At 32.2% G+C, this 57,671-nt stretch carries 49 protein-coding genes and 2 pseudogenes (1 of these 51 running past the window's edge); 10 read left to right on the top strand and 41 right to left on the bottom strand.

The window, feature by feature from the left end; genetic code table 11:
• The 7 genes from ACFVRR_RS06540 to azlC all read right to left on the bottom strand — a co-directional run.
• Positions 1-80 (bottom strand): helix-turn-helix domain-containing protein (locus tag ACFVRR_RS06540; protein WP_387326911.1); only part of this gene is annotated, 80 nt, incomplete at its 3' end.
• 222 nt (positions 81-302) lie between these two features.
• Complete coding sequence (locus ACFVRR_RS06545; RefSeq protein WP_387326078.1) at positions 303-1,937, bottom strand: hypothetical protein; 1,635 nt, start codon at positions 1,935-1,937, stop codon at positions 303-305.
• Positions 1,938-1,939: 2 nt separating this feature from the next.
• Complete coding sequence (locus ACFVRR_RS06550) at positions 1,940-2,698, bottom strand: ABC transporter ATP-binding protein (RefSeq protein ID WP_387326081.1); 759 nt, start codon at positions 2,696-2,698, stop codon at positions 1,940-1,942.
• Positions 2,699-2,987: 289 nt separating this feature from the next.
• Entirely contained in the window at positions 2,988-5,105 is a 2,118-nt protein-coding gene (locus tag ACFVRR_RS06555; RefSeq protein WP_387326084.1) for a HelD family protein, read from the bottom strand.
• Positions 5,106-5,710: 605 nt separating this feature from the next.
• The gene (locus tag ACFVRR_RS06560) at positions 5,711-7,459 is read right to left on the bottom strand and encodes an adenine deaminase C-terminal domain-containing protein (RefSeq protein WP_387326087.1); all 1,749 of its coding nucleotides are present in this window, start codon (positions 7,457-7,459) and stop codon (positions 5,711-5,713) included.
• Positions 7,460-7,477: 18 nt separating this feature from the next.
• On the bottom strand, positions 7,478-7,810 hold the full coding sequence (locus ACFVRR_RS06565) for a branched-chain amino acid transporter permease (protein WP_387326089.1): 333 nt from the start codon (positions 7,808-7,810) through the stop codon (positions 7,478-7,480).
• Positions 7,807-8,526, bottom strand: coding sequence for an azaleucine resistance protein AzlC (gene azlC, locus ACFVRR_RS06570; protein ID WP_387326092.1), 720 nt, complete (start codon positions 8,524-8,526; stop codon positions 7,807-7,809). Before azlC ends, ACFVRR_RS06565 begins: the two co-directional genes overlap by 4 nt.
• A 220-nt stretch (positions 8,527-8,746) precedes the next feature.
• Between azlC and ACFVRR_RS06575 the strand changes: the two genes are divergently transcribed.
• Positions 8,747-10,141 carry an aminotransferase-like domain-containing protein gene (locus ACFVRR_RS06575; protein WP_387326095.1) on the top strand — a complete coding sequence of 465 codons (1,395 nt, stop codon included), beginning with the start codon at positions 8,747-8,749 and terminating at the stop codon, positions 10,139-10,141.
• Positions 10,142-10,226: 85 nt separating this feature from the next.
• Here ACFVRR_RS06575 and ACFVRR_RS06580 read toward each other — a convergent pair whose 3' ends face one another.
• The 5 genes and pseudogenes from ACFVRR_RS06580 to ACFVRR_RS06600 all read right to left on the bottom strand — a co-directional run.
• Positions 10,227-10,706 carry a GNAT family N-acetyltransferase gene (locus tag ACFVRR_RS06580; protein WP_387326098.1) on the bottom strand — a complete coding sequence of 160 codons (480 nt, stop codon included), beginning with the start codon at positions 10,704-10,706 and terminating at the stop codon, positions 10,227-10,229.
• Positions 10,707-11,200: 494 nt separating this feature from the next.
• Entirely contained in the window at positions 11,201-12,085 is an 885-nt protein-coding gene (locus ACFVRR_RS06585) for an IS3 family transposase (protein WP_387326914.1), read from the bottom strand.
• Positions 12,028-12,354: a transposase gene (locus ACFVRR_RS06590; RefSeq protein WP_387326101.1), complete on the bottom strand. Its 327-nt coding sequence runs from the start codon at positions 12,352-12,354 to the stop codon at positions 12,028-12,030. The genes ACFVRR_RS06585 and ACFVRR_RS06590 overlap by 58 nt, the downstream gene beginning before the upstream one ends.
• Positions 12,355-12,796: 442 nt before the next feature.
• The gene (locus ACFVRR_RS06595) at positions 12,797-13,783 is read right to left on the bottom strand and encodes a proline dehydrogenase family protein (protein WP_387326104.1); all 987 of its coding nucleotides are present in this window, start codon (positions 13,781-13,783) and stop codon (positions 12,797-12,799) included.
• Between the two features lie 27 nt (positions 13,784-13,810).
• A pseudogene (locus ACFVRR_RS06600) lies at positions 13,811-14,029 on the bottom strand (L-glutamate gamma-semialdehyde dehydrogenase); the annotation flags it as partial.
• 180 nt (positions 14,030-14,209) lie between these two features.
• Here ACFVRR_RS06600 and ACFVRR_RS06605 point away from each other — a divergent pair.
• The gene (locus ACFVRR_RS06605; protein ID WP_387326106.1) at positions 14,210-15,775 is read left to right on the top strand and encodes a sigma-54 interaction domain-containing protein; all 1,566 of its coding nucleotides are present in this window, start codon (positions 14,210-14,212) and stop codon (positions 15,773-15,775) included.
• Positions 15,776-16,105: 330 nt separating this feature from the next.
• On the opposite strand, the gene ACFVRR_RS06610 is transcribed toward ACFVRR_RS06605, so the two are convergent.
• Together ACFVRR_RS06610 and ACFVRR_RS06615 are read right to left on the bottom strand one after the other, a co-directional pair.
• Positions 16,106-17,326 (bottom strand): sugar efflux transporter, encoded by a 1,221-nt coding sequence (locus tag ACFVRR_RS06610; protein WP_387326109.1) that lies wholly within the window; start codon positions 17,324-17,326, stop codon positions 16,106-16,108.
• Positions 17,327-17,467: 141 nt separating this feature from the next.
• Entirely contained in the window at positions 17,468-18,337 is an 870-nt protein-coding gene (locus tag ACFVRR_RS06615; RefSeq protein ID WP_387326112.1) for a Cof-type HAD-IIB family hydrolase, read from the bottom strand.
• A 253-nt stretch (positions 18,338-18,590) separates the two neighbouring features.
• On the opposite strand from ACFVRR_RS06615, the pseudogene ACFVRR_RS06620 reads away from it, so the two are divergent.
• Positions 18,591-19,348: pseudogene (locus ACFVRR_RS06620) on the top strand (AraC family transcriptional regulator).
• 218 nt (positions 19,349-19,566) lie between these two features.
• Entirely contained in the window at positions 19,567-19,797 is a 231-nt protein-coding gene (locus ACFVRR_RS06625; RefSeq protein WP_387326114.1) for a hypothetical protein, read from the top strand.
• Between the two features lie 192 nt (positions 19,798-19,989).
• On the opposite strand, the gene ACFVRR_RS06630 is transcribed toward ACFVRR_RS06625, so the two are convergent.
• The 10 genes from ACFVRR_RS06630 to ACFVRR_RS06675 form a co-directional block, all read right to left on the bottom strand.
• A complete protein-coding gene (locus tag ACFVRR_RS06630; RefSeq protein ID WP_097977088.1) occupies positions 19,990-20,466 on the bottom strand; it encodes a (2Fe-2S)-binding protein in 477 nt (158 codons plus the stop codon).
• Positions 20,463-21,302: an FAD binding domain-containing protein gene (locus ACFVRR_RS06635; protein ID WP_387326117.1), complete on the bottom strand. Its 840-nt coding sequence runs from the start codon at positions 21,300-21,302 to the stop codon at positions 20,463-20,465. The genes ACFVRR_RS06630 and ACFVRR_RS06635 overlap by 4 nt, the downstream gene beginning before the upstream one ends.
• Complete coding sequence (locus ACFVRR_RS06640) at positions 21,302-23,668, bottom strand: xanthine dehydrogenase family protein molybdopterin-binding subunit (RefSeq protein ID WP_387326119.1); 2,367 nt, start codon at positions 23,666-23,668, stop codon at positions 21,302-21,304. Before ACFVRR_RS06640 ends, ACFVRR_RS06635 begins: the two co-directional genes overlap by 1 nt.
• Before the next feature lie 141 nt (positions 23,669-23,809).
• Positions 23,810-24,958, bottom strand: a complete 1,149-nt coding sequence (locus tag ACFVRR_RS06645; RefSeq protein WP_387326121.1) for a toxic anion resistance protein — start codon at positions 24,956-24,958, stop codon at positions 23,810-23,812.
• A 19-nt stretch (positions 24,959-24,977) separates the two neighbouring features.
• Positions 24,978-26,660 (bottom strand): vWA domain-containing protein, encoded by a 1,683-nt coding sequence (locus tag ACFVRR_RS06650; RefSeq protein WP_387326123.1) that lies wholly within the window; start codon positions 26,658-26,660, stop codon positions 24,978-24,980.
• An 8-nt stretch (positions 26,661-26,668) separates the two neighbouring features.
• A complete protein-coding gene (locus tag ACFVRR_RS06655; RefSeq protein ID WP_387326125.1) occupies positions 26,669-27,403 on the bottom strand; it encodes a hypothetical protein in 735 nt (244 codons plus the stop codon).
• 315 nt (positions 27,404-27,718) lie between these two features.
• Positions 27,719-29,140 carry a glycosyltransferase family 2 protein gene (locus tag ACFVRR_RS06660; RefSeq protein ID WP_387326127.1) on the bottom strand — a complete coding sequence of 474 codons (1,422 nt, stop codon included), beginning with the start codon at positions 29,138-29,140 and terminating at the stop codon, positions 27,719-27,721.
• Positions 29,133-30,110: a HEAT repeat domain-containing protein gene (locus tag ACFVRR_RS06665; RefSeq protein ID WP_387326129.1), complete on the bottom strand. Its 978-nt coding sequence runs from the start codon at positions 30,108-30,110 to the stop codon at positions 29,133-29,135. Before ACFVRR_RS06665 ends, ACFVRR_RS06660 begins: the two co-directional genes overlap by 8 nt.
• Before the next feature lie 80 nt (positions 30,111-30,190).
• Positions 30,191-31,471: a GGDEF domain-containing response regulator gene (locus tag ACFVRR_RS06670; RefSeq protein ID WP_387326132.1), complete on the bottom strand. Its 1,281-nt coding sequence runs from the start codon at positions 31,469-31,471 to the stop codon at positions 30,191-30,193.
• 386 nt (positions 31,472-31,857) lie between these two features.
• The gene (locus ACFVRR_RS06675) at positions 31,858-32,319 is read right to left on the bottom strand and encodes a hypothetical protein (protein WP_387326134.1); all 462 of its coding nucleotides are present in this window, start codon (positions 32,317-32,319) and stop codon (positions 31,858-31,860) included.
• 246 nt (positions 32,320-32,565) lie between these two features.
• Between ACFVRR_RS06675 and ACFVRR_RS06680 the strand changes: the two genes are divergently transcribed.
• Positions 32,566-34,863 (top strand): hypothetical protein, encoded by a 2,298-nt coding sequence (locus tag ACFVRR_RS06680; RefSeq protein ID WP_387326137.1) that lies wholly within the window; start codon positions 32,566-32,568, stop codon positions 34,861-34,863.
• Positions 34,864-34,909: 46 nt separating this feature from the next.
• On the opposite strand, the gene ACFVRR_RS06685 is transcribed toward ACFVRR_RS06680, so the two are convergent.
• The 15 genes from ACFVRR_RS06685 to ACFVRR_RS06760 form a co-directional block, all read right to left on the bottom strand.
• Positions 34,910-35,386 (bottom strand): hypothetical protein, encoded by a 477-nt coding sequence (locus ACFVRR_RS06685; RefSeq protein ID WP_387326139.1) that lies wholly within the window; start codon positions 35,384-35,386, stop codon positions 34,910-34,912.
• Between the two features lie 72 nt (positions 35,387-35,458).
• The gene (locus tag ACFVRR_RS06695; protein ID WP_483867339.1) at positions 35,459-38,002 is read right to left on the bottom strand and encodes a transglycosylase domain-containing protein; all 2,544 of its coding nucleotides are present in this window, start codon (positions 38,000-38,002) and stop codon (positions 35,459-35,461) included.
• Positions 38,003-38,187: 185 nt separating this feature from the next.
• Positions 38,188-39,102: an alpha/beta hydrolase gene (locus ACFVRR_RS06700; RefSeq protein ID WP_387326142.1), complete on the bottom strand. Its 915-nt coding sequence runs from the start codon at positions 39,100-39,102 to the stop codon at positions 38,188-38,190.
• Between the two features lie 211 nt (positions 39,103-39,313).
• Positions 39,314-39,448 carry a hypothetical protein gene (locus ACFVRR_RS06705; protein WP_387326144.1) on the bottom strand — a complete coding sequence of 45 codons (135 nt, stop codon included), beginning with the start codon at positions 39,446-39,448 and terminating at the stop codon, positions 39,314-39,316.
• Positions 39,449-39,548: 100 nt separating this feature from the next.
• Positions 39,549-39,734 carry a hypothetical protein gene (locus tag ACFVRR_RS06710; protein WP_387326145.1) on the bottom strand — a complete coding sequence of 62 codons (186 nt, stop codon included), beginning with the start codon at positions 39,732-39,734 and terminating at the stop codon, positions 39,549-39,551.
• Positions 39,735-39,877: 143 nt separating this feature from the next.
• Positions 39,878-40,930: an ATP-binding protein gene (locus tag ACFVRR_RS06715; protein WP_387326148.1), complete on the bottom strand. Its 1,053-nt coding sequence runs from the start codon at positions 40,928-40,930 to the stop codon at positions 39,878-39,880.
• Positions 40,931-41,296: 366 nt separating this feature from the next.
• A complete protein-coding gene (locus ACFVRR_RS06720) occupies positions 41,297-41,803 on the bottom strand; it encodes a (2Fe-2S)-binding protein (RefSeq protein WP_387326150.1) in 507 nt (168 codons plus the stop codon).
• Positions 41,804-41,807: 4 nt separating this feature from the next.
• Positions 41,808-44,081 carry a xanthine dehydrogenase subunit D gene (gene pucD, locus ACFVRR_RS06725; protein WP_387326152.1) on the bottom strand — a complete coding sequence of 758 codons (2,274 nt, stop codon included), beginning with the start codon at positions 44,079-44,081 and terminating at the stop codon, positions 41,808-41,810.
• 10 nt (positions 44,082-44,091) lie between these two features.
• Complete coding sequence (locus tag ACFVRR_RS06730; protein ID WP_387326155.1) at positions 44,092-44,979, bottom strand: FAD binding domain-containing protein; 888 nt, start codon at positions 44,977-44,979, stop codon at positions 44,092-44,094.
• Positions 44,969-45,616, bottom strand: coding sequence for an NTP transferase domain-containing protein (locus ACFVRR_RS06735; protein WP_387326158.1), 648 nt, complete (start codon positions 45,614-45,616; stop codon positions 44,969-44,971). The genes ACFVRR_RS06730 and ACFVRR_RS06735 overlap by 11 nt, the downstream gene beginning before the upstream one ends.
• On the bottom strand, positions 45,606-46,649 hold the full coding sequence (locus ACFVRR_RS06740) for an XdhC family protein (protein WP_387326161.1): 1,044 nt from the start codon (positions 46,647-46,649) through the stop codon (positions 45,606-45,608). The genes ACFVRR_RS06735 and ACFVRR_RS06740 overlap by 11 nt, the downstream gene beginning before the upstream one ends.
• A 200-nt stretch (positions 46,650-46,849) precedes the next feature.
• Positions 46,850-47,593 carry an SGNH/GDSL hydrolase family protein gene (locus ACFVRR_RS06745; RefSeq protein ID WP_387326163.1) on the bottom strand — a complete coding sequence of 248 codons (744 nt, stop codon included), beginning with the start codon at positions 47,591-47,593 and terminating at the stop codon, positions 46,850-46,852.
• A 445-nt stretch (positions 47,594-48,038) separates the two neighbouring features.
• A complete protein-coding gene (locus ACFVRR_RS06750; RefSeq protein ID WP_387326165.1) occupies positions 48,039-48,776 on the bottom strand; it encodes a hypothetical protein in 738 nt (245 codons plus the stop codon).
• Positions 48,777-49,081: 305 nt separating this feature from the next.
• A complete protein-coding gene (locus tag ACFVRR_RS06755) occupies positions 49,082-49,603 on the bottom strand; it encodes a DUF4362 domain-containing protein (protein WP_387326168.1) in 522 nt (173 codons plus the stop codon).
• Between the two features lie 644 nt (positions 49,604-50,247).
• Positions 50,248-50,847, bottom strand: coding sequence for a protein kinase family protein (locus tag ACFVRR_RS06760; protein WP_387326171.1), 600 nt, complete (start codon positions 50,845-50,847; stop codon positions 50,248-50,250).
• Positions 50,848-51,079: 232 nt separating this feature from the next.
• Here ACFVRR_RS06760 and ACFVRR_RS06765 point away from each other — a divergent pair, with 232 nt between their 5' ends.
• The 4 genes from ACFVRR_RS06765 (at position 51,080) to ACFVRR_RS06780 (ending at position 55,286) form a co-directional block, all read left to right on the top strand.
• Complete coding sequence (locus ACFVRR_RS06765) at positions 51,080-51,235, top strand: XapX domain-containing protein (protein ID WP_129691109.1); 156 nt, start codon at positions 51,080-51,082, stop codon at positions 51,233-51,235.
• Positions 51,236-51,335: 100 nt separating this feature from the next.
• Complete coding sequence (locus tag ACFVRR_RS06770) at positions 51,336-52,514, top strand: NupC/NupG family nucleoside CNT transporter (RefSeq protein WP_387326174.1); 1,179 nt, start codon at positions 51,336-51,338, stop codon at positions 52,512-52,514.
• Between the two features lie 554 nt (positions 52,515-53,068).
• Positions 53,069-54,439 (top strand): glycosyltransferase family 2 protein, encoded by a 1,371-nt coding sequence (locus tag ACFVRR_RS06775; protein ID WP_387326176.1) that lies wholly within the window; start codon positions 53,069-53,071, stop codon positions 54,437-54,439.
• Positions 54,432-55,286: a polysaccharide deacetylase family protein gene (locus ACFVRR_RS06780; protein ID WP_387326178.1), complete on the top strand. Its 855-nt coding sequence runs from the start codon at positions 54,432-54,434 to the stop codon at positions 55,284-55,286. The genes ACFVRR_RS06775 and ACFVRR_RS06780 overlap by 8 nt, the downstream gene beginning before the upstream one ends.
• A 197-nt stretch (positions 55,287-55,483) precedes the next feature.
• Here ACFVRR_RS06780 and ACFVRR_RS06785 read toward each other — a convergent pair whose 3' ends face one another.
• On the bottom strand, positions 55,484-55,750 hold the full coding sequence (locus ACFVRR_RS06785; RefSeq protein ID WP_387326180.1) for a hypothetical protein: 267 nt from the start codon (positions 55,748-55,750) through the stop codon (positions 55,484-55,486).
• Positions 55,751-56,291: 541 nt separating this feature from the next.
• On the opposite strand from ACFVRR_RS06785, the gene ACFVRR_RS06790 reads away from it, so the two are divergent.
• Positions 56,292-56,480: a hypothetical protein gene (locus tag ACFVRR_RS06790; RefSeq protein WP_387326183.1), complete on the top strand. Its 189-nt coding sequence runs from the start codon at positions 56,292-56,294 to the stop codon at positions 56,478-56,480.
• A gap of 567 nt (positions 56,481-57,047) precedes the next feature.
• Here the strand turns inward: ACFVRR_RS06790 and ACFVRR_RS06795 are convergent.
• Positions 57,048-57,671, bottom strand: the 3' portion of a protein-coding gene (locus ACFVRR_RS06795) for a COG4705 family protein (RefSeq protein WP_387326185.1). Its footprint extends 240 nt past the window's final position; only the last 624 of its 864 coding nucleotides appear in the window; its start codon lies off the right edge, out of view; it ends in the stop codon at positions 57,048-57,050.

Raw genomic sequence — 57,671 nt, forward strand, 5'->3', positions numbered from 1 at the left:
CATCCGATTGTTTTATTGATAAGAACCACTTGTTCCTTATTCGGATAAATACGGAATTTGTAAGCCTTGTTGACTAACACTGTTTTTCACCTCACATTACAAGAACATTTGTTCCTATTGTATCATGGAGAGGAAAGTTTTGGCTATCGCCAACCGACATTCATCTCCCCCTTATCGTTAGGCTTTGCCCTTCACACGATTGAAGAGGGAGGCTTCTGTCGGAAAATAATAAAATATAAAAAGTAGAAAGCATTGTGCTCTCTACTTTATTTGTCATAATAAATAATCTACAATTCTTCGTTTCAAAAATTCCAAATCGTTTTATAGGCGTGCTTCCATGAAAAGAAAGTCACAATAATTAGCAAGACTAAATAAATCATTACACCAAATGGAATAAAAGTTATCCCCCAGTGAATTAAAGCTAAAATCCCCCCTAACACTAAGGCAATCATTATTTTAATACCAGAATTTTGTTGAGCATCCTCAAAAGACTCTGAAAATGGAAGTGATCCTTTAAGATAATTTGAGCAAATTACTGTATATAAAATTGAGCTTACAAAAACAACTAATATATCAGGAATGATTTTAATACCAAAGATTCCGATAAAAATTATACTTAAAATACAATAGACAGGAAAATATAGATTTGCGATAAATACCTTTAAAGTTGCACTATATAATGGTGCGAGGTTTGATACTGGCGCTGTTTTATAGATCCAGGCTCCTTTATATTTCCCGGAATATTTTAGCATTGCGATTGCATTCGGAATGATTAAGCACGATGAATAAATCGTTAAATAACTTTTACCTGAAACGATATGATGATAGGAAGAAATTTGTAATTGATTGAATAGAAAAACGAATGGAAGAACGAGTGATAATCCCAATGATGGATAAACCTTTAAACGGAATTCCCTCTCGTTTCGCATCATATTATCTGCAAATCTAAAAAATACTTTTTCTTCAGTATTAGTGCAAAATACTTTAGTCAGCCAATGCTTCCACTTACTGTCTTTTTTTCTATTAATACCACTATTATTTGATAATTTTTGAAGATTTTTCTCAAAGGACGGGATCAATAAACTATATAACATGATTGCAATAATAGGGATTATTACGGCTAAAATAGAAAATCCTGTAAGATATGTACTTGTGTTACGATTTAAAATCAACTCAAATGGCGCTCCGAACCAAATAGGTGGAATAAGAAAATGATACCAAGTTGGCGAAAATGACATATCTAGATTTACAAAACTAAATGCTCTACCAACAAGTTGATAACCTACAGCAATTGAAATTGATAATCCGATTTGGACGTAATTGATAATATCTTTTAACTTCTCACCATCAAAAAATCTTAAAATGAAATAATAAATCATCGACGTTAAGACAACTATAAATAAATTGACAAGAAGTAGCTCTACAATCGCCAAAATTAAGAATAAAATTCCATGTCTAAATGTCCCAACTATTACTGGCAAAGCTGTAATTGATGTCGTTATTAATAAAAGATAGATTGATATGTGTACCATTTTTGCAGCAGTAATTGTCTTTTTTCCAATCGGTTTTGTATGAAGAATCCCCTTATCTTTTACATCAAGTAAGACATTTGAAAAATCCGAAATCATTGATGTCATAATGAGGAACATAATAATGCCAAAAAAAGCGCTCATTTCATATACATAACTTTTTCCAAACAGCACTAATGGAATAAGCATCAAACTAAGTAAAGCATATATTCCTAATGATTTTGTGATTCCATTTTCTTCATCTTTCTTTGTTTTCTTGTTGTTTTGATTAAAAATGGTCGGTGTCCGACGACTATCCATTGTTAATTTTACTGCTAAAATTTTACGCATGATAGGATATTCAACACCAAACAATTCAAATAATGGTCGGAAAAAATCTAAGATTTTTAACATAGGGAAATCCTTCATCGTTATCCCCCTTTAACAATGGATACGAATTCCTCAGCTAAAGCTTGATGTTCATTAAACCCTGTAAGCTGATTGAAAATCTGTTCCAATGATCCCTCTTCATTTTGCTCCTTTAATTCTTTAAAACTACCATCTGCTACGATTTTACCATCATTAATCAAAATAATGCGATTACTTATTTTCTCTACAACATCCATAATATGAGATGAATAAAAAATCGTTTTTCCATTGGCAGCTAGAATATCTAGAATTTCTTTAAATACCATCACACTATTTGCATCAAGCCCACTTAGTGGCTCATCCAAAAACAATAGGTCAGGATTATGTATTAAACTTGAAATGATTAGGACTTTTTGCCTCATCCCCTTTGAAAATGAAGCAATTCGGGATAAGTAAACTTCCTCCAAACCAAATACCTTCATCATCTTCTTAGCCTTCTCATCAGCTTCATCAAAATCCATTCCGTATAACTCGCCAACGAATGTTAAATACTCCCTAGCGGTAAGATTATCGTATAGTTCAGCAATTTCTGGAACATACCCGATTTTTTTCTTGTATTCAACATTCTGATCTGAAATTTCTTCCCCAAAAATCTCAACATTCCCAGAGTAATTTCCTTCTAGTCCTAGTAAAATTTTTATAGTCGTGCTTTTACCTGCACCATTTGGTCCAATATAGCCAATAATTTGACCACGATGAACAGTTAAATCAATTCCTTTTAAAACCGCTTTTGCACCATAGTCCTTTTTTAAATCCTTCAAATACAATACGACTTCTTGATTTGTCTCGATGATGATCACCTACTTTTTATTTAATACTTCAATATTAATAGTCTACTAATCTTGTTGAAAAGAGTAGGATTTACCATATTTTAGGAGATTTTTTACAATAATAGAAGAATTATATGTTTGTTTTTAGGAAATTGAAAATGTTTTAAAAGTTTTAGAAAGTTCATACGAGTCAAAATAAAAAAGCATCGATCTGTAAAATCGATGCTCTTTTGTAATTTGTATTAAATAATTGAGCAAAATAATTAGCACTGCACTGGAGTTAAACAATCTGAAGTGATGATTTTCCAATCAGTGGAGATTTGTTTCCAGAATATAATACGATCAAATTGTGAAGTGCTCGAGTACATCCAACATAAAGTAACTTTGCGTCTTGTTTGGTTTGTTCATAATGCACATCATCTACATCAACAAGTAGTACAGCATCAAATTCAAGTCCTTTAGAAAGATACACTGGTACTACTGAAATTCCACCTTCGTATTTTCTCTCTTTTGAATGAATAAAGGATACTTCTTCCCCAGCTGCAGATAATTGATTATGTAAAATTGCACACTCATCCTCAGTACGGCCAATTATTGCAATTGTATCCATTTTATCCTTTTTTAATTGATGGATGGCACTAATGATTACTTGAATTCGATTTGTATGATCTACTTCTTGTATTTTAACTTGTTCTCCACTTCGAAATACTGGATTTGCTAGGCTAACTGGTATATTTGCTTTTTTAATAATCTCATTCGCAAAATGAATAATTTCCATTGTAGAACGATAGCTTCTATTTAACTCATAATAGGTTACTTCTTTTTCATTAAATACTTCTAAAAATTCATCCCAAGTATTAATCCCTTGATACTCGTGAATGGCTTGGGATAAATCGCCGAGAATGGTAAACGAATTTCCAAGCGTCATCTTATTTAATAATGCAATTTGGAAAGGTGAAAAATCCTGGGCTTCGTCTACTATTACATGATGGAACTTTTGCTTTGATTCAATTCCAAAAAGACGATTGTGAATATGGACTAGCGGAGCCAAATCCTCCTGATCCATCTCTTTCTTTTTACAATTTAAAGATGTGGATTTAATAATATCTGCTGGAATTTCGTCTACAATAGAAGCATCCTTTGTTGTTGGGAATAGAGATTTATAGAAAGAAAGTGCAGTATGTTTTGGCCATTGTTTCATATAAGAATTCAGATATTGAGTAGCTTTTTTCTTTTTCTCTTTTCTTATATTCGTTTCTTCTATAACCTTTAGCTCATTATCAATCCATTTCTTAAGCCTTGCAACAATACGTTCTCTCCGTTTAGCAAGTGGATAATGTTTATATTCAATACTAAACCAATGTTTAAGTGTTTCTTTCTCAATCATTCTCTTTTTCCAAGGTTTGAAATCTTTTTCAGGAACTGCTGAGGCTTCATACATATCCATGCAGCGATCAATATATGACATAAAATGAGTTGAGCCTTTCCATTTACCTGGACTATTATGATTGATTTCAAGACGGTTTGCTCCAGTTGCGAACCATTTATTTAGGTTTTCTGATGAATCCTTTAGTTTTACTTCATGGTCGAGGGTATTTAATGCCCAATCAGAAAATGTTGTTTGTTGAATGCCGCCTACACCCAATTCTGGAAGAACATTTGAAATATAATCTAGAAACATGTTATTAGGTGCAAAAATAATCATTTTATCTGCCCTTAATGTTTCACGGTATTGGTAAATAAGAAATGCAAGTCGATGAAGAGCAACAGTTGTTTTTCCGCTTCCTGCTACTCCTTGAATGACTAAAGGTGTATTTTTGGATGAACGAATAATATCATTTTGTTCAGATTGAATAGTAGATACAATATCCTTTAAGCGATTATCTTTGTTTTCACTTAATCGATATAGAAGAAAATCATCAGTAGTTGATACATCTTGATCGCCTTTTACATATGTATCAACTACGCGTTGGAGATTTTTTTTGCGGATTACTATATTTCGTTTTAAATAGATTATACCTTCGATAATCCCTTCCGGAGATTCGTAATAAGCAGGATTGTCTCCTCCTGTAAACGAATAAAACATACTTGCAATTGGAGCACGCCAATCAATTATCAATGGATTTTCTGTAGTTTGTTCTGATATTCCTACTTTTCCTATGTAAACTGGTACCGAATCTTTCTGTTCCTCTTGAAAATCCATTCTCCCAAAATATGGTTCGTTTTTAGCTAAGCGAAGATTTCTTCGATTTGTATCTCGAATGCCTTCAAGTACTTGTTCGGTTACATCACTTCCAGTATAAACGGGAATTCCTTCAAGTTTCGTTAGCTGCCGTTCCATTTCAGATAAAATTGTGTTTAAATACTGAAGTTCTTCTTTAAATTGTTGTGTAGACATTTTTCTACCCCCTTTATATAAATAAATAGCCGAATTTTCAGACGGAAAGCTATTGTATCAAGAAGTTTATTAAAAAGTAAAGAGATTTAAAAAATAAAATATTTAAAGTTTAGCATAAGTTTACTTCAAATAATTAAATTTTAGCTGAACAAAAGTTCAAAAGAATTATATAGAAGCAATCTAAAATAAAAAAGATGAACCTGTAGAAACAGAAATCATCTTCTTTTTGAGCATTAACTTAATCTTAGGTTCTTCACTTAAGCGCATATTTTACAATCGAGACTTTTTTAATTGATAATAGATAAAATAAAAACAACCTGTTTTTTTGTTATTTTTTTTCGTTTCTTCCATTTAAATGATCCACTTATTTTTCATCCCTTCGCTAAAAACCAAAACTATTTTTGATAAATCATCCTACCATCTTTTACTCTAAAATTATCTTGATTAGTATGCGCTTCTTTGTTTCTTTTCATTATTGTGAGTTTAAATAAAGCAAATAAAAAAACAGCATGAATCAGATTAATTTTCGGATTCATGCCTTAGATACAGCTTTATATTTTATGTTTTTTGTTAAGATTTTAAAAATTATTCCAATTTTAATTCTATTAATATGCAGTTTCCCTATTTGTTGGAGAAACTAGAATTTCTTTATTTTTCACATCATATAATCCACTTGGAGTTAATCGAATAAATGGTAAATGGGTTGCAGAAAAGAATAATAGCGTAAAAGCAGGATCGTCGTATTTATATCCTTTTTCTTTTAACAATTCGATCATCTTTTTCTCAACTTTTATTAGACTGTCCATGTCTAATTCAGACATGCTACCTTTTAAAGCTAAAGATATTTCGTGAACAACTTTGTTCTCTTCAACCAGTACCATGCCACCACCTATTTCTTTCATTCTTTCAAAAGCTTTCAACATATCGGACTTTCTTTTCCCTAAGATTATTATGTCTCCAGTACCAGAATAAGAACTTGCAAATCCACCCATATGTTGAGCAAATCCTTTCACTACTGTGTTTAATCTCCAAGAACCATCTCTTCCAACCATTAAAAGAAAACATTCATCATGTTCGTATGATAATACATCACTTTCTACATCAATCATACTTTCATATGGTTTTGTAATAACATTATTTATCAAGTTTATACCATATGAGCTTGAAAGACTCAGATCCTTTTTTTCTAAAGTCCACTTTAAATCTAGTCTAGAAAATTGATATTTCTCCCAATCGATCGGCAAATATTGATTGATAAGATTCCCATCTTTCTTGATCCATTTACCTTTTGCTAATACACTTAAAGGTGTTGGGTTTTCTTTATTTTCTAGTAGATTAATATTTGCAATTCTTCCTGTGGCAATTGAACCATGTAAATGTTCCATATTATAATAGCAAGCTACATTATAACTTGCCATATTATATGCTTCAATTAACGGTATTTCGTGACGGATTGCTATTTTTATTAATTCATCAGTCATTCCTTTTTCATAAAAATAAGGATGTGAACCGTCGGTCGTAAAGAAAAAACGATCAAATTTTTGAATGCCAAGCTCTTTAATTTCCTTTAAAAGTACTTCTAAATCAGGTCGTATCGAAGAATGTCTTAATGAAACCATATAGCCTTGCATTAAACGCGAAAGTACTTCCTTTCCTGTCATTGCTTCATGATCACAATCTGCACCTAATAACATTAACTTAGCTAAAGTGCGTTCTGAAGCTCCAGGAAAATGCCCTTCCACTTTCTTATTTAATTTCTTTGTCTCCTGTATCCAGGTAAGCATTTGGTTGTCACCGTTTAGTAGCTTTGGCCACGCAGTTAGTTCTCCACCTTGTAAGACTAATTCATTTTCGAGCCAAGACATAACATCTTCCGAATTAAATAGCTCATCATTGTTCGGAAATTCAGTTTGTGCGTCGAAACGACACCACCAATACATGCTTGATGGGATATTATTAAAATCATTCAATAATTCAAAAGCAGCATGACTAGGCAATTCTAAGAATAATTTTAGATTATCGTTAATTAATGTTGTTGTACCGAATTGTCCAGCATACTTTGCTAGAGTAAGAGGATTATAGAGCTGATATGGATGAGCATGAGGTTCAATATAACCTGGTACTATGTACTGCCCTTCACAATCTACTACTTCAATTTCATTCAAGTTTTCTGGAAGTGCTTCTCCTACATAAACAATCCGATCCTGATAAATCCAAATATTTGCATGGAGCCATTGGTTCAAATATGAATTTAAATACGTTGCATTTTTTAAAATGATATGTGGATTAATTACTCCATCAAGAACATTTACTTGGTTTCTAATTTGTTCATTACTCCATCTATACTCTTTCATCATTTCACTCCTCTTTCATTAAAAAACTAATTGCACAAGAATCATATATACAATCGTACCTCCTGCGATCGAAAGAAGCATCATTCTTTTCCATAAATGGAGAATCGCTACTACAAATACTGAAATAAGCTCTGGAATACCGTGAGTTCCAGTAAGTAAATTTACATTTTTAAAACAATAGATGACCAATAGTCCAATTACTGCAGACGGTAGGACTTTACCTAAATACTGTACATACTTCGGTGTAACTTTCCCCGGTGGAAAAATGATAAATGGAAGAAATCTTGTAAGCATTGTACCTAAAACAACCATTGAGACTGTGATAATTTGCTGGGATATATTCATCGTCATAGTGATACCTCGACTTTCTTAGAAGGTTTAGATGGTTTTCTAAGTACACTAAGTGTAATAAGAATTGAGAGCATCGCAGGAATAATGAAGTTATTTCCACCAAAAATAATAAGACAAATGGTTGAAAGACCAACCCCTGCTATTGCACTAATGTGTTTTGTCTCTTTTTTCCACTGCTCAATGAATATAACAACAAAAAGGGCAGTCATGACGAATTCAAGTCCCTTAGTATTGAATTTTACAAGTGATCCAAAAATTCCTCCTATTGCTGCACCGATTACCCAATACAAATGATTAAGGAATGTAACAAAAAACATGTACAAACTCTTATCCACGCTATCTGGTATATCAGCGGTATAATTTATCGAAAAAGTCTCATCACATAGTCCGAAAATTAAATAGATTTTTTTCTTTCCAGTGCCTTTATATTTATCTAACATTGAGATTCCATAAAACAAATGTCGCGCGTTCACCATTAAAGTTAGTAACAGTGCGTTAATTGGATTAAAACCCATCAGTAATAAGTTTGCTGCAATAAATTCCATCGATCCAGCAAAGATTGTTAGCCCCATCAAAATCGGATAAATGGCACTGAATCCTAAAGAGTTCATAAAAATCCCATATGCTATCCCTAAAAATAAAAATCCTGCAAAAATGGGTATCGTGTGTGGAAAGGCAAATCGAAATGCCATCCAAAGTTTGTTCCCCTTTTTCATAGCTTCACATCCTGTATCGTTAAATTTATTATAATTTAACATACAGAATCCATACAAAAAACGAAATAATTGTATGGATTACAATTTTCTAAAAATTAAATCAAGTACAGTTTTAAGAATGGTTACAAAGTTTCTACTCAATTATGTATAGAATTGTATTTTTTGATTTCCATACAAAAATGATATAATTGTATGGAATTAAACAATAGAGGTGAAGTATATGCCAGTAAATTCATTTGAACATTACCCAATGTCTTGGAAACCTGATAAATCGTCTTTAAAACGTCCTTTTTATAATTCCATTGCACTACAACTAGAACAAGATATTATTAATGGCTTTCTAGCACCTGGTACAAAGTTACCACCTCAACGCGAATTAGCTGATTTTCTTGACTTAAATTTTACGACAATCACTCGAGCCTACAAAATATGTGAAATAAAAGGTCTAATCTATGCGATTACAGGAAGTGGAACTTTTGTTGCTCCAAATGCAGCCCATTCAATCACGATTTCAACAGATAAAACAGCAAATAGTATTGATCTTGGCTTTGTAGCTTCTTTTGAACAAACGAATAGTATTGTAACTGAAGCAATCCAGAAAGTAGTCAGTAAAAGCTATTTAGATCAATTATTAAATTATAATGATCCTACCGGAATACCACATCACAAGGCAGCTGCACTAAACTGGATGGAAGCTTTCGGTATTAAAGCTGCTCAAGATAATTTAGCGATTGTATCTGGTACTCAAAACGCTTTGGTCATTGCTTTAGCAAGTTTATTTGAGCCAGGTAATCGTATTGCAACCGACTTTTACACTTTTTCGAATTTTATAGAGTTAGCAAAAACGCTTCACATTCAATTAGTTCCTATTCATTCCGACCAATTTGGAATGTTGCCAGATGAACTTGAAAAGCAATGTAGCCAATTAAATATACATGGCATATTCCTAATGCCCTCTTGTAGTAACCCTACTACTATTATGATTTCTGACTTTCGAAAACTTGAACTAGCTTCTGTAATTAGGAAGCATCGATTAATTTTAATCGAAGATGATATACATGCATTTATAACTGCGGGAGTAATTTCAGATTACAAACAACCGATGTATAACCTACTTCCAGAACAAAGCGTATATATTTGTGGTACATCCAAGTCCATCTGTTCTGGTTTGAGAGTTGCTTACATAGTTTTTGGGGATGCACTACGCGAAAAAATTTTGAAGGCTATTTTTAATCTTAACGTAAAAACATCATCACTTGATGTAGAAGTAATTACTGAGCTAATCTTATCAGGTAAAGCGCATGAAATCGTTCAACAAAAGAAACAGTTAGCTGAAAATGTAAACGATATTTATTCATCCTATTTCCCTGTAAATAAGATTGGTCATCCACTTAGTTTTTACCGTTGGCTTCCTATTCATAGTCATAGTAATGGGGTAAACTTAGAAGCAGATTTGAAAAAACTAGGTGTACGTGTGTTTCATTCAGATCGTTTTCTAAGTGGACAATCTTCTTCTGAAAAGTATTTACGTATTGCACTTTCTTCTACTCAATCTTTAGAGGATTTAGATTCTGGTTTGAAGGTTCTAGCTCAATATCTCGACAAACAGATTTAACTAATTACAATTCAACAACTGTGTTTGAAAAAAGGGGCTGAATGACAATCAGCTCCTTTCAAACTATTAATTTATTCTTTTGATTTTATTTAAAACGTGAAGAACTAACCTTTAAGTTATAATCGGTTATCTCAAATCCAAGTTGTTGATATAGATTCAATGCACCTTGATTATGACCAAAAACGTGAAGCCAAACGTCATCTACCCCTAATTCATTAATTTCTTTTATACACATACCCATCGTTTCTTTACCGAATCCCTGTCCTCTATATTCTGGATAAATGAGAATTTCATATAAATAAGCATAAATTGGCTCTTGTTTTTTATTAATAGAATACCAGATATAACCAATCGTTTCTTCATTTAAAACGATGTTTTTCAAATAGTTATTTTCAGTATTTTCACCTTCTGGCAATAAAGATTGAAATGCTGCCTTAGATTGTTCTAAAGCTGTTTCTTCTTTCCAACTTCCATTTTTCACTTTATTATTCGCAAAATTCACAGTTGCTATTTCTAGGAACCTCTGAAAATCTTGATTATTCATAAATGTTAAATTTAAAGTCAAATTAGATCATCCTTCTCATTTAAATAATTTTTAAGCTTAAAGTCCCAATTAAGTATTCAATTTTATATCAGAAATATCCTTTTTTGATCGTCAGACTATGAAAATAGGACGGCACTTTTGGCTAACTGATAGTAATTTCCATGAAATTTATCCTAAAGATGGGTGGAATTGAGTAAAAGTAGACTATTCAAATGTTTATTTTCAAATCCATCTGTTGAAAGTAAAAAAGACCCTCAATCTATTAAATTCAGAGTCGAGTCTTATACAGTAATTATGAATAATTTTAGTTCAATTAAGTCCATTAAACCAAGCGGTCGCTGTACTAAATTTTTCACACTAAGTTACATTCTTTTATCAAGGTTCTGTTAAAAAGTAAAATCTAGAAATTTAATATTTGAAAAAGGACTGTCTAAATTGGACTTACCCCTGTCAAGTAGACACTAATAAAAAAGGTGTTTTAAGCAGCCTTAGCCCTGTATTCAATAGGGCTAAGGTTATTTTAATTTCTTTTGAAATCTTTTATTGTTGTAGTACCAAATATATCGCTTTACCGCATGTTCAACCTGGTTCTGATCATTAAACTGATAGCGGTAAAAACACTCGGTTTTAAAATGACTGAAGAAGCTTTCAATGCATGCATTATCCAGACAATTTCCTTTTCTAGACATACTTGCGTTTATATTGTATCTTTTAAGTGTTAGGTTATATCTTTTTGAGGTGTATTGGAATCCTTGATCACTATGTAATAGGAGTCCGCGTACATCTCTTTTTTTTCGTGCTTTTTTTACTGTATCTAAAACTAGCTTTAAATCGTTTCTTTCGCTGATTTGGTAAGAAACGATTTCGTTATTATACAGATCTTGAATAACGGAAAGATATAATCGTTTCCCGTTAAATATAAGGTAAGTTATATCAGTTACCCATTTCTTATTCGGATCTTTTGTGTTGAACTCTCGATTTAAATAATTATTAGAGATAACGTATTTTTCCTTTCGTCCAAAATGCTTCCATTTTTTCACACGGATTTTAGCTTGAATTCCATTTTCCTTCATAAGTCTGTATACTCGCTTATGGTTTACTACCAAGCCGTGAACTTTCTTCAACCATGTTTTAACTCGTACATATCCAAAGCTCTCATTTATGTCTGGATCTTGGTGGCATTCTTTGATTTTAGAAACTATAAATTGATCTTCAATTTGCTTTGTTGAAGGACACTCTTTTTTTCTAGCCCATTTATAAAATCCACTTTTAGAAACCCCTGCAATCTTACAAAGTAGGACAACAGGATAACTTGTTTTCAGCTCATAAATAACACTATATTCTAAGGCTTTCTTTTTTGTATCATCTCCTTTTTCAAGGCTAAGAGCTTTTTTAAATATGCGTTCTCAGCTTCTAATCTTTGGATCTTCTCTGTATCACTTAATGGTTCAATCCTAGGTCTGCCTTTATTAAATCCTGTTGCCTTGCCACGTTTTTCTTCAAGTCCTTGGATGCCTTCTCTTTTATAATGGTTAATCCATCGTTTAACGATTGAAATACCAATCCCTAATTCCTTACCAATACTATTAGCGCCCATTCCTTCTTCATAATACAGCTTAATCGCTTGAAGCTTAAATTCTTTATCATATGTCTTTCTAATTTTCCCCATAAAAAATTCCCCCTATAGTAGACAGTACAGCACCTTTCTTTTAACTGTCTACTATAAGGGGATTATTACAAATTTTGACAGTCCTTTTACGATCTTATTGAAATAATGTCGTATTGAAATAATGCTAGCGTTAGCTCGATAAGAAAAGCTTTGTTTGAACACTGAGAAGTACCTATTCTAATGTAAATTAATTAAGAAATGATAGTAATTAAATCACCTCATTAAACAAAAACGAATACAAATTAATTGTAAAAAACAGGGAGAACTCGATCACTAGTTTTATTATTAAATAGATTGTTACTGGTATACGATCTCTTGCTACACATTCACATTTTTTACAATATAACACACTACATAATGATCACAATGAAATTCATGCAAGTTTGTTGTTGTTGTGAATTCAGCCAACTTCGCTTTAAATTATGAACACCTTATTTTTTTATTATTTCTGTTTTTTCTTGTTTACTTTAGATAATCTTCCTAATGTAAAGGCACCGACCGCTAAGCCAATCATGGTGTTGTTTTTTTTATTAAAGACCTGTTTTGCTACTAGGTTTAAGTTTTGTGGTCTTTCCGCAAGCCGACGCATAAAGTAACCGTACCAGTCCTTTCCAAATGGCACATAAGTGCAGAAATTGCATCCTTCACTTGCTAGTTTCAATTGAAGGTCTTTTCTGAAGCCGTACAGCATTTGGATTTCAAATTTATCGTTCGGAATATTATTTCTTTTTACAAAATCTTTAACATGTTGGATGATTTTGTGGTCATGTGTTGCAATAGAAGTGAATTTTCCATTTAACAAGTGCCATTCTATCAACTTAATAAAGTTTTTATCAATATCTTTCTTGTCTTGGTACGCATATTCCTCAGGCTCTTTATATGCACCTTTTACAATACGAAGGCGAAAATCTTTATACTTTTCGAGATTTTCTTGTGATTGATAGAAGTATGCCTGGATAACGGTTCCTACATTATCATACTCCAAAGAAAGCTCATCTAAAAGATCAAACGAAGGCTTTAAGTGTCCATAATCTTCCATATCAATATTAACAAAAATCCCATATTGATGTGCCTGGTGAACAATTTCCTTTAAATTACTCAAACAAAAAGAGTACTCAATGTCCAAGCCCAATTGAGTCGGTTTTAACGAGATATGTGCATCTACTTTATTCTTATGAATAGCTTCGATGACTTTCAGAATTTGTTCTCTAGCCTGGATTGCTTCTTCCTTTTTAAAGACAAATTCCCCTAAGTTATCGACCGTACATGAGATCCCATGTTTATTTAGCTCATTAATGCTTTTAATTACTTCTTCAATATTTGTACCAGCTACAACACTTTGCGCCCCCATTTTTAAACCATACTTTTTAGCTGCACTGTTAAGAAATTGGTTTTGTGATAAGGCCATAAAAAAATCTTTCAATATCATATTGATTCCTCCCATATTTTCCTGCTACAAATCTTTGCTTGCTTTTGAAACAACCCCAACCACTTCATTTTTATTAGCAGGGTTAAATGATGTGATTTTGTGATCCGTTATGATTTTTTCCCCGCCAATGGTTATGGGATATTCTTTCCAAAGCTGTGTGTTTACAAGATCTAATGCTTGATTAAAAGCGTTTATATTCTCCTCTTTTGAAAAGTCTGTAAAAGGTTCGTGTTTATAAGATTGCATGTTTTCCCCCCCTCAAATTCTTTGTTGCTTTATTTAAATGCAATTTTTGTGCCAACTTAAAAGACTACTTTATACTTGATTTTTCGAAAAATGTGTAAACTATATATTTACAAAAGTGTAAACGGAGTGTAAAATGTAAACACTTTTGTAAACCATTAAACAGTGATAAGGTGATTGGTTATGTTAAAAGAAAAAGTTTCACTTCTGTCCATTTCCCTTCCTTTAGATGAGGAGATTCATACAGAAAAAATAAAACAATTCTCTATCGACACCTTGCTCTCAGAGGTTGAAGAAATAGTTCTAGACCAAGATATTGTTCTTGTTGATGAAGCTGGAAGGCAAGTGCGCAGGGTCCCCTTTACTACATTAATAAATGCTATTTTTCAAGAGTGGCAAAAGCTTTCAGGTGTTTATCAGACGCTTCTGCGTGCCGTAGATAATGCCATTACAATAGTAGACAGCGATGGAAAAGTTGTTGCATGGAATCCTAAGGCAGAAGATTTGTACAAAACTTCTGCTGAAGAAATGATCGGCTCTAAAATTACAAATCGCTTTAAAGAGGATTCAGTAGTTTTAATGTCCACAATGAAGGAAGGAAAAGGGGTTATTCGGCATTATAACCAGCCGCAGGAAGATGTCCATGTATTAATTAACACCTTACCAATATTCATCACGGATAAGGTGGTAGGCGGGATTTCCGTTGAAAGTGATATTACAGAAATTGTAAAACTAAATAATGAACTTACAACTACTACTGCGTATATTCAAGATTTGGAAAATCAGATTGGGAACAAAGATATTATCGATCCCTTCCACAAAATAAAGGGAAGAAGCCAAGCGATAAAAACGTCCATCTCTTTGTCCAAGAAAGTCGCCCATACAGATGCAACCGTCGTGATTACTGGTGAGAGCGGTGTTGGTAAAGAGTTGTTTGCACAGGCTATTCACAAAGCAAGTCCCCGTTCAAAAGGACCATTTATTGATCTTAACTGCGGGGCCATTCCCTCGGCGCTTTTTGAAAGTGAATTATTTGGTTATGAAAAAGGTGCATTTACAGGGGCAATAAAAGAAGGGAAGCTAGGAAAAATAGGGACAGCAAAGGGTGGAACATTATTTCTCGATGAAATTGGGGAAATGCCATTAGAGCTTCAAGTAAAATTGCTGCGTGTCTTGCAGGAGAAACAATACTATCGAGTTGGCGGAAACCAACCTATTCCAATAGATGTGCGAATTCTTTCAGCAACTAACAGGGATTTGGAGAAAATGGTGGAAGAAGGTTTATTTCGTGAAGATTTATATTATCGGTTAAATGTGGTTACGATCCCTATTCCGCCCCTCAGAGACAGAAAGGAAGACCTTCCCGAACTTGTCCAATTATTTTTAAAAGAGTTTTCCATCAAATACCGGAAGCCGGTTCCAGTCATTTCTCCGGAAGTGATGGTAACATTCATGCATTTTCCTTGGAACGGCAATATCAGGCAGCTAAGAAATATAATTGAGCGAGTAATGATATTTACAGATGATAATATAATCAAATCTGAACAATTGCCAAATGAATTTTTTAAAAGACACACAAATTCTCAATCTCCTATTCTCGGAGAAGCAGAATTACACGAAGGGGATGAAAAGTCACTAATAATACATGCCCTAAAAGTAACTTATGGAAATAAATCAGCTGCTGCAAAAATGCTTGGTGTTTCCAGGGTGACACTTTATAACAAAATGAAGAAATATGGGCAGTTATAATGAGATGTAAATTTTAATAAAAAAAGTGATCGCCCAATAGAAATTTAGCGATCACTTTTTTCAAATAACATCTATTTTGTAGGAAAGTATTAAGCTCCTTAATTGGGGGAGTACCAGTGGTTGTCATCACCCCCAGTAATGAATAGCCCGTTTTTGTCTATTGTTTAGCAATTTTCGTTTTAAGTAAAAGGTAAGCAGATTTGACTTTTTTAATTGTAGAAACAGCAATTTTATTTGCTGTTTTGTCATTTTTAATTGCACTTAGCCTACTTTATTTGCAGATAACGCAATCTTATTTGCAGTTTCATAAATCTTTGTGTAACTCATCAACTACACAGATTGACTATGACCTGTCGATATTTCCATTTCCACATTGTTTTTTGATTTCCATAATATAAAGAGTGAACAAATTACAAACAATATACAAAGTAAATATACATTACGATACCCTGCTAATTGTGCAAACAGACCTCCGCCTAAATTTCCTACTAAACTTCCAATTGTGGAGCAATTCGCATAAATCGATGCAGAAAAGCCGGGTGAATTTGGTAGTAGGTCGTTAAAATAGCTTATACCATTACCCATTACGATAGCAATGTATGTTGCCTGTAGTAATTGTGCAACGATTAACTCCCATGTATGAGTTGATATGCTTAAGGTTAAGTAATAGAGTAAACCAATAAAGCAACCGTAGATCATCAATGCATGATTCGAGATTTTTTTAGAGAGTACTCCCAACACAAGCATGATTGGAATTTCTAAACCTGCACATATACTAACGACTAATCCAACATCTGTATTTGTACCATGTAACTCATTGACGATAAAAAGAGGTGTGTTGATCCAATTTATTGTACTAACTGCAAATAATAAGATAAAAGCAATAAACGGTAGTCTAAGTTGTTTTCGTTTAGCGGCTGTGACTTTTGTCTTGTTTTTCTTTTTTATATTGTGCTGAACTGGCTTTCTATTTTCTAAAAAGAAGAATACTAGAAGAGTAATCATTACATAAATGCTAGATGTTCCCCAAAAAAGTCCATGATAACCTTTTGCTCTTAAAATTATAGTACCAATTAATGGTCCAATTAAAAATCCTAAAGAAACAAGTGAGCGTAAAGTTGATAATGCTAACGTCTTGTCTTTAGATAAACTTGCATTTGCCGACTCCTGTGCGGAAGCAAAAATTTGTGGCATGGCCGCTGCACCTAATCCATTAAATAAAGCAACAAAAACTAATAATAAATAGTAGTTATGAAATAGTAAATACGATGCATAACCTATTGCTGATGAAATCATCGCAATCATAATAATCCATTTTCTGTCAATCCCTCGATCAGAACGTTCAGCAATAAATGTATTAACTAAAACACCACTTAATGAAATCACTGCCATGAAGATACCAAATGCTCCAGAGCTCATCCCTATATATTTTGTAGAATACAGTGATAAATAAGGAGTTGTGATTGAAAGTCCGATCCCTACAAATAATAAACAGATGACAAATAAACTATACCCCTTAATGGCAAATAGATCTTTTATCCGTCTAACCAAAATTCAGTCCCCCTTACCCATCTATATTTTAATCGATTAGTTAAAATAGACAAATAAAAACAACCTTGGATAATGTAACATACTCGTACATTTAACCAAGGAAATCGTTGCTTATTTAGATGTATTTAGATTTCTATACTATTATAGTACATTTGACTCTTTAAAAATATATTTTTCGAATGCATAAGCAACACCATTTTCATCATTACTTAATGTAACAACATCACATGAGAGTTTTACTTCTTCTTCAGCATTCCCCATGGCTATTGATAATCCGGCTATATTAAACATCGGTAGATCATTTTTTTCATCTCCAATAGCTATTGTATTTTCTAATGGAATATTAAAATATGATGCCATTGCTTTTAAACCATACCCTTTATTTCCATTTAGATGTGTAACCTCAAGATTAAAAGGTGAGGCACTCGTAATAAAAATATCATCTATGACTCTTAATCTTTTTTCAAGTCTCTCCATTTGCTTTGGTTCAAGGGTTAAAATAAGAAACTTTTGAATCGTAAAATCCTCATTATCAATTAATTCATGAACTTTGTTAAAAAACGAATGCCCATATACATTTGGAGGTGTAGTAAACATTTTGAAGTGTCTGTTTAAGAAGTATTCTTTCGGAACACGCCCAGATGAAACAACCTGTTTAAATCGTTTATCCCAATTACTTGGGGCAAATATTCCCTTATTTGTAGAAATATTGTACGGTAAGTCTTCACTCTCAATTACTGAGGCGATTTTTTGTATTTGAGGTCTCCCTATTGAATTTAGTTCAATTAACTTACCGTTCACATATAATGCCGTCCCGTTATGACCTCCAACTGGACAATTTAAGCCATACTTTGAAAGTTCATCATTTACTGAACTTGGTGAACGCCCGGATAAAATCATCACGATATGTCCTGCTGCCTGAGCTTTTTTAATCGAGTTTAACGTTTCTTCACTTATTATTTTATTACTGTTGAGTGTAGTACCATCCAAGTCTAATGCAATCAGTTTCATAGGAATCTCTCCCTTTATGGGTTTTAAATTTATTTCGTAAAAGGTGAAATGATAATATTATAGTTTTGAAGATATGTTTGATATACTTAATTATGCGTTAAAATAAGCAGTGTTTGTTAACACATTCCTCCTAAATAATTGCCTAATCCACTCACTTTTACAGATCCTATGAAAAATCTAAATGTTTCTATAAATATAAAGTAAGCAAGAAGGACTATATTTCTGAAATCAACGTTTCTTACTAAGCGAACTAATCCAAATTATTGATCGCAATACTAGTCATGAAGGTGTTAACGAGACGTCAATTAACTCGTTATTTTTCATTCGAGAGTCAAATATTACTGATCCTAAATACAGGGTCTACAAGCCATCTCTATGTATAGTTGTTTCTGGTGTAAAGGAATTATTACTAGGAAATGAACGTTTTAAGTATGGCCCTGGAAATTATTTAGTAGCATCCGTTGATTTACCTGTTACTGGCCAAGTTATTGAAGCTACACCGAACGCTCCATATCTAGCTTTAAAAATTTAATTTAATCCAAGTCAAATCTTAGAAATTTTAACGGATACTGAATTTCCCACTAATTCAATGAAAAATGCAAAACAAGCGATTTTTGTCAACGAATTAGAAGGTTCAATTTTAGATGCAGCAACAAATTGCCATCGAAGGTAGCACTACTAATCGAATAAGTGAAGTCATTGTACAAATTAAAGCGAATTTTCACAAGTCTTTACGAATTGAAGAGTTTGCAGAAATAGCAAATATGAGTGTTTCTTCCCTACATAGACATTTTAAAGATATAACTGCAATTAGTCTTCTACAATTTCAGAAGCACTTAAGATTACAGGAAGAGCGACTTCTCTTACTATCCGAATCTTCAGATGTAGCAGATGTAGCAGATGTAGCATTCCGAGTAGGGTATGAGAGTCCATTCTTAGTTCAGTAGAGAATACTCTCGATTATTTGGTTTTCCTCCAAAAGAAGATCTTAAACGAATGAGATCGAAATAATAGCGTGATTCATAATCTTACAATTTAATAAAACTAAGATTATTAGTGGGTATATCCCCCAACTTTAAATAGATTACTAAAGAGGTTAAACGTTTCGTAAATTAATTGTTTATCAAAATGAATTCAATTAAAGAAGTACCCCTTACGTGCCCATTCATTAATCCTAAATTTGTATATATTAGGTATACATACGAAAATTTGAATTTAGGAGTGTTAACATGGCTTCAAATAATAAGTTCGATGATTTTTTATTTGGTCGAAATAATGAGAGAAGCATTCATAAAAATGACTCAAATAGTGAACATGTAAAAGTAAGTGTTAAAGGTTCTCGTCATAAGAATCGGAAAAGCGTTATTGCCAATCTGCCTCCAGTTCCAGTCGTTTTGAACCCTATTCCATACCAGATTACGCCAATTGGAACGATTCCAATTTATTTCACAAAATGTTAAAAACCAAAGTAGCACCTAGCTTTCTTTTTTGAACTGTAACTTTAATAAAAATGCAAAAGCCTCCGTTTTTATTAACGTAGGCTATTTTTATTCACTAGGTATCAATCATAATATGAAACCAGGGTCAATGAACTTTATATTCCAAGTATAGGGTATATTTAATTGTTCGATTTTTAAGAGGTAAGTATTTTGCTAGCGTCTATTTCTAGGTCTACCCCGTTGTTCGTTTAAAACCGATAATACGGCTTCTTTTATTTCCTGGTAACTAGTGCAACGACATATATTTGAACTAAGCCATTCTTCGATGACCTCTTCAGTTGCGTCAGGATGCTCGGTTACAAGTGCATGAGCGTTTAGGATAAAACCCGAAGTACAATACCCGCATTGAAAAGCCCATTTTTCCACAAAAGCACGCTGCATTGGATCATCATGTAAGCCTTCAATTGTGGTAAGTTTCTTTCCGACAGCATCAACCGCTAACATCATACATGTTTTTACTGGTAATCCGTCCGCTATTACTGTACAAGCCCCACAATCACCGTTTTCACAGCCACGTTTTGCTCCTGTTAAGTCTAGTTTTTCCCTTAAAACATCTAAAAGCGTATCAGCCATTCTAATAGTCGCCGTTCGTTGTTCTCCATTTATATCAAGATTTAATTTCTGTATCACGTTCTCACCCCTCCCAAATTAACTAATCCATCTAGAAGTAAGTTCCTTAAGACAAAAATACGATATTCCCTTGAACCACGTATATCACTTATGACCGGTGCTGGTATTGCAAGAATGGCCTGATTAATCCGCTCCAGGGCTGATAGATTCGTGTTATTTAAAGCTTGCTCCATCTCATAAGAACGAAATGGATACGCACATAATCCACTAATTGCTAACCGGTATGCGTGATTAACTTTTAATAATTCAAGTGTAATAAGAGGATAATCAACCTTTTCACTTTTCCTTTTTTTATCAATAAAGAAAGGAAACTTTCTATACATTCCATCAGATTTGGTTTGAACTAAAAATTCTCCCCGCTTTAAGCGTAGTTTTTCATTAAAAATTTCTTCTACTGGGTACTCTTTGACTCCATCAATACCTGCTATCACTAATGTACTATTAGAAAGCAGCAATGGAAGAACTGCTTCACGATAGATGATGTCACTAGCAAGATTACCGCCAAAAGTTATTTGATTCCTCGAAGTTCGATCAGCGATTCGCACACACGCCTCACCTAGTAGAGGGAAAATTTTCGATTCAAATACTCTTGTTAATGTATGGGCTGTACCTACGACCACGGAATTCTCCTTAATTTCTAGGGCATTACATTCAGGAATTCCTTTTACATCGATTACTGCCTTCGTATGAATCAGATTCAATCTTCCTAAAGTAGTAACCTCTGTTCCACCGCTAAAATAGATAGGTTTCTTTCCTTTTTTATCGAGTTTAACAAATAAATCTACTGCTTCCTTGATTGTAGCAGGTCGATAATAATCAAAATTGAAGTGGAGCATTAATGCACCTCCCCAGCTTCTAGCCTTGATTTCCATATAAATTCCGGAGTTAAAGGCAACTTTTGTAGTGAAACATTAGCAGCAAGAGATAAACTATTTGCGACCGCTGAAGGCATTCCCATTAAACCGTGCTCTCCTAGACCTCGGGACCCATATGGAGCACCTTTTACTGGGTTTTCAACGAATCGAACAATATACTCTGGTTGCTCACCAAAATGCATAACTTTATACGATCGAAATTGTGTCGTTAAGACTTTCCCTTCGTCGTCAAAAATAAATCCTTCCCTCGTTGCAAAGCTAAGTCCCATATTCATCGCACCTGTTATTTGTGTCTCCGCGCCTTTATAATTTAAAATTTGACCTGCATCCGAAACAGTTACTGCTCTTAATAACTTAAATGTATTATCCCTTCTGTCAAATTCAACTTCCACACCTTGTGCGACCACACCCCACTCAGGTCCTTGAACACCTTTTCCAGTAACTGGATTCATTTCTGTTAAGCCAGGAATCATATATGTCCCTCTTCCAACAACCTGATTTCCGGCTACTTTACCATTAGGATAAATATATCCAAGCGCAATCTCAGAAAAATCGATTGAAACAGATGGGTCCGTTCTTTTAAATACTTTTTTATTAGCCACATCTAATTCATCTTTCGGAACTTTAAGTACAATGGATGCAGTCCTTTTTAATTGTCTAATGGCATCATCACATGCTTTAAGCACTGCATTTCCAGACATATATGTTGTACGACTGGCAGCAGTTTCCCAATTATCAGGAGAATCCTGGGTCTTTACTTCCATTTGAATAAACACTTCATCTTCGTCCATGTTCATTTTTTCAGCAACCATTTGAGTTAATACGGTTTTAGTACCTTGCCCAATTTCTACAGCAGCACTAATAATATTAATACTTCCATCTTTGTTAAAAGTTAAAATTGTCCCCGCTCCAACACCAGGAGGTGGATCCCCATTCTTCCAAGCACAACTAATTCCTTTTGTACGGACAAAGCGATCCGAAATTTCAATTCGTTGTCCTCTATCCCAATTCATTAGTTCCTTTAACTGCAACAAACATTCCGTTATATCTCCTAGATTACTTTTGTTCAAAAGTACTTGCGTAGGTGAAGTATCACCTGGGGAAATCGCATTTAATAGACGAAATTCTAAAGGGTCTATCCCGAGTTTTTTAGCCATTATATCCATCGTTCGTTCTACACCAAAAGCAGCTTCTGTCCGTCCAAATCCCCGAAAATCAGTTACATACGGATGATTTGTATACATACATAATGAATCACACCAAACGTTATCTATTTTATATGGTCCAGTACTGTCAAATGCTGCAGCCTTCGTTATCGGAACAGACCTTTCAGCATATGCACCACCGTCAAATAAAAAAAAGAGTTTTAGAGCTTGTATTTTACCATCATTTGTACATCCCATCTTAACTGTTGCATGTAACCCGATATGAACTGGCGATGTAACAATATCTTCCTCACGACTATTACGAAGCCTAACTCTTCTTCCACCAACTGCCTTAGAGGCTACATATGCTAGCGGTTCTAATTGCACACTTGTTTTAGCACCAAACGAGCCCCCGACTAACGGGATATTTACAAGTACTTTCCCTTCTTCAATATTGAATGTTTCACTAATTAAATCTTTCATTTCAAATGGTTCTTGTGAAGCAGAGTGAATTATAACCTCGCCGGTCTTTTTAATTTCTACATCCGCACATCTTGTCTCGATTGCTGTATGATCAGATTGGTTAAATGAAAATTCTTCTTCTACAATGACGTCACAGTTAGCAAAGCCCCGATCAATATTCCCTTTTCGGATTCCTTGTATGTTTGCTATATTTGTACCAGGTATAGGCTGGATTCCACCAGACGTACCTGTTAATCCAGATGATTCATCAATTAAATATTGTTCAACATTTTCATGTACGAGGGGAGCATCCTTTTCATATGCAGCTTCAGGTGAATTAACGACAGGAAGGGGTTCGTATTGAACACAGATTAAAGTAGATGCTTTAATAGCAATAGCTTCCGTATCTGCTATGACCATGGCAATTGGCTCACCATAGTAACGTACTTTTTCAAATGCAAGCAATGGTCGATCTTTTATCGTTGTACCTAAAAGCAGCGGATAGTCCTTTCCAGTAATGATCATCCGTACACCTTTGACCTTCCACGCTTGTTTTGTATCGATATCACCTAAAATTGCATGAGCATGGGTACTCGTTACGAGTTTAGCATGTAGTGTGCCAACCTCTTGAACATCATCAATATACTTAACTCTTCCGGATACCTTATCCCAGCTTTCTTTTTTAGGAACACTTTTCCCAATAACTCTATAATGCTTCACACTTTCCCCCTCCTTTTTACCACTATAGAATCCTATTAATTGTTGTACATAAATAGAACTAATTACATGGAGTATGAATGGTAGAGAAAGGCTAATTGAAAAAAGATATGTCACTTACTACATATCTTTTTCCAGTATCTTCTATAATCCGATTCGATCCCCTTTTTCAAGTCTTTGAATCTGCCTAGAACCGACTTCAGCCAATTCTTGAAATTGTAGGATTGTTTGACGCATTTTTGGCAAAGCTTCTTGTTTAAATGTACTTATCGATTCAAACGCTGATATGACGTTTGTGAATGAAGTTTTTAGTGTTTCAACAGAAACCGCTGACTCCATGGCTTGCTTTTGAATTGCAACTCCTTGCTCCTTTAATAATCTAGAAGTACCTTCAATAATCGTATTTGTTGTTTGATTTAAAGCTTTGATTTTTTGTAAAACGATTTTTTGATTATATAGAGCACTCGCTACCGTTACAGCTGTATTAAGTGCAGAAATCGTTACCGTTTTTGCACGTTCAACACCACGAATTAATTCACGGTTATTCCGAATAACAACCTCATATGACATATCTCCTTGGTGATTGACAACTAACATTTGCTGTAGGTCCATGACTCGTTGTCGTAACGGATAAAGAACTTCTTCTGAGATGAATTTAATTTTTTCTTGATCTTCGCCTTCGATTTTTGCTTTTTCAATTTGATTTTCAATTGACTCATCCATTAATGTTCCAAGTTGGATTTCCTTTTCTAGTGTTTTTGAAAGTATACGAAGTGATAATTGTTCATGCTCTAATGTCGTATTATCATTTTCAAGAATTTTTTTCCCCTTATCAAGTGACATTACGATATCTGCGATTGCGACATCTGCTTTTTCAAATCTTTGAAAATATGAACGAATAGGATTAAATAACTTACCTAAAAATCCCGATTTTGCAAAATTAATTGCACTTGGATCTAAATCCTTTAATTGAACTTGAAGCTCTGATAATCCTCTTGCAACTTGCCCACCTTCGTCTCCACTTTTAGCAAGTTGACCAAGTGAAACCTTTAGAAGAGAATTTTTATTCGAAGAAGATTTCATCGTTTGTAATCCAAATGATTCGATTGATTGAAGAATTTCTTTTCGTTTTTCGTACGTTTCCTTTGATACAGTGTCTAATTCCATAATCATCGCTACATTTGCATCTGCTGTTGCCTTTAATTTCATTATTTCCTCTGGTACAGGCTTTACTTGTTCTTCAATTACTGCCTTGATTTCCTCTTCATTTACAACTTGCATAGAAAATGACATTCTTAAATCCTCCTACTAATTAAAGTTGAACATTAAAGAGATTACGAATTTTATAGATTACGTCATCTGAATCAGCATTAATATTTGCAGCTTCGTTAATATTCGAAATACTTTCAAGCGCTTTAATATTAGCGTTATAACCAATCGTATAAATTGGAATTTTATATGCTTTTATAAGTCCTTTTACATTCTTCAATGAATTCCCATGATTGGTCTCGCCATCGGTAAGGACAAAAATGAGCGGTCTTACATTTGGATTTTTTTTCATTTCATTTTTTAGCATATTAATTGCTACAAGGATTCCATCGTTTGTTGCTGTATCTCCACTTGCATCGAGGCTAGATACGGCACCAACAAATTTTGATTGTTGATTTGCATCATATTTTGCAATTGGAAGATTGATCGTAACATCGGCAGAATATGAAATTAAGCCAATACTATTATCTCTTCCTAAATATTTTTGACCTTTAAGGAGTGATTCTTTTAGCTCATTTAATGGTTTACCATCCATACTACCTGAAACATCTGCTACAAAAACCGCAGCTATTGGATTTGAAGTATTTTTCTTTCCTTTCCAAAGTTTCTGTGCAGCACTTAAAGTATCCCCATCAATCGTTTTAAGATCTGATTTGTAATTATTCAACCCATTAAACCCATCTTGTTTCGCAAGTGATTGCAGATTAGTTTGACCAGTAAATTCAGCAAACTTTTTCAAAATATCCATTTTCTCTTTTGGTAAGTTCCCTAAAGCATAAAGTGGACTGTCGTGACGCACTCCAAATGGTATAAATTCGTAACTATTTTTTAAATCAGGTGAATTAACAAATGTTTGATATTCTAAGACAAATGCATCTAGAACGCCTGATTCTGCTGCATCACTCATTTGAAGAGTCGTAGAAGCAGTGAATGGCACATTTGCTTGAAAGCTTTCAAACCCTCTCACAGCAGTATCGCTTAGTAAATCTTTTGAATCAAAGGAATTTAAAGTAGTAACTAAAAAATTTAGTCCCGTTGAACTAGTAAATGGGTCGGTATATCCCATTGATAGTTCGTTTTTTGTCATTGCCTCGATGACGGTTTTCGGATCGACTTTACTATACTTTTTCATTAACTCATTATATTTTGTCTTTGAAATGACAATACCAGGAACATTCCCAACTAATCGCGAGGATACGGTTTCTGTTTGTACTCCACTTGCTGTAATCATTTGCCCCCAAAGTTCATTTGACGGTGTAAAGGCATCAGGAACATATTTACCAGATTTAATAAAGTCTGTTGCAGTACCAGATGCAATGTTTCTTATTTTTACAGATACTTGCTTACCATCTAGATTGAATTTTGCATCATTAAACTTATTTGCGACTTCGTTTAACCAGCCATTTTTTCCATCACTTGATTTTTCCGTAGATGAGAAAATTTCAACAAAATGATCAGTCGTATTGTCTACAGATACAGGAAACTTTGAAATATCAGGGAGTTCACTTGCTACATCAGCTGTATTTAAGTCAATTTGACCTTTTATTGGTTTTGCTTTCGAAATATTTATTTTTGAGATCATTTTAGCTAATTGCTGATTTTTATTTTTATCAGTAATTTTCACAACTTTATCTTCCGAAGTCATATTAATTCCAATATAGACAAGAAGAAAAATTACAACGATCACTGCAATAGATGCAAAAAGAAACTTCTTCATTTTTATCATCCTTTCATTCATTGCCTATAATATTTTGTTTGTTGAATTAACGAATCGATTTCTTTCATACATTCCATTTTTTCAATATCATCAATTCCTATTTCATCTAGTCTTGAAATTTCTAAAATTAATTTATCAATATTAACAAGAATCTCTTCATTCATTTCAATTGCTCTTTTTACGAATTTGATATATTCATTAAAAAGATTTGTTTTCTCTTGAATTAATGACTTTGAGTAACGTAATCCGTCTTTCCCCTTTATTTTTTTATAATCAAGTTCATCAAAAGTACTAATTTTGTTTAGGATGTTTCTTATTCTTAAATAAAATAATGTCTCAACCTCGTCCACAACAGATGCAAACTTGTTGTATGTAATTTCGGTTGGAGAAAATCGATCGGTTAATAAGTTATAAAATACGCCTTTTTTCTTTTTCATTCGTTCGATTTGCTCAATTGAAGTAATAATATCTTCTTTTAGTACTTTACTATTTTTATATCGACTTAAAGCAAGAACGAAATCTTCATTTGTTTTTAGCTGCTTAATCGGCTTATCCTTAACAGGCTTGAAATATAGTTGAAACATATTAAATAGAAGTACTAACAAATTCGCAATTATGAACGATACCCCAAATGCAGTTTGAAATGCACTCGCATTAATTAATTGGATTCCGATTAATCCTGGAGAGAATACAATCACATTCAAAATTGTAATGAAAGCGATTAGCCCCACTAATTTTAGTCCCTTTATCATCCTTCACTCCTCCGCTATACTCTATTTATGCTCTATTACTCATTTATATTTATCATTCTGATTTTTTAGTTTAATAAAATTGCAGAAATAATGACTTGGCTTAAATTTTTTACATTTGATTTTTTAACAAACAAAAAAAAGACCGCTAAGCAGTCTTTAAGATTGTACTAAAAGCTTGATTTTTTTTGACTGATTGTAAGCGCTTGTCTTTCGAGGCGCGAAGCCTGGTGAGGAGCGGAGTTACCCTAGACGATGAGCACCGCGCAGGCAGGCGAAGCAACGAAGAAAGCGAGCGTTTGGCGGGCAGTCTGAAAGTTAAACACCTTTTCTCTTCATTTCTCCCCAACCCTTTTTTTGTCCTAAGAATATGCTAATTGTTGCTACTACACGCCAATATGTCAAAATCGGACGATACCAAATCGCTTCTGTCAATGAATAGAAAAATAAACGGTTTAACTCACTAATTTTTTTATATTTTTCTAAACGCCATTCTTCTAAAAGCACTGCGCTAACTGAGAAAAATGAGCCATATATAATCATTAAAATTAAAAGTGCAATGGAATATTCAATATTTATAGTGTTTAGAATAATATTTATAATTAACGACGCATAGCCAAAAAACTCAATGATTGGTCCTAAAAATTCAACGAAGAAAAAATATGGCATTGCAATAAATCCGATTGAACGGTAATTTTTATTAAATATCATTTTACGATGAGCCCACAAACTTTCAAATAATCCACGGTGCCATCTTACTCTTTGTGTTTTTAAATATTTGAATGAATCCGGTGCTTCAGTATAACAAACTGGATCGGCCACATACTCGATTTTTGCTCCCCAATTTTCTTCTATGTTTTTACGGTGAAGTCGGACTACGAGTTCCATATCCTCACCGATCGTATTTGTTAAATATCCTCCTACTTGAATGACTCTTGACTTTTTAAATACACCAAATGCTCCAGAAATAATTAATAATAAATTTTTATTACTTAGACCAATTCTTCCAATTAAAAATGCTCTCATATATTCGATCACTTGCATTACTACAAGTGGATTTTTCGAAAGAAGCATTTCATTTACTTTACCAAGCGATGTTTTACTCCCATTTGCAATTAATACGTTTCCACCAGTAGCAAGTATTTCGTCATCAGTATTTTCAATAATCGGTTTCATTATTTTAATAAATGAATCAGAATCAAGGATTGTATCGCCATCAATCGAAGCGAAATAAGGATACTTACTAAAATTAATTCCAGCATTCAATGCATCAGCTTTACCACCATTATCTTTATCAATTAAAAATACGAAGGGATAAATTGCTGATTGATATACATTTTTAATTGGTTTCGTTTCAATCCCTTGATGGTTATGAAATACCTTGTTTTTTACTACTTTCATCTCGAAACGATCGATTGTTTTTTGTAAAGTAGAATCTTTTGATCCATCATTAATGACGATTACTTCAAATTCCGGGTAATCTAACCTACCACTTCCAGTCACTAATGATAAAATCGTATTAATTACCCCTACCTCTTCATTATATGCAGGAACTAGTATTGAAATTGGGGCAGTAAAGGCAGACTCTTTTAATCTTTTATATTGTTCAATTTGATGTAGACCTTTTTCTCTCTTTAATCGCATAAATGCAAGTAAAAATAAAAATAAATAAGTTGAACAAAGGAGCAACACGTAAATGATAATCACTTTATTAAGTATTAAAAAGAAAATATTAATCATAGTCCGCAGTCCTCTCCAACCATTCTTTTGATATATTTATTGCATATGCATCGGGGTGTTCTTCGATTATTTTATTAAGAACTACTTCTCCATTTTTATATTTTTTTATCGATTTAGCAGCTTCATTTCTTACCATATAAGCTTTGTCTGAAATTAACTTAAATAAATAAGACAAAAATAAATCATTGCGAATACTACCCATTAATCGTACAATCATTAACTTTTCTTCATTACTAAGTTGCATCTCTTTCTCATTTGATTCCAAGAGTTGAATGATTAAATTTGGTGAAGAAATATATCCTAAAGATGCAATTGTTTTGAATGAACGTATTCTTAGTTCATCATTTTCTGATGTCATTAATTTCTCAAGTAATAAATGGATTTGCTCAGACCGCAAACTTTTAATTCTGATCAAATCCAAAATAGGGTTTTTGAAACTCACCGGTAAATTATCGAAGTCTTTAAGTAGTTCATGGATATTGTCTTCATTAACATGTAGATACAAAATTTCCGTTAGTAAAAATGAGGGTATTTTTTTTTGGTCAACTAACAATTGCATTAATTTCTCATATTTAAAACTCGCCAAAATAAGAAAAATATTAAATTTCTCTTCAAGGGAGCAATGTTTACATGATAAATGTTGAATTAAATCTTCTTGCATCATTTTTATTTTAAATTGATTGATAAATAACAATGAATTCATCCGTTCACTCCAATTACCATGTTTAAGTTTATCTTTATATCTCGAGATAAAATATAAATTGATGATTGGCCTAATTGGATCAAATCCTTCTTCAAATTTGATAATACTCATAAAACTGCTAAATATATTTTCTAATGCTTCAAACTCAAATTCTTTTCTTGGAATAAACGAAGCAGAAATTTCACCTTTGATTAAATAATTTTCAACAAATAAGATGTTTCCATTTAGCCATTCTTCTTTTTTCTTATTTTTTTGTTGCTTAATCATTTTCTTGTACACTAAATAAATATAGATCGAAAATAATAATAGAAAAAATATTCCAGTTAGAAAAACAATGATGGCTATATTCATTTATCTGTTATACCTAACATTTTATTTAAACGAAGATGTAGTTCTTTCAGACTAAAAGGTTTTTCCAAGTAATCATTTGCACCGCTTTTTAGTGCGATAGCAATATCTTTCTCAGAGCTTTTATTTCCAATCATTAAGCATAAATATTTTCTACGATCGTAGCTAGTACGCATTTTTCGTATGATTTCAAAGCCGCCCATTTTAGGTAAAATACGATCGATTATTAATAGATATCTTTCATTTTGCTTGTGCCAAGGATCATTTAAAAATTCTTCACCATCTATATAGACTTTGATTTCAACGTCATATAATTTTCCACCCAAATCTGACAATTGATGTTTTAACATTTCACGTATTAGGCGATCTTCATTTATTACCGCTACTTTTAGTTTACGAATCATATTTTCATTCTTACTAGTTGAAGAATCAAATTGAATCATTGAATCCATTTCATTAGAAGTGAGTAGTGTTAAACAATCGTCAGCGCTTATACTTGGGTCAGGAATTTCAAGCACATTAAAATTAAATGACGAATAGTGAATTCGATTATCAAAAGAGATCGGTACCTCCGAAAATGATAACGATAAACGATTCATTAATTTAATGCCATCTTCTTTAACCGTTTTTGGTAGCAATAATACAAATCCTTTTTTCTTGAAATGTGCTAGCAAATCGGACGATCTTAAACTTCTTTTTAAAACTTGAATAAAACTTTTTTCGATTAAATTATTCAATAAATAGTCTTGTTTTTGTTCAATTTTTACGTACACCAATGAAAATGATTCGTAGCTACGTTTTAAATCCTCTAATTGTTTTTTTACCTCATTTTTTAAATATCTAAAATTGTAAACACCAGTAATAGGATCAATTAAAACTTGTTCCTGTATTTGATTTCTACGATGAACGAATTTATTAATATACTTGTGAAGTTCGATTCCAGCAACTGATTCACTAAGTACAGCATCAGGCATAAGAGCACTCATTGTCATTTGATCAGTCGTATTACATATACAAATTGTTGAAATATATCTTCTTTCACAAAAGTCCCTCAATTGATTGAATCTCTCTATATTAAATGTGTTTAGTATTTCTTCCATAAAAAAAATTAGGACATCTGGATTAAATAAATCTATTTTTTCAAACAGAGCTAAATTATTCTGATTGGGCTTAACTAATTTATAATAATAGTTATTTTCATCACAAAAGTTTTGATCATTAAATTTCTCTTCACTTCCTATAAACATTACATTTGGATATTCAGTTTGAATATCAAGCACGCTATCACCCGCTCACTTTAATCTAGTTGGTATTAATCGGTGAACATTAAAATGCAATTTTAAAAGTAATCGTTTCATCTATGACTTAACTTAAACAACACAAACTAAACGTTAAAAACTAAAGAAACTCCAAAAATCAAGTTTACATTATCTAATATTAACGTTAAATAAACATTCAATCAACGTTTTATTTGTTGGTAATTTAAGACATCATCCCCATTACCTAGAAACTACCAAATATAAAACAAAAACCACAATTCGGCTATTTTCGAATTGTGGTTTTATTATTTTTAAGATTCATTTTTTATTTTACAATTAACTCTAAACATTCCATTCTTTACTCCAACATAATGATAAAAAATCAAAAAATCATCATTAGATTATCATTACATTTTTTCAATCAATTTATCTACGATTGTATTTATTCTCTTATTTTGTTCCTCAATCATTATTTGTTGTGTCTTTAAAGTCTCTCTATTCTCGTCGATTTTCTTTTTATTTTCATCTATTTTTTCTAATGCATGATTTAAAAGCTCAGTTCTTATATCTAATATTTCAAATAAACGGTCCAAGCTAGTTTTGATATCATGTAGTAATTGTACTTCTACTGGCTGTGATAAAGCGCTATTTTCATTCATTCCTCTGCTTTTTTGAAATTTATAAATCGAAGCAGAGACATTTACTTCTTTGTTTTCTTCAATTACATTGCTTTCTAACCATTGGAGCTTAATCATTATTACACCATCTTTTATATAGCGATCTAATACTTTAAATTTCCCGCTAGCAGTCTCATGTACAGTTCCATTAGCATATTTCCTTGAAGGTTTGATTCCATCAGTATTATTCATCTTTTTTCCTCTCATTAATAAAAATATAACGATTCCCACTTTTCTTAACGTTAATTTAACCACATTTTACTTTTTTTAACCGACTTTTGCAATAAATACATAGTCAAAATGTTCTTAATTTGAATTTACTTTTATTTTTTTATCAATTCATTCTATAAGTTTAACTTATACATTCCTAACGAATATAAGAAATTACCTTAAAGCATACTAAACGAATAAGTTTCAAATGTTTTGGAGGATAGAAAGATGAAGGAAAATAAAAAAAAATGGATCATTTTACTGATGGTTTTTCTAATGATGGGTGTGACGTTTATCATATTCCATCAGACAAAGACTAGTAAAGTAAGTAAGAAAGTTAACACATACACATATAAAACAAATAACATTACAATTCCTGCTCAAATCGGTAAAAATTATTTTCAACTTTTTGATAAAACAAAAATCCCACACGATCTCCTTCTGAAAGGTGTAAATCTTGGGATTGCTAAGCCAGGACACTTTCCAGGAGAAACAGCAATAACAAAATCCGAATATTTAAGGTGGCTCAAAGAAATTGGAAAGATGCACGCAAATGTTATTCGAGTATATACCCTCCATCCTCCTGCATTTTATGATGCACTTTTTGAATACAATCAAAAAACGAAACACCCACTCTATTTAATTCACGGTGTTTGGCTTAATGAGGAAAAGATGAATTCATTAGGAGATATTTACAATGAGGGTCTTACAAAAGAGTTTCAACATGATATTCGTCAAACAGTTGATGTTATTCATGGGAAAGCACAAATCCCCCAAAAACAAGGTCACGCTTCGGGAAAGTATCACTCAAATATTTCAAAATACGTTATTGGTTGGATTTTGGGAATCGAGTGGGACCCAAATATGATGAAAACAACAAATGATAAACATAAAGGTACTGTTGACTTTAATGGTCAGTACTTTCAAACAAACAATGCAACACCATTTGAAGTTTGGCTTGCAGAAATGTTAGACAATACCGTGAAATATGAATCAGAAAAATATGCTTGGCAACGTCCAATTAGCTTTGCGAATTGGGTAACGACCGATCCGATTCATCATCCAAATGAACCGATGGTAAATGAAGATATGGTTTCTTTAGATCCGAATCATGTCAAACCAAAGTCAACATTATATCCGGGATATTTTGCTTCCTATCATGTATACCCATATTATCCGGAATTTTTAAATTATGAACTTGCATATACGAATTATATTGATTTCCGTGGTAAGAAGAATAGTTATGCTGGATATTTACATGAACTAAGAAAAATACATACTATGCCAGTTTTAATTTCAGAATTTGGCATACCATCTTCACGTGGTATGACTCATCGCAATCGTTATGGATGGAATCAAGGGTTTCATAATGAAACTGAGCAAGGACAAATAAATGCTCATCTATTTGAAGACATTCAAATGGAGCAAATGGCGGGCGGAATTGTATTTTCATGGCAAGATGAATGGTTTAAACGAACATGGAATAATATGCAATTAGATGATCCTGAACGCCGACCATTTTGGTCAAATGTACAAACGAGCGAACAGCAATTTGGTTTACTATCTTTTGATCCTAACAGTTCAAAACATGTTATTTCTGTAGATGGTAATCGAAGTGATTGGAAAAAAAATAAAATTAAATCGGCAAATATGAAAAATGCTAATTTTATTAATTCTCTTGATCAAAACGACAATGAACGTAAATTAAAGAATTGGTCAATGTCTAGCGACGAGCGGTCAATTAATTTCCTTTTAAATTTTGAAAAAACGAAACAACCTTTTGATTGGTCTAAAACAGGAGTTATGCTTTTACTTGATACGTTACCAGGTCAAGGACAACATCAACTTCCAAATGACAAAACGGTAAAAACTGAAAATGGCATTGATTTTGTAATTGACTTAAATGGACCTAATGATTCTCATGTTCTAGTGGATAGCTATTATGATCCATTTTATTATGAATACGCAAATCTTTTACATTACGCACCAATTAAGCCTAATGTAAATATGAAAGATAACGGGATCTATCATAAAATCATGCTTGGATTAAATAAACCGCTTGTCATTCCTAATTTAAACGGGAAATCACTAAATTTACCTTTAGCGTCATACGAAACAGGTAAATTAATGTTCGGAGATGGAAACCCACTTCATAAAGATTTTAATTCTTTAACTGATGTTTCCCTCAACGAAAAAAATCATGTGATAGAAATTCGTATCCCATGGCAATTATTAAATGTGAAAGATCCAAGTACACGGGAAATAATGGGTGATCTATGGAAAGGTGGATTAGAAAGCCACAAAAAAATAAAGAAAATTCAAGTAGCAGTTGTTACTTATCGTCCTACTGTATCAAATAAGGAATTATCCTATTCAACTGTTAGACAAAAAAATGGTAAACTTTTAAAGGATGATTTTTATTCTTTTACTTGGAAAAAATGGGATAAACCTATATATCATGAACGATTAAAAAAATCTTACTACATCTTGAGCGAAGCTTTTCAAAAAGCAAACACTAAAAAATAACACAGCCAAATTTAATGCCCCCGACTTTTCGGGGGCATTAGCATTCTCATTTTTTGTAAATATTTGCATTAAGAATATTCTTACACTTTTTAATCTTTTGTTTGATTTGCATATTTTCAAAGAAATATACTTCTGTACCTGACCAAATAAATACCCAACATACTATGCTTAATATGCCTCCGATATAGGCATGACTTTTTTGAAGCTTTAAATAAAACAGACCAATGATAATACCAAAAACAAATAAAATAATTGTCTTTTTAATATTTCTAGCATAAATTCGTTCATCAGTTTTCATTAGATTAGAAAATGAGTTCAACGTTGCAGTTTTTAATGAATTTTCATCAAAATTATTTTGACCAACAAATAGTAGCTCTATATTTTTTCTTTTAGCACTAAGTAGTTTAGATAATATAAAATCTTCTAAATCAGAGCCTAAGTGTAAAAAGTCATCGCTATAAAAACTTGCATATGGATTATCCGAATCTTTTAAAAAAATATTAATACTTATGTTATCTTCCATTTTAATACTCCTTTAACTTTATTCACTTGAAAAAACGCATTGATATTTTCTCAATGCGTTTTAAATTTAAATTTAATGAGGATTTTTAGGGTTAGGGACGATCGGATTTACAATATTATTCCCATTGTCTCCTCCTGTACCCGGCGTTTGATCACCTGGGTTTGTCCCGTTTCCATTCCCTTGCCCATTACCAGTTCCTTGTCCCTGTCCATTTCCGGTTCCTTGTCCACCTTCATTTGTTGGTGGTGTAGTTGGTGGTGTAGTTGGTGGTGTAGTTGGTGGTGTAGTTGGTGGTGTAGTTGGTGGTGTAGTTGGTGGTGTAGTTGGTTGTTCAGTTGAAGATAAATCAACAGTAACTGTAACTGGTCCACTCTTACCTTCAGTACTCATAGCAATAATCGTTATTTTTACAATATCTCCAGGGACAATTCCATTAATACTTGTTGCTGTACCCTGAATTTTTTGAGTTTGTCCCGCTGCACCATTTACAGTATAACTGACTTCAAATGACGTTTTTTGAAGCAGATTTGCAGGATACGTCCAATTTAAAGAAATATTACTTGTAACAGGGTCATAATTTGCCTTAACATTTTTTGCAGACTCAATCACTATATCTTTAGGAATATCATCTACTTTTTCTCCTCGAATGTATAATTCGTTTCGAATTTCTTCAACTGATGAAGGTTTTCTAAATATAGCGTTTCGATCTCCATTGGCCGCTAACATATCTCTTGCAATGAATTTGGCAATATTTGTTGAACCTTTACCAAGAAAATTATTCTTTTTATTTTTTTCATACCCTGTCCAAACTGCCATTGTAACATCAGAAGAATATCCAATAAACCAACTATCACGAGTTGCATTATCCGGAAATCCGTATTTTTGTTTTACTTCATCAGAGTAATTTGTCGTACCTGTTTTCCCTGCCATATCAAGACCTGGTACATTTGCTCTCTTACCAGTACCAAGTGGTGTTTTTACTACATCGCGAAGCATATCTGTTACCATATATGCAGTATAATCACTCATTACTTGTTTAGGCTTAGTTTCAAATACTTTTTCAGTTTTATCAGGATAAATAATTTTTTTAACAGAGTGAGGCTTATTATAAATTCCACCATTTCCAAATGCAGCATAAGCTCCTGCCATCTCCATTGCTGATACACCTGTGAATCCTCCTATAGAATAAGATTCATAATATGTATTTTTCGAAAAATTAAACCCTAAACCATTCCCAAATTCTCTAGAACGATCACTTCCTACAGCCTGGAAAGTCTTTAATGCTGGAATATTTCGAGAATCGACTAATGCTAATCGAATTGAAATATTACCTTTATATTTTCGATCCCAGTTTCTAATAGGTGTACCATTAGAATATGCATAAGGTTCGTCAAGAATTTGATGATAAGTTGACCATTTTAAATACTGAATAGCTGGACCATAATCAAGAATAGGTTTAATTGAAGATCCCGGCTGCCTTTTAATATCAGTTGCAAAGTTTAAACCACCAGAACTTGTATTTCTACCTGCACCTACTGCTCGAATTTCACCCGTTTTCGTATCTAATAATACAAATCCCGTTTGAAATTCATCACTTGGATAGAAGCTTTTACCTCTACTTAATATTTCATCTGCTTTGTCCTGAGCTTTTGGATCTAATGTTGTTTCAATCGTTAATCCATCAGTATAAACATTTGCATCACTGTTTTTTTCTACTTCATTTACGACTACATCGATAAATGAATTGTATTTTGTCCCACCAGACTCATGAACCTTTACTAATGATTTCATTGGAATTGCTTTTGCAGTTGTATATTGTTCCTCTGTAATATAGCCATATTTTTTCATTTGACTTAAAACCGTATTTCTACGATTTTGTGACTCAATAGGGTGCTTTGCAGGATTATAGCTATTTGGAGCCTTCACCATACCTGCTAAAGTTGCTGCTTCTGGTAAGGTAATTTTAGATAAATCTTTACTAAAATAAGTTTCACAAGCTTTGGCTACACCATATACGCCTCGCCCTTTAAGTCCATTTGAAAAGTAGACTTTATTTAAATACATTTCTAATATTTGATGTTTAGAGTATCTTTGTTCTAATTTAAATGCTAAGTACATTTCCTGAACTTTACGCTTAATTGTTTTTTGAGAAGATAAAAATGAGTTCTTTACTACTTGCTGGGTGATTGTACTTCCACCTTGCGATCCAAAACCTCCAGTAATATTCGCTAAAACTGCACCGAATACCCGCCGAATGTCTACGCCTTTATGTTTATAAAACCGCACATCTTCAGTAGCAATAAATGCGTCTTCTACAACCTTAGGAATTTCACTGTAGGACACTTTTGTACGTTGTTCTCTACCTAACTCTGCTACAACTTTGCCATCCTTATCAACAATAGTCGAAGATATTGGTACTTGTAGTTTTGATTCATCTAATGCGGGTGCTCCGCTAACTAAATATGAAAATATTCCTACACCAATCAGTATGAAAACAATTACGATTGATAATAATGTTACAGTAATTTTTTTCCATAAGCCTTCTGGCTTATTGGAAATTTTAGAAGGCTTTTCCAGCCGTTTACGTTCCTCTCGCGAACGATATTCGTTTGCCATTTTAGTTCGCCTGCCTTTTTAGTAAAATAGAGCTTTTGGGGCAAAAATTATACTTTTTATTTAAACCAATTTATAAATAATAGTATTTTCTACACGCTCTACTTTCATGTACTGAAGAATATCTTTCTCAAATAAAAAAACAGATAAACCACTCTTTAAGGTTCATCTGTTTCACAATTAGTTATTTAATTTGCATTTAAAAACGTCTTTTCAATAAAATCAATTACTTTCTTCGTATATGGTTCCGGTTCTTCTATAAATGTTGTAATATGTCCATGTTCTGTAAGCCATAATGTTTTTTCGTTTTCATTAGGGATTTGTTCATAAATCATTTCACTACTACTGAATGGTACTTTCAAATCATTCTTTCCATGAATTAATAAATAATTTGTAGACATTCCTTTTTGAACTGATATAACTGGAGATACTTCTTTTGGGTCAATCTTTAATAAATGTTTCATCGAACGTAAAATGATTGAAGTAAACGGTTTTTTAGGTAATTTTGACCAAACGCTTAAATTATCTTCCAAATAAGTTTGTAAATCATGAAATGGGCTATCTGCAATAACTCCTTTAATTTGCGGATGAAGACTACCAACCAGTAAACAAGTCGCCCCACCCATACTCCATCCAAGCAATACAATTTCTTGTTGATTTCGCTGGTTAATCACATATTCCACTGCCGACGATAAATCATGCTGTTCATAATATCCAATTCCTGTTGTTCGTCCACCTGATTTTCCACTATTACGGAAGTCAAACATCAATACATTATACCCTTTTTCATGGATTGATTGCACAATTCGAAGACCATTAATCTTTTTTTGACTTCGTTCATCTGTGTACCCGTGTGCAGTGATGACAGTTTTAGATGTTGAATTTTTTGCTGGTATCCACCATCCTCTTAGCACAACTTGATCAAGATTACTCTTAAATTCAACCTCTTCAAATTGCAAGTTGAAATCGGCAGGCGTTTGTTCTGTTTTTCGTCTAAATGGATGCGTTAAAATTAAACCGACTAATATCGGTATTAGGAAGAATAAAACCGGCGACAAAATTAACATCCAAATTATAAGCTTATTTATTTTTTTCCGTTCCATCTTGCACACTCCTTTTGTCTGTTAGCCAAATAGAAGTTCTTCTAATTAAAGTATGAATTATGTTAGACTTTGTTAGTCTTAATAAACTTTTATTTATGTATTAATTGTATTTTTTTAAGTTCCTGTTAATCAATAGAAAAGGGGTGCCAAATTTCAGTTTACCGAATTTTTTGGCACCCCATTTAATGAACTTTATAATTACTTAAAAAATTTACTTATGTGCTAATTTTGTGATGTCTTCCATTATACAATCTTGTGGCCCTTGTCTATAAGTTAAAATAACTAATGTTGTGATTGCGACTAAATAAAATAATAGCATTGCACAAAATCCGATTACTAAGAACATAAGATTACCACCTTTTAGTTTGTTATGACTTTCACAAGTTAAATTTAACATATAAAGTGTAGAGTGTATTCTCGATATTATGTATTTTTTGTGACGAAATTCACAATGTATGATCTGATGGAAACTGAAACAATAAGATGCTAGAAAGTGTAATGGCAACGATTGCGCTTATTAGCTTAATCGTTGCCATCATCAATAATACTTCAAAAAAGTAACCGTCCTTCCCCAAGGACGTATTTGTCAGCCGTATCAATACGGGTGTTGTACTTAAGTTTCGTGTTACCAACTCCAAACTCTTATTTATTTTACCCATAATATATAAGAATTTATAATTACTTCTAACAACTTATATGTGATTATATAGCACTTAATTTATATTTAAATAAAGCTTTAATAAAAAATAAAAAAAATATTTCTAACAAAAAGAACTCATCTATTAAATCTAATATTAAAATTCGTACCATTTTCACTAGTTGTAAAATCAATCGTTGCGTTATTTCTCTTAGCAATTGCATAACAAATTGCTAAACCTAATCCAGTTCCATTTTCTTTTGATGTGACAAATGGGGTGGATATTCTTTCGTTTATTTCTGATGGAATGCCAGTTCCTTCATCATTAATTGACATAATAATTTTATCGTTTTCAATATAAGTATGTATCTTTACCATTTTTCTAACATCCATTGCATCTAAAGAATTACTAACCATATTTAGAAGTAGCTGTCGGATTTCGTTTTGATCAATGATTAAATTAGGAATTTCATTTAGCTCTCTTATAATGCGTTTGTCCTCTTTTAATGCTCTAGTTTCAAGTAATGGATATAAAGTATTTATGATTTGATTTAAATTATGTTCCTCAAGTTTGTTAGGCTTTTTCTTTGCAATATCGAGAAATTCAGTAATAATTGCGTTTACCCGATTAATTTCATCAATCATAACTTCAAATATTTGACTATAGCTTTCAAAATCTTTATTTTGTAACCCTAATTGTAAAAATCCCTTTACTGTTGTAAGTGGATTTCTAATTTCGTGCGCTACACCAGCGGCCATTTCTCCAATTATTTTTAATTTTTCATAATATCTCTGCTTTTCTTCCTGTATTTTTTTCTCAGATATATTACTGAAAATTGCCAGTATCCCATTTTGATCTGGTATCACCTTAATTTCATATGGGATAAGTGAGTACTCCGTAATTGTTTCAAACGATTGGATTTTTTGTTCATTATAGGCCTTATTATAATAATGATATACATCTGTATCTACATAATTAGGTAATGCATTCCACAAACAAGCGCCAATTAACTCTTCTTTTGGCTTTTCAATCATCGCTTCAGCAGCCTTATTAATAAAAACAAATTCCATTTTCGAATTTAAATAGTAACATCCTTCTGCCATGTTATTAAAAACTTCATGTAAGTCAACATGATTGATTAATTGGTTTTCCTCATTTAATGGTAAATTACTATTTGAAACCAAAGTCATCATACTCCTTCCTTTTTTAATGACTAAAAATCTAAACTACCCAGTCTATTTTCATATTCCTGAATTTTCTTAAATAAATTCCAGTCTTACTAATCAGTTAATAAAAACAATTAACCAAATTATGATTTCATCAAAATATTTAAAGGAAATAAACAAACAAAATAGGACAGTTTATCTGTATTATTATTAATCACCAGATTGATTATTATATTCGAAGTATAAAAACCAGGAATTGCATCATAAGCACTATAAAGATAATTAAAAAATTTCTCTAAACACAAAAAATCCCCTCAAATTTCCACTATTTACTATAGGGGAAATATAGAAGGACAAAGTTTAAAATTAGTGTTATTTATACTTAAATAATTAAATCTTATTTATCATTGCAATTGCTTTTCGGACCGAGCGTATAATTCCTGTATATCCAGTACACCTACATAGATTACCCGATAATGCTTCTTTGATTTCATCCTCTGTTGGATTTGAATTTGTGTCGATGAGTGCTTTTACAGCCATAATCATACCCGGAGTACAGTATCCACACTGATACCCTCCTTCTTCTAAGAAAGCTTTCTGTATAGGATGGAGTTCTACATCTGCTATCCCTTCAATTGTACAAATTGAAGTATTATTTACTTGATAAGCCATCATTAAACATGAATTAACTAGTTTATGATCCATATGGACAGCACACGCACCACATCGACCAATTTCACAAGAAATTTTTGTTCCTGTCATTTTTAACTGTTCTCGTAAAATGTCAATAAGACGCGTTGTTGGAGCAACATGTAGTTGTTTTTTCATATTATTTATTTTTAAATTAAGTTCAAGCAAATGAATAGGTTGATCTTGATCATATTTATTCATACCCATTATCTCATCTCCTTGAATTTATTAATTTCAATAAATATTCTGGTGAAATTGGTAACTTATTGATCCAACAACCTGTCGCATCAAAAATTGCACTAGCAATTGCAGGAGCAACCGCAACTGTTCCGATTTCTCCAACTCCTCTAGGCCCAAATGAATCTTCTTCATCAAGTTTTTCAATTGGTTCTACATTTAATTTACAAGGTACATCACAAATTGTTGGTATTAGATACGTATCAAAGTTATCAGAAACATAAACTCCATTTTCCATTAACGAATCTTCCATCAATGTATACCCTAAAGCCATTACACCTCCACCTTCTATTTGTCCTTTATACCCTAAAGGATTAACAACTGGTCCAGCAGCAACTACCTGGTCTAGATCAAGTATCTTAATTTTACCTGTAAGGAGGTCAATCTCAATTTGTGCCAAAACAGTTGAGAACGAATAAAGATAGTGACTACCTCCGACAGATGCATCAGGACTTGTAGGAAAATCAAAAGAAGTTTGAACGATTATTTCTTGCTTTTGAGGCATTTTTTGAGCAAGTTCTTTATAAGACATAATAAATTTATCTTCTCTACCTTTACCTTTCAACCAAATTCCATTCGGTCCCATTTTAAGAATATTCATAGGTATTCTAGTAGCTTTTTGGGCTAGAACAAGAATCTGATTGTTAAATGAATCTTTCATGCTTTTTAGAGAATGCCACACCATGCTTGTAGCTCTAGAAGCTGTTGAAGAACCGCTAATTGGCACTAGTTCAGTGTCGCCTATAATAATATTAATATCTTGGATTGTACAATTAAATTCTTCAATTAATAATGTTTGGATAACAGCGAGTAAACCTTGACCACATTCTTCAAATCCAAATGCCGCTTCAATTTTACCTTTTCTCGTAAACGATATCCGACCTCCTGCTGGATCTATTCTTTCATATCCAAGTCCCCCACCATGCATTGTAAGGGCAATTCCTTTTCCATATAACTTCCAATGCTGACAAAGATCTTTTTCATTCTGATTATTTTGTATAAGTCTTTTAGATATTTGATTTAATACATCATAAGCACCATTTGTTGGTACAATCTTTTGACCTAATGGCCCTAAGTCAGTTTTTTTTCTTAAATTTTTAAAACGAAATTCAATTGGATCCATTTTTAGTTTTTCAGCAATTCGGTCTATTTGTCCCTCAAGAGCAAACGTTATTTGATTTCCGCCAAATCCTCTAAATTCACCAGCAACTCCATTATTTGTATATACTGAAAATCCTTCAATTTCAATATTAGGGATAATATATGGTCCAGGAGCATGCTCGATAGCAAAATCTAAAACAGCGGGACCTAATGTTGCGTATGCACCTGTATCGGCAATAATTTTTACTTTATGTGCCACAATTTCCCCATTTACATTTACACCCGTTTTCATTGTAATTTTCATTGGATGACGCTTTATGCCAGACTTAACAGATTCACTTCTACTTTGGTGAATTTTGACTGGACATTTAGTTTTTAATGCTAACAATGCTCCATATGGTTGAATATTTAGCTCATCTTTCCCTCCAAAAGACCCCCCCATTGGGCTGGAGATAATTCGAATATTTTCTTCTGGCATATTTAGGATTCTAGACAATTGAAAACGATCTTTAAAACCATGCTGTGTTCCAACATATACTGTTAGATTCCCACTTGTTTCAGGAACTATGATTCCTCCTTCTGTTTCCATATAGGCATGCATTTGTCTAGGTAATTCATATGTTTCTTCTACTATCGTACAACATTCACTAAAGCCTTGGTAAACATCACCTTTTTGATATTTAGCTTGATGTAAAATATTTCCTTGTTCATGTAATTTAGGAGCGTCTTTTCGGAGAGCCATTTCAGGGCTATCAATAACAGGTAGCTTTCTATATTCGACTTTAATCAATTCCAATGCTTGTTCAGCAATTTCTTCTGTATCAGCGGCAATAGCAGCAATTGCATCACCGACATATCTTACTCGATCTATACAAAAAACGGGTTGGTCAGGAAATATTAAACCAAAACCATTTAATCCAGGGATATCCTTATAAGTAACAATCGCTCTAACTCCGGAAAGTTTTTCAGCTTCATTAATTGAAATAGATAAAATCTCAGCATGTGGCTCAGTACTTCTTAATACTTTTCCATATAACATATTTGGAAATGTTAGGTCTGTTAGATATTTCATTTCACCGCTCACCTTGCTTAGACCATCAGGACGAACTCTTCTTTCTCTTTCTATAGGAATCGGATTTTTACTCATTGTTCACCTCTTATCTATTAACTATTTTAGTAATCTCGGAAACAATAATATTAGTTGTAATCTCCTGTTTATAGTTTGAGGATGTAAAATGGTCAGAAGGAGGTTTGAATTCCTTTTTGATTGCTTGAGCTATTTCATTTAATTGACAAGATGGTAGGTATAACTTTTTAATTATCTCTTCAGTTTCAACTAACCTTTGAGGTGAAAATGAGCTACCACTAACTGCTAAATGTACTTGTTCGATCATCTTTTTTTTGCCAATTTTGAAATAACCAGAAATACTCACAACACTTTGACAAAAACTCTCTCTTAATCCTATTTTTTTATAGAAATAATTTTCACTAGCTTTCTTTGTTTGTACAGGTATTTTAACGTTCACGAGAATGGAATTTGATAGATATTTCTCATCTTTTATACATTCTGTTAATTTTATTTCTCGCATATGATCTCCATCATATAATATGAGACTCGCATCAAGTACTAATAATGCTGGAATGACATCACCATTACCATTTGCAATATTTCCCCCAATTGTAGCTCTATTTCGAATAGCTGGAGATGCAATATTACGAATGGCTTCAACTAATATTGGGACATTTTCAAGGAAAATTGGTTTACTCCTACAACAATCTAAAGTGGTTAATGCTCCAATTAGGATAAAGGTTTGACGATTATTTTTCATCAACTTATATTCCTGCAATTCTTTTACGTTTTCAATACTTATTAGATTTTTAGGATACTGTACTCCCTTTTCCCAATAAGTTTGTAAAAGAGTTCCACCTGCGATTATGCATGAGTCATTAAGGAATTCCTGTTTTAATTTGCATGCTTTTTCAAGTGTATCTGGAAACCATACAGCAGGATAATGTGAGTTTGCATGTCCTTGATTAATCACCATTAAGCTCAATTCCTTTCGCTACATCATATGCCTCTTTTGTATCGATATCGAAAAAATCCCACTTATTCTCAAATTCAACTAACAAACCTTCTAAATTAGGATGATTTTGAATAATTGCTCTTGCTCCTTCATCTCCATTTAACATGTATAAGTCAGGTATCATATTTGGCGAAAGGATGATTGGGGGTCTAGGAACACCTTGAAAGCTTGCTGCTAAATAAGGAATTGATAAATTGTCACTAATACGCTTTAAATAAGTTTGATGTAATTCATTAATCGTTTGGATCGATAAAAAAGGTTGGTCTGCGAGGAGGATCATGACCCCTAAAGGCTTTGTTTTTAGGGCTTGAGTTAAACCACATTTTAAAGAATATGATTGTCCCTTGTTAGCATTTGTACATGGAACATGTGTCCATGAATCTTTATAAGGTTTTTGAAAAAGATCTTTGCTAATCCAATTTAGTGAATCATCTTCTCTTGTTACGACAAAAACATGGTCTATATTAGAATTGATAAATTTCCGTAACCCGAAACTTCCAATTGTACAATTACCTAAAGGAAGTGAAATTTTATTCTGCCCCATTCTTTTACTACTACCAGCAGCAAGTAAAATTGCAATGATTCTACTATTCTTCATGCTTAGATATCTTCTTTATTCTTTGTCGCTGAATTAATTCACCAACAATACTGATTGCAATCTCTTCTGGGCCCTCAGCTCCAATTTGTAGGCCAGCTGGACTATTTATTTCTGTATTTATTTTTTTACCTTCCAAAAGTCGTTGGATTCGTTTTTCCCCACCAAGAACTCCTAAATACTTAAGATTACTATTTAAAATATGATTTAATATTTCCTTATCTTTTTGGAATTGATGGGTAATGATGATAGCAGAATCAGAAGCAGTCAATTTAAGTTTTGGTATGATTTCACTCGGAAAGCCCACTAGGATTTGTTCTGCGTCTGGAAAGTATTCGTTAGAACATAGATCCGCACGCCAATCGGTTATAGTTACAAAGAATCCTGCTAAAGATGCAAGTTTTACTAAAGGCATCGCATCCTTACCTGCACCAAACACGAATAATCGAGGCTTTGGATGAAAAGTATGTAAATACGTTTTAGTTTCAAGTGGTTCAATCGTTCGTAGCCCACTTTTTTGATTAGTATAATGTAATTTATTAAGAACACTTTTAACCTGATCTAATTTTCCTTCATTACAATTTCCAAAAAAGGTCTTTTCATCCACTAAGAATAAAGTTTCAACGTCATTACTATCATCCGACAAAATTTTCATCATCGATACACTCGTACCATTTAATAGGAATGTTTTTAATTTAGTTAGTAAATTAAACATAATTTCATCAATTGGCTCCAACAGTACAGTAATAGTTCCGTTACACCCTGCTCCATTGCCCCATGTTAAATCATCTTCTGCACTCATGTCATAAATAACAGTTTGAGGTGTTTTTCGTTCTCTTGTTTCTTGAACTCGATATGACAAATCTGCTTCAAGGCAGCCGGCACTTAGTAAGCCAACCTCTTTCCCATTTCCCTTAAATAACATGGAAGTTCCTTCTTTCCGGTAGGCTGAGCCTTCTACATGAATAATTGTAGCTAGTACATCACCCTCTTTAGCTGATGTAATTTCATTTAGTATCTCATGGATACTTTCCATTAGATCACTCCTAAATATAAAATCAAAATCCCAGCGGCATTTTTAGTAAATATTAATATATAGTTCTATGATGAATGTGTTATGTCTCCATTCAAAATTAATTAACATAAGAAATAAAACAACAAAAAAAGATTAACCACAATCTATGGTTAATCGATAACTATAATTAAGTTAAATTTAAAAAACTTAATACAAAATTATTACTTTTTTATACCGAGCGCATTCCTTCCGATATTAGCTAGTACAGTTTGTCCATCTATTGTTGGATGTATATCACCCTGTCTTACATACGTTGCTTGTTTTTCATCAAACGCAGAAAAAGCATCAGCTATTTTTACATTTTTGTATTTACGTGCAATGCTAGCAATTTTAGGATTAATGATGAATGATAATAATTGATTTGATAGTTTATGCATCGGTTGATTATTTACTTGAAATGGATTATAGATATTGTACAAAACAATCGGAGCATCGCTAAGTTCACGAATTTCCTTAATTATTTTATTTAAATTCCCTGTTAATTTCGGCATCATTGAAGCAATTTTTCCTGGGAGTTGTTCTAATTGACTACTTTTTTTCAAAGTATGTAACAAATCATTATTACCTATGTCCAAAGTAATATAGTCTGCATGTTTTATTGATTGTCTGAAATTGGTATCATATTTTATTGCTTGTAAAAGATTAGCTGTCGTCCAACCTGGAACGCCTAAATCACGAACTTCAAGGTTTGCGTTTTCACCAATAAGAAAAGGGAACGCATAATCTGATGGTATACTATTCGTATTACCTAAATTGAAACCAAATGTTATGGAATCTCCAAGACCTACAAGATCAATCTTTTCATAAGTATTAACATTATCCTCTTTTGCAAGTGCTGTATTTGAAAATAAAGAACCTGCTAAAGTAAAAGTAAGAAACGTTATAATAATTTTACTTCTTCTCAACAAATACGCCCCCTTAAATAAGTGTATTAAGATACTAAACTTCTTTTTATCATAAGTAAAAAGTAGTAATACATGACTTAAGTTACTAATTTTCAGGATTATACTCTTATTACCTTTTTTATAGTTATTGTGTTTTATTAAATTATTTGTCTAAAAGAACAAAAACATGTAACCATTTACTTAGTTTTGATAATAATAGAAGGATTTTTAGAAATAAAGAAGCTAACTGTTTTAGTTAACTTTTTATCATGTTTTTGAAAAACAATCTTTTCAATTAATTTTCAAATTTTCGTATAAGGAGTAGAGTGATGTCTTTCCATTACAGGATGCTCGCTTTTCCTTATTGACTGTTTTATATTGCAATACAAAAAAGCTAACTGAACTAGTTAGCTTTTTTGTATTAGCTTGATCCGATATAAATTAATTTGAAACTTCTATTCTCGGTTTAAATCTCCGCAACCTTTGAAGGGTTATTTAGTTTATATTTAACTTCTTTGTTTAGTTTCTTATCAACTACTTTTCCATCAAATTGATAAGATTTACCTACTTCTAATTCAGCTGATTTTAAAGTTTTGCTCAATGAACACCAAGCATTTCCAATTACTAAATCCTGATCTCCTTTGACAGCTACGTTTTCCCAAATTATTATTTCTTCTTCACTATCATTGAAATGATTATATTTTGTACTAAATTCTTTAACTGTGCCGTTAAAATGTGATTTATCAGTTGGTAATGTAATTGAAACTTCCTCTTTCTTTTCTACTTTTTTCTTTGTAGTAGCTTTAGAATTACTTTCTTTCGACTTTGTTTCTGATTCTGTTTTCTTCTCTTCAGTGTTCTTCGTATCACTTTCACCAACAGTGTATACTTTCTTAAAGCTTGGAGATTGCATTTCTTTTAAATAAGCAGGATGAATACATGTTAAATTGCCATCTTCATATTCAATAATAATTGTATGATACTCATCCGTAACTCCATAAGTTTCATAACCAACAAGCTTTACATTTACTTGAAAGTCTTGCCCTTTAAATAAAAAATTATGTTTTGGATTTTTATTAAATAAACCCCAAGATCGTCCTTTTTCTAAATAATCCTCATCAGACAAAAATTTTGTAAATTCTCCTTTTGGAGGTATGTATTTTATTAACTCAGTTTTTTTATTTTGAACTATATTTTCTGTCATTTTATTTACTCCTTTGGTGAATCTTTTTTATTTCCAGATTTTAGTAGTAGTTTTATTCGTTATATGTAGAAATTATAGTTTAGTTTGGAACTTTTTGTCCATCTTATCGTTAAAAGAAATATTTTAAGGAATATATTACGGTACGTGAAATTTAAAATTTGAAAAGCTGTTCATTAAGTTTTAGTAAGAATATTAAATTTTAAGTTCTAAATTTGTTTGCATATAAATTACGGTGAGTGAAATTTTTACACTCTCATTCAACTAAAATACAAAAAACGCCGATTTTTTAACCGACGTTTTAAAGATTAAAATTCCACTTTATCAAAATGATAACAATTTGTTAAATATGACGTATTTGAATTTACGACTAGCTTTTGGCAATAGTCTTCTAATACTTTTGGTCCAGTAACAAATTTACTCATCGCAAATGTACCTTTTCGATATCGGTCTGTTCGATCCCTTGAACTATCAAATCGATAATAAATTAATTTTCCATTATATTGATATTCTGTAATGACTGGATCACCTTTTGAAGTAAATTCAACAAATCGAATAAAGTCAGGCTTCTTATTTTTTACGTTATTAATAAATTTTTGAATTCGTTCATTATGGTTAGTAGTTCTTCCTATTATTAATATATCTCCATTTTTTAGCGCATCTTTTTTACTATAGGATGCCGGGATTTTGTTAGTTGCTTTTTCTCCGTAATTCTCGATTTCTTTTTTTAACATTTCTTTCGTAAATACACTAGCCTCTGCCACCATGAAATGATCGAAGGAAAAACCAAGAAAGATTAAAAGCATAAACGTTATGATTGATTTATACATTTTGCCCTCCAATAATACAATTAATAATATTGGTTAGTTTTTCCATTCCATTATAACTTATGCAATTGAGAAAAAAATCCTCCCTTAAGGGATTTCGCTGTTGAAAAACACTCTAGGCAATTAATAATCAAATTTTCGTAAAGGAGTAGAATGATGTTGATTTCCATTACAGGATGCTCGCTTTCCATGGGGCGAGACCAGAGACTCCTCGGTAAGCCTGCGGGATCTCAGCCTTCCCGCTTATCCCATAGGAGTCGAGCATCCCTCCATTCCAATCAACTAATTCATCATAAAAAGTTTACGATTAAAACCTAATTAAATATCATTTACTAAGTGTAACAAAACAAAATAATTTCTATTTGTAAGTCAATTTAGATTGAACTTCAAGTTATAAACAAATCATTTAGAACTATCTATCTAAAATTTGCTCTTATTTTTCTGAATTTCTTAATAAAAAATTACTATAGTTTATTGGTATATTAAGAATGTTGAAACACTTTAACATTTAAAATCGTTAATAAATTATATAAAAATGAATTTAAACATCAATAATTTTCGACTAAATTTCGTTTTCAACTATTGACCGTTTTATATTTCAACAATCTGTGAACCACCTTTACCTAGAAATTGCGATTTATTTATTTTTAGGAAGAGTATGAGCTATATGAAATTGAATGTCTACGATGGTGACGTACGGACGATGAGGAGTGCCTGTAATGATGCCTTGAGGATGTGTGATCATGACGTCTTTTATGTTTTCGGTTTCGTCGATTGGAACTTCCAAATAAAGATTTAAAAAAGCCTAGCTGGAGAGTTTCCTCTTCAAGAGAGAATCGTCCGACGTCAACAATTCGAACTTCCCCATCATTCGATAACATTAAATTATGATTATGTAGGTCGAATGCATTTAAACCTGCATTTTGAGCATCAAATATCGCCTGATTAATCTCTGTTTCATATTGTTTACACAAATTTTTACTGTGTCCATCTAATTGATAAAAAGTTTCACCAAATATACGATCACTTACCATAAAATCATTTGTAAATGCATGTACTTTTGGATAGTATATACTTTTTTCGAGAAGGTGAAGTTTCATTCCATCATCTCGACTTTTTCCATCTTCCTTAAATACTTTTATTACATAATTGTCTCTTGTGTAAACATCGCCATCTTTTCCGCTTGCTAAGTATTCAAAGTGATCTGCATATTCACCAAATAACGTAAAATCATGAATTTCTTGCAACAGTAAGCCCCTTTCAACTTGAAAATCTTCTAACTGATCAAGATTAGAATTTTCTTTACAAATATATTCTTTAAAAACAATCTTTTTACCTACCAACCATTTGTTTTACAAAAAAGTTTCCTTTCGTGAAGTAATTTGTATTAGCTAGGATTTTTGGGGATAATACCCTATTAACAGAGATGATTGATGTATATACAAAAAAAAGTGTTGAACAAAAAAGGAGTTAGTAAATATGCATGAAATAATTATGAGCTTAATCGCAGGTTTAATTGTTGGAGTTGTATTTACATTCTTTAAATTACCAATTCCAGCACCACCCGTATTTTCAGCAATTTGTGGGATTATAGGTGTATGGGGTGGCATGAAATTAGTTCAGCTATTTATATAAATATACATTACATTATTTAATGATATTTTTATATTGATTGGTAACAATAAGATTGCAAATTAGAAATTATTCTATGATTTTGTAGTTTGGAGGAAAATAAATGTCATATATTATCGCAATCATTGGCATTATCTTGATACTTATTATTTGTTGGCTAATGTCTAATGATAAAAAGCACATTAACTATAAAGCTGTTGCAATTATGCTAGTGGTTCAATTGATTTTAGCTTGGTTTATGCTAAAAACCTCAATTGGAAGAACAGTTTTACAAAAGATCGTCTCTTTCTTTAATAAAGTTTTATCTTTTGGTAACGAAGGTATTGCATTTGTATTCGGCGATTTATCGACAAAGGGTTATTTCTGGATTAATGTTTTAATGATGATCATATTCGTATCTTCATTATTATCAATTTTGACTTACACAAGAATACTACCGTTAGCCATTAAATATATCGGTGGTGCAGTTGCAAAAATTACAGGATTACCAAAGATTGAGTCATTCGTTGCTGTAAATAGTATGGTATTCGGTGATACAACAGCAATTCTTTCTGTTAAAACTGAATTACATAAACTAACACCGAACCGATTATTTGTTGTCGTTACATCTTCGTTAGTAGCGGTATCATGTTCGATCTTAGGAGCATATATGCAAATGATTCCCCCAGAATATGTACTAGTTGCACTGCCAATCAACGTGTTCTCTGGTTTAATTCTTTCTTCAATGGCATGTCCTGTTACATCAGAACAAGATGAAGATATTAATGTCAAAGAAATGATTAAAGAAAAGTCATTATTTGAAGCCATCGGTAACGGTGCACTTGACGGTGGTAAAGTTGCCTTAATTGTAGGTGCAATGTTAATAACCTACATTGGTTTACTTGCAATGATTAATTTCGTATTCAATTCGATTATCGGCATGACATTTACTGAAATTTTAGGATATGTTTTTGCACCTGTTGCTTTCATCATGGGTATCCCAACAGATGAATTAGTACGATCAGGATCAATTATGGGTACAAAAGTTGCCGCAAATGAGTTTGTTGCAATGCTTGATTTCCAAAAAATCATTCCTAATTTAACAACAAAAACTGTTGCGATCGTGTCTTCATTCTTAGTATCATTTGCTAACTTTTCATCAATTGGTATTATATATGGTGCGATTGCTGCAATTGATAAAAAACAATCAGAGCTTTTTGCTAAAATTGGTTTAAAAGTATTATTAATTGCTACGCTAGGTTCAGTTTTAACTGGAACGATTGTAGGATTATTTGTTAGATAATACTTTAATTCATTTAAAATAACGAATATCAAAACAGCTGAAACTTATTAAGTTTTCGGCTGTTTTGTTTTATATTTATCTTTATCAACTTCATGAATTTTTTTTACAACTAATTCTCCTTCAATCCATTGATCACAACAATGAGTATAGATTAGGCCATTGTTTTTCTAAATGATATATGTTTTTTGTCATTACACTTCAAGGAAATACAAACTATTTCACCTCAAAATTAATAATCGCCTCTATATTTTAGTGCATTTTTTAAGCAATATCTTTAGTACTTTGACTTCTTTTTCTATCTACCAATTAACTTTATTTTATTAAAAATAAAATACGGTACGTGAAATTACTACGAATTTCAAAAACATTTTAATATTTGTATTGTTCGTATTCATTTTGAAATAAATTGTTCAAAAAATAACATATTAATCAAACCAAAATCTCGTTAAAATAATCGAAGTAGAAATCTAATTTAGTTATGACTGATTGATTATGAGTTTTCATTCTCACATATTATAAATGACGTAACATACAAGTTTTAAGGAGATTTAATTATGCAATTTGTTACAATACTCACCCTATTTTTATGTACCTTCTTCCCAATCTTACATATGATTAATGCACTTCCAATTTTTTTAAATCGTAAGAAACGAAAACAAAACATAGTACGAACTAATAAAAGCATTAGCATACTCATACCATGCTTTAACGAAGAAAGCATTATCGAAACAGCTATTAAAGGTATTAATAGATTAGATTACTCAGCAAAAGAAGTGATTTATATTAACGATGGCTCTCAAGATGAAACCATGAAAATTTTACATAAACTTCTTCGTCTAACACCGGAAGAGCGAAAAATATCAAATCAGTTAAAGAGTAATAAAATCAAAAACTTCTATAAATCGACTATTTACCCTAATGTATACGTAATAGACAAAGTAAATGGTGGAAAACATGACGCCTTAAACGCTGGAATCGAATACTCTAAAAATGAATTAGTCGTAACTTTAGATGCAGATAGTATTCTTGCAAACGACGCATTGGATGTCCTGAATGAAGTTTTCCAAGATCCTGATGTATTAGCAGCAGGTGGAATGGTGCACCCCCTTCAAGGTGTTCAATTTAATCAAAATAATATCGATCGTACTTTAAAAGTAAATCATGTCATTCGATTTCAAATTTTTGAATTCATAAAAGGATTCTATATTAATAGAGTTTCTCTTGCGAAATTCGATGCACTCTCCGTTATTTCCGGAGCATTCGGAGTTTTTAATAGAGAAATTTTATTTAAAGTTGGTGGATATAGAAAGACTTTAGGAGAAGATATCGACATTACCTTAAAATTTCAACAATACATTTTAAAAAATCCTGGTAAAAGAATGGTTTTTGTCCCCAATGCTGTATGTTATACAGAGTGTCCAGAAACCTGGAAGGATTTATTTAAACAAAGGATTCGTTGGCAAAAGGCATTTATTGATTGTGTCATTTATTATTTTCCAATGCTTATAAAGACCTTTTTATTTCGCACTGTTTCTTTCTTTATGTTAATCGATTCTTTTATTTTAGGTACAGTTGCTATTTATTTTACGCTTTTTAATTTTGGCTATATGTTATTTACAAATATAGGACATGCTCAAAATCTACTATTATTCTATCTGATTGGTGTTGTATCTTTAAATTTTATTTATAGTCTATTTGCTATGTATTTGGCCAATTATTATGGCGTTAAATTTAAAGGCAAAGAAATGATCAGATTGATGGTTACAATTATTTTAGACTTATTTGTCTATCGTTTTGTAACATTATTTTTTGTACTATATGGAACTATTTCCTATTTTATAAACCGTAATGATTGGAACAAAGTTTCACGATCTGGGAGAATTTATGAATTAGAAAAGGATAAAGGAATGAAGAACGTTGGATAAAAAACTTGTTATCGTATATGCTGTTCTAATTTCATCATTTTTGATAGCATATCCATTTATGAAAAGTAGTGCATCTTATTTGTCACAACCAAAACCACAAAATAATTTGCTGCAAACTACTAATTGTAAAAATTTACAAAGTAAAGTGCAAACACCAAAAGAAATTCAAAAAAACCAAAATAAAGCTAACATTATTTTTACAATGGATGACGGATGGAAAACGCAATTTACGAAAGGTTTTCAAATCTTAAAAGATAATGAAATTAAAGGAAGTATTGCTGTTATTCCATCGAAAATAGGTACTAAAGGATACATGTCATTACGTCAATTAGATACTTTATATCGTTCTGGTTGGGATTTGATGAATCATACAAATACCCATCGACATTTAGCAAGTTTAAATAAACAAGAACAAAAGAATGAATTAAACGATGCACGGGAATGGCTTGATCAACACTGTTTTACAAGAGCAAGTAATATCGCTGTTTATCCATATGGATCTTTTAATCAAGATACTTTGAAAACCTTGCAGGACGAACATTATCGAAGTGCTCGTACCATAAAGGATGGAATACAAACAAACAATATCAAAAAATATGAAGTTCGTACGATTAATTTACTTCCTAGTACCGACATTTCATGGGTTAAAGATCAAATTGACTTAGCAATTAAGACGAAACAATCAATTGTATTTACTAACCATCGATTTGAAAAAAAAGCTGATAAAGCTCAAATGAATTTTGATCCAGAAAAGTTTAAAACGATTGTCGGTTATGTCATAAGTAAAAAAAATGAACTAAACATTTTGACATATTCTGAATGGCTAGATTTAAAAGAGATTAAATAACTTAATCTTTATTTTTACTGGAACAACTCTTAAAAAGCTGCTTTAGCAGCTTTTTTTATAAGTCTCTTTTCAATTTAATTGTTGTTTAAAATAAAAAAGACCTTAATCGTATATAAGGTCTTAACTTTCTAGTGAATTATCCCCCTTTTTTATCGTTCTTTAGATTGCCATGATTTTACCACACGTTCCTTGTAATATTAAAAATTGTAATTAGTCATTCCGTCAAAAATCGGTTTTACATCCTTCGTGTACCATTCTTTATTTGTCCAAACTTTAGTATTCGTCTTTAACTTGAAATCTTCATACCATGTTGTTGTTTTATAATATTGTCCAGCATACATTTTAGGAATTCCTTTTGTTGTATTCGTTACACTTCTTAAGTCTGATATTTTTTTATACCCTTCCCAAACAACTAGCACTACAGCTTTTGCAACTTTCCCTCCAGGTGCAGCGAAAGTAATCACTACATCTGCTCCAACATCACAAACGATATAGGATGATGCAGCTTCTTTTTTGGTTACCGTATGATAAGAAACTTTCTTTGAAGTAGGTGCATTAAATACACTTTTAGCAAATTTCTTATGGATAACGGCTCTTAAATAAACATAGAAATTTTCTCGACCGATTAGGTTTACTTTTGGCTTTGGAACTGTAAGTGAGTATGTACCTTTTTGTTTTTAGTATTTACTTTTTGAGTATCACTTTGTCTATACATCGAATCCCACCCATATCCAATTGATATCCCCCCCCGCACTCGAATCAATACTTCTTAAGACTGTATAATTTACTTTTACCGTTCCATCAGAATTTCGGCTCACAGAATTCACCTTCACATAACTTCCTACTACATCTCCTGTTTTTGCAAATACATCCTGAGTTACCATAGTTGACATGATGAGAAAATTAATTAAAATTATTTTAACATAATTTTCCAAATCTTGTTAAACATGTATGTCTCCTTTGCAATTTAATCAAAACAATTCATCCTTGAAAGGACGTAAAAAAATGAAATTAGGAAATATTGTTTTAATCCTTGGTTTTGTAGTTTTAATTCTTGCTGGTGGCTATCGTTTAGGTTATTTCTCCAAAGAAGTGTACATCATTTTAGATGTACTTTCAGGTGTATTATTCATTGCTGGAGTGATATTACGTCAGTCCAAACGCTCAAAACAGATCAAGATGAGCAAGAACTAAAAATTGAGCATGCTATATGCTCTTTTTTATTACCAAATTTCCCCTCCTTTATTTCTATTAAAATCGTTTCATTTTTCATTTCACCCATTATTATTCGACATTGTTCTTGATTAAGGTGCATTTCAAGTTGAAAAGCACTTTATTTTTCTTAGAAAATTTGTTTTGATAAAGTACATTTCTATTGTTTTTACCATTCTAATAGATAGGAAAACAAAAAAATAAACCTATTTCAAAATTGAAATAGGTCGGATATTTATATTTAGAATGCTTGAATAATCTTTGTTCTTGGCTGTTTTCGTAAAGTTTGTAGCTTTTATAAAATAATGTATTAGTAAAGGAAAAGCTCGATATGGTCCTGTTTCGAAAAATCAGTAAAATCAATAAACATGTTCCATCATTGAAAAAGCACCTCCCAAACAAGTACCTTAGCACCCTTTAAGCGTATAGTTAAAATAGCAACAATCTATGTGAAAACACCCTTGTATAAAATATTAATAAAATAGGAGAGTGGGAAGTTAGTTATCTTACTTACCTCCCACTCTCCTATTATAGAAACCTTAAATGAAATTAACTAACTTGAATATCAGATTCATTGATTTCCGATTTGTTTAATTTTGATTTATTTGTTACAAACTGGATGATGATACAGACTATTAGAACACCTAATAAAATAGCAGATGCGATTTGTGTACCATTCTCTAATCCTAACCCGCCTTTTTCTTGAGGTTTAATGAGGAAATCTCCAAAAGTTGCTCCGAATGGTCGTGTGAGTACGAACGCTAGCCAAAATAAAAATACTCTATTTAAATTTGTAAACCAGTATGCTAAAAGAATTAATAAAATTAGACCCCCTGTAATCATTGCCCCTTGAGCGATCGTTAATCCTAACCCTTGTTCCAGGTAACTTCCTCCACCTGCTAATGTGCCTACCCCTTCAGTTTTATGTGATAAAAAATCACCTGCTGCAGTCCCTAATGTATTAGAAACAAGAATAGCAACCCAATATAAAACTTCTACTCTTTTAGTCGCAATATATTTCACGTTTAACGTTGGCTCTGTAAAATACCAAAAAATAAAAATAATAGCAAGTAAACTTATTAGAATTAGTGAGCCTTTCATATAACCTAACCCTAATGACCGATCCATATAATCTGAAAACGCTGTACCTGCAAGACTAGTAGATAGAATAAC

Origin of the sequence: Gottfriedia sp. NPDC057948, assembly GCF_042887255.1 — a bacterium.
GTDB lineage: Bacteria > Bacillota > Bacilli > Bacillales > Bacillaceae_G > Gottfriedia.

Excerpts from the sequence above, each read along its gene's own strand:
- ACFVRR_RS06735 (WP_387326158.1), bottom strand. The coding sequence starts at position 45,616 with ATGAAGAATAGTAGAATCATTGCAATTTTACTTGCTGCTGGTAGTAGT.
- ACFVRR_RS06545 (WP_387326078.1), bottom strand. The coding sequence starts at position 1,937 with ATGAAGGATTTCCCTATGTTAAAAATCTTAGATTTTTTCCGACCATTA.
- ACFVRR_RS06555 (WP_387326084.1), bottom strand. The coding sequence starts at position 5,105 with ATGTCTACACAACAATTTAAAGAAGAACTTCAGTATTTAAACACAATT.
- pucD (WP_387326152.1), bottom strand. The coding sequence starts at position 44,081 with ATGAGTAAAAATCCGATTCCTATAGAAAGAGAAAGAAGAGTTCGTCCT.
- ACFVRR_RS06775 (WP_387326176.1), top strand. The coding sequence starts at position 53,069 with ATGCAATTTGTTACAATACTCACCCTATTTTTATGTACCTTCTTCCCA.
- ACFVRR_RS06645 (WP_387326121.1), bottom strand. The coding sequence starts at position 24,958 with ATGTCATTTTCTATGCAAGTTGTAAATGAAGAGGAAATCAAGGCAGTA.
- ACFVRR_RS06765 (WP_129691109.1), top strand. The coding sequence starts at position 51,080 with ATGCATGAAATAATTATGAGCTTAATCGCAGGTTTAATTGTTGGAGTT.
- ACFVRR_RS06590 (WP_387326101.1), bottom strand. The coding sequence starts at position 12,354 with ATGGGGAAAATTAGAAAGACATATGATAAAGAATTTAAGCTTCAAGCG.
- ACFVRR_RS06595 (WP_387326104.1), bottom strand. The coding sequence starts at position 13,783 with ATGATATTGAAAGATTTTTTTATGGCCTTATCACAAAACCAATTTCTT.
- ACFVRR_RS06715 (WP_387326148.1), bottom strand. The coding sequence starts at position 40,930 with ATGACTTTGGTTTCAAATAGTAATTTACCATTAAATGAGGAAAACCAA.
- ACFVRR_RS06565 (WP_387326089.1), bottom strand. The coding sequence starts at position 7,810 with ATGACGATGAATATATCCCAGCAAATTATCACAGTCTCAATGGTTGTT.
- ACFVRR_RS06740 (WP_387326161.1), bottom strand. The coding sequence starts at position 46,649 with ATGGAAAGTATCCATGAGATACTAAATGAAATTACATCAGCTAAAGAG.
- ACFVRR_RS06680 (WP_387326137.1), top strand. The coding sequence starts at position 32,566 with ATGAAGGAAAATAAAAAAAAATGGATCATTTTACTGATGGTTTTTCTA.
- azlC (WP_387326092.1), bottom strand. The coding sequence starts at position 8,526 with ATGAAAAAGGGGAACAAACTTTGGATGGCATTTCGATTTGCCTTTCCA.
- ACFVRR_RS06755 (WP_387326168.1), bottom strand. The coding sequence starts at position 49,603 with ATGTATAAATCAATCATAACGTTTATGCTTTTAATCTTTCTTGGTTTT.
- ACFVRR_RS06665 (WP_387326129.1), bottom strand. The coding sequence starts at position 30,110 with ATGATTAAGCAACAAAAAAATAAGAAAAAAGAAGAATGGCTAAATGGA.
- ACFVRR_RS06625 (WP_387326114.1), top strand. The coding sequence starts at position 19,567 with ATGGCTTCAAATAATAAGTTCGATGATTTTTTATTTGGTCGAAATAAT.
- ACFVRR_RS06790 (WP_387326183.1), top strand. The coding sequence starts at position 56,292 with ATGAAATTAGGAAATATTGTTTTAATCCTTGGTTTTGTAGTTTTAATT.
- ACFVRR_RS06605 (WP_387326106.1), top strand. The coding sequence starts at position 14,210 with ATGTTAAAAGAAAAAGTTTCACTTCTGTCCATTTCCCTTCCTTTAGAT.
- ACFVRR_RS06695 (WP_483867339.1), bottom strand. The coding sequence starts at position 38,002 with ATGGCAAACGAATATCGTTCGCGAGAGGAACGTAAACGGCTGGAAAAG.
- ACFVRR_RS06560 (WP_387326087.1), bottom strand. The coding sequence starts at position 7,459 with ATGAAAGAGTATAGATGGAGTAATGAACAAATTAGAAACCAAGTAAAT.
- ACFVRR_RS06635 (WP_387326117.1), bottom strand. The coding sequence starts at position 21,302 with ATGCTCCACTTCAATTTTGATTATTATCGACCTGCTACAATCAAGGAA.
- ACFVRR_RS06675 (WP_387326134.1), bottom strand. The coding sequence starts at position 32,319 with ATGAATAATACTGATGGAATCAAACCTTCAAGGAAATATGCTAATGGA.
- ACFVRR_RS06685 (WP_387326139.1), bottom strand. The coding sequence starts at position 35,386 with ATGGAAGATAACATAAGTATTAATATTTTTTTAAAAGATTCGGATAAT.
- ACFVRR_RS06770 (WP_387326174.1), top strand. The coding sequence starts at position 51,336 with ATGTCATATATTATCGCAATCATTGGCATTATCTTGATACTTATTATT.
- ACFVRR_RS06700 (WP_387326142.1), bottom strand. The coding sequence starts at position 39,102 with ATGGAACGGAAAAAAATAAATAAGCTTATAATTTGGATGTTAATTTTG.
- ACFVRR_RS06750 (WP_387326165.1), bottom strand. The coding sequence starts at position 48,776 with ATGACAGAAAATATAGTTCAAAATAAAAAAACTGAGTTAATAAAATAC.
- ACFVRR_RS06705 (WP_387326144.1), bottom strand. The coding sequence starts at position 39,448 with ATGTTCTTAGTAATCGGATTTTGTGCAATGCTATTATTTTATTTAGTC.
- ACFVRR_RS06730 (WP_387326155.1), bottom strand. The coding sequence starts at position 44,979 with ATGGTGATTAATCAAGGACATGCAAACTCACATTATCCTGCTGTATGG.
- ACFVRR_RS06660 (WP_387326127.1), bottom strand. The coding sequence starts at position 29,140 with ATGATTAATATTTTCTTTTTAATACTTAATAAAGTGATTATCATTTAC.
- ACFVRR_RS06615 (WP_387326112.1), bottom strand. The coding sequence starts at position 18,337 with ATGAAACTGATTGCATTAGACTTGGATGGTACTACACTCAACAGTAAT.
- ACFVRR_RS06720 (WP_387326150.1), bottom strand. The coding sequence starts at position 41,803 with ATGGGTATGAATAAATATGATCAAGATCAACCTATTCATTTGCTTGAA.
- ACFVRR_RS06650 (WP_387326123.1), bottom strand. The coding sequence starts at position 26,660 with ATGATAAAAATGAAGAAGTTTCTTTTTGCATCTATTGCAGTGATCGTT.
- ACFVRR_RS06655 (WP_387326125.1), bottom strand. The coding sequence starts at position 27,403 with ATGATAAAGGGACTAAAATTAGTGGGGCTAATCGCTTTCATTACAATT.
- ACFVRR_RS06575 (WP_387326095.1), top strand. The coding sequence starts at position 8,747 with ATGCCAGTAAATTCATTTGAACATTACCCAATGTCTTGGAAACCTGAT.